Source organism: Paenibacillus sp. FSL K6-2859 (assembly GCF_038008265.1).
GTDB classification, from domain to species: Bacteria; Bacillota; Bacilli; order Paenibacillales; family Paenibacillaceae; genus Paenibacillus_AQ; species Paenibacillus_AQ nitricinens.
This window is the reverse complement of record NZ_JBBOYU010000001.1, coordinates 749,729-807,399: the sequence shown is the minus strand read 5'-3', so window position 1 is coordinate 807,399 and position 57,671 is coordinate 749,729. Positions and strand designations below refer to the sequence as shown.

49 protein-coding genes (2 of these 49 running past the window's edge) are annotated in these 57,671 nt (G+C 44.8%); 6 read left to right on the top strand and 43 right to left on the bottom strand.

Going from position 1 to position 57,671, the window contains the following annotated elements:
- Together MHB64_RS03550 and MHB64_RS03545 are read right to left on the bottom strand one after the other, a co-directional pair.
- Positions 1 to 1,865 carry the 5' portion of a hypothetical protein gene (locus MHB64_RS03550; protein WP_094869975.1) on the bottom strand. The gene continues 55 nt to the left of window position 1, outside the view, so only the first 1,865 of its 1,920 coding nucleotides appear in the window; its start codon is at positions 1,863 to 1,865; its stop codon lies off the left edge, out of view.
- A gap of 314 nt (positions 1,866 to 2,179) precedes the next feature.
- A complete protein-coding gene (locus tag MHB64_RS03545) occupies positions 2,180 to 2,539 on the bottom strand; it encodes a winged helix-turn-helix transcriptional regulator (RefSeq protein ID WP_094869974.1) in 360 nt (119 codons plus the stop codon).
- 191 nt (positions 2,540 to 2,730) lie between these two features.
- Between MHB64_RS03545 and MHB64_RS03540 the strand changes: the two genes are divergently transcribed.
- Positions 2,731 to 3,285 carry an NAD(P)H-dependent oxidoreductase gene (locus tag MHB64_RS03540; protein ID WP_094869973.1) on the top strand — a complete coding sequence of 185 codons (555 nt, stop codon included), beginning with the start codon at positions 2,731 to 2,733 and terminating at the stop codon, positions 3,283 to 3,285.
- A gap of 68 nt (positions 3,286 to 3,353) precedes the next feature.
- Here MHB64_RS03540 and MHB64_RS03535 read toward each other — a convergent pair whose 3' ends face one another.
- The 17 genes from MHB64_RS03535 to MHB64_RS03455 form a co-directional block, all read right to left on the bottom strand.
- Positions 3,354 to 4,520 carry a DUF4317 domain-containing protein gene (locus MHB64_RS03535; protein ID WP_094869972.1) on the bottom strand — a complete coding sequence of 389 codons (1,167 nt, stop codon included), beginning with the start codon at positions 4,518 to 4,520 and terminating at the stop codon, positions 3,354 to 3,356.
- A gap of 301 nt (positions 4,521 to 4,821) precedes the next feature.
- Positions 4,822 to 5,943, bottom strand: coding sequence for an NAD(P)/FAD-dependent oxidoreductase (locus MHB64_RS03530; RefSeq protein WP_341133730.1), 1,122 nt, complete (start codon positions 5,941 to 5,943; stop codon positions 4,822 to 4,824).
- 17 nt (positions 5,944 to 5,960) lie between these two features.
- Positions 5,961 to 6,947 carry a FecCD family ABC transporter permease gene (locus tag MHB64_RS03525; RefSeq protein WP_341133729.1) on the bottom strand — a complete coding sequence of 329 codons (987 nt, stop codon included), beginning with the start codon at positions 6,945 to 6,947 and terminating at the stop codon, positions 5,961 to 5,963.
- The gene (locus tag MHB64_RS03520; RefSeq protein ID WP_445671625.1) at positions 6,947 to 7,984 is read right to left on the bottom strand and encodes a FecCD family ABC transporter permease; all 1,038 of its coding nucleotides are present in this window, start codon (positions 7,982 to 7,984) and stop codon (positions 6,947 to 6,949) included. Before MHB64_RS03520 ends, MHB64_RS03525 begins: the two co-directional genes overlap by 1 nt.
- Before the next feature lie 77 nt (positions 7,985 to 8,061).
- On the bottom strand, positions 8,062 to 8,883 hold the full coding sequence (locus tag MHB64_RS03515) for an alpha/beta hydrolase (RefSeq protein ID WP_341133727.1): 822 nt from the start codon (positions 8,881 to 8,883) through the stop codon (positions 8,062 to 8,064).
- Positions 8,880 to 9,896 (bottom strand): ABC transporter substrate-binding protein, encoded by a 1,017-nt coding sequence (locus MHB64_RS03510; RefSeq protein ID WP_341133726.1) that lies wholly within the window; start codon positions 9,894 to 9,896, stop codon positions 8,880 to 8,882. The genes MHB64_RS03515 and MHB64_RS03510 overlap by 4 nt, the downstream gene beginning before the upstream one ends.
- Before the next feature lie 112 nt (positions 9,897 to 10,008).
- Positions 10,009 to 11,121 (bottom strand): helix-turn-helix domain-containing protein, encoded by a 1,113-nt coding sequence (locus tag MHB64_RS03505; protein ID WP_341133725.1) that lies wholly within the window; start codon positions 11,119 to 11,121, stop codon positions 10,009 to 10,011.
- A 221-nt stretch (positions 11,122 to 11,342) separates the two neighbouring features.
- On the bottom strand, positions 11,343 to 12,194 hold the full coding sequence (locus MHB64_RS03500; RefSeq protein ID WP_341133724.1) for a hypothetical protein: 852 nt from the start codon (positions 12,192 to 12,194) through the stop codon (positions 11,343 to 11,345).
- Positions 12,187 to 12,765 carry a sigma-70 family RNA polymerase sigma factor gene (locus MHB64_RS03495; RefSeq protein ID WP_341133723.1) on the bottom strand — a complete coding sequence of 193 codons (579 nt, stop codon included), beginning with the start codon at positions 12,763 to 12,765 and terminating at the stop codon, positions 12,187 to 12,189. Before MHB64_RS03495 ends, MHB64_RS03500 begins: the two co-directional genes overlap by 8 nt.
- 822 nt (positions 12,766 to 13,587) lie before the next feature.
- A complete protein-coding gene (gene scfB / locus MHB64_RS03490) occupies positions 13,588 to 14,982 on the bottom strand; it encodes a thioether cross-link-forming SCIFF peptide maturase (RefSeq protein WP_341133722.1) in 1,395 nt (464 codons plus the stop codon).
- 122 nt (positions 14,983 to 15,104) lie between these two features.
- Positions 15,105 to 15,254 carry a six-cysteine ranthipeptide SCIFF gene (scfA, locus tag MHB64_RS03485; protein ID WP_076098734.1) on the bottom strand — a complete coding sequence of 50 codons (150 nt, stop codon included), beginning with the start codon at positions 15,252 to 15,254 and terminating at the stop codon, positions 15,105 to 15,107.
- A gap of 483 nt (positions 15,255 to 15,737) precedes the next feature.
- Positions 15,738 to 16,307, bottom strand: coding sequence for an SF0329 family protein (locus MHB64_RS03480; protein ID WP_341133721.1), 570 nt, complete (start codon positions 16,305 to 16,307; stop codon positions 15,738 to 15,740).
- Between the two features lie 638 nt (positions 16,308 to 16,945).
- Complete coding sequence (gene sigJ / locus MHB64_RS03475) at positions 16,946 to 17,809, bottom strand: RNA polymerase sigma factor SigJ (RefSeq protein WP_341133720.1); 864 nt, start codon at positions 17,807 to 17,809, stop codon at positions 16,946 to 16,948.
- A 35-nt stretch (positions 17,810 to 17,844) separates the two neighbouring features.
- Positions 17,845 to 19,029 carry an NAD(P)/FAD-dependent oxidoreductase gene (locus MHB64_RS03470; RefSeq protein WP_341133719.1) on the bottom strand — a complete coding sequence of 395 codons (1,185 nt, stop codon included), beginning with the start codon at positions 19,027 to 19,029 and terminating at the stop codon, positions 17,845 to 17,847.
- A 383-nt stretch (positions 19,030 to 19,412) separates the two neighbouring features.
- Positions 19,413 to 22,418 (bottom strand): DUF4855 domain-containing protein, encoded by a 3,006-nt coding sequence (locus tag MHB64_RS03465; RefSeq protein ID WP_341133718.1) that lies wholly within the window; start codon positions 22,416 to 22,418, stop codon positions 19,413 to 19,415.
- Between the two features lie 398 nt (positions 22,419 to 22,816).
- Positions 22,817 to 23,599 (bottom strand): response regulator transcription factor, encoded by a 783-nt coding sequence (locus MHB64_RS03460; protein ID WP_341133717.1) that lies wholly within the window; start codon positions 23,597 to 23,599, stop codon positions 22,817 to 22,819.
- A complete protein-coding gene (locus MHB64_RS03455; RefSeq protein ID WP_341133716.1) occupies positions 23,574 to 25,220 on the bottom strand; it encodes a sensor histidine kinase in 1,647 nt (548 codons plus the stop codon). Before MHB64_RS03455 ends, MHB64_RS03460 begins: the two co-directional genes overlap by 26 nt.
- Before the next feature lie 215 nt (positions 25,221 to 25,435).
- On the opposite strand from MHB64_RS03455, the gene MHB64_RS03450 reads away from it, so the two are divergent.
- Positions 25,436 to 27,226, top strand: coding sequence for a flavocytochrome c (locus MHB64_RS03450; RefSeq protein WP_341133715.1), 1,791 nt, complete (start codon positions 25,436 to 25,438; stop codon positions 27,224 to 27,226).
- A gap of 428 nt (positions 27,227 to 27,654) precedes the next feature.
- On the opposite strand, the gene MHB64_RS03445 is transcribed toward MHB64_RS03450, so the two are convergent.
- The 8 genes from MHB64_RS03445 to MHB64_RS03410 form a co-directional block, all read right to left on the bottom strand.
- Positions 27,655 to 28,929 carry a recombinase family protein gene (locus MHB64_RS03445; RefSeq protein ID WP_341133714.1) on the bottom strand — a complete coding sequence of 425 codons (1,275 nt, stop codon included), beginning with the start codon at positions 28,927 to 28,929 and terminating at the stop codon, positions 27,655 to 27,657.
- Between the two features lie 204 nt (positions 28,930 to 29,133).
- Positions 29,134 to 30,165, bottom strand: coding sequence for an ANTAR domain-containing protein (locus tag MHB64_RS03440; RefSeq protein ID WP_341133713.1), 1,032 nt, complete (start codon positions 30,163 to 30,165; stop codon positions 29,134 to 29,136).
- Between the two features lie 462 nt (positions 30,166 to 30,627).
- The gene (locus tag MHB64_RS03435; RefSeq protein ID WP_341133712.1) at positions 30,628 to 31,329 is read right to left on the bottom strand and encodes a CPCC family cysteine-rich protein; all 702 of its coding nucleotides are present in this window, start codon (positions 31,327 to 31,329) and stop codon (positions 30,628 to 30,630) included.
- Between the two features lie 58 nt (positions 31,330 to 31,387).
- A complete protein-coding gene (locus tag MHB64_RS03430) occupies positions 31,388 to 32,377 on the bottom strand; it encodes a hypothetical protein (protein ID WP_341133711.1) in 990 nt (329 codons plus the stop codon).
- 108 nt (positions 32,378 to 32,485) lie between these two features.
- The gene (rlmD, locus tag MHB64_RS03425) at positions 32,486 to 34,027 is read right to left on the bottom strand and encodes a 23S rRNA (uracil(1939)-C(5))-methyltransferase RlmD (RefSeq protein WP_341133710.1); all 1,542 of its coding nucleotides are present in this window, start codon (positions 34,025 to 34,027) and stop codon (positions 32,486 to 32,488) included.
- Between the two features lie 142 nt (positions 34,028 to 34,169).
- The gene (locus MHB64_RS03420) at positions 34,170 to 35,060 is read right to left on the bottom strand and encodes a diacylglycerol kinase (protein ID WP_094874080.1); all 891 of its coding nucleotides are present in this window, start codon (positions 35,058 to 35,060) and stop codon (positions 34,170 to 34,172) included.
- 227 nt (positions 35,061 to 35,287) lie between these two features.
- Positions 35,288 to 36,058 (bottom strand): sirohydrochlorin chelatase, encoded by a 771-nt coding sequence (locus MHB64_RS03415; protein WP_280789117.1) that lies wholly within the window; start codon positions 36,056 to 36,058, stop codon positions 35,288 to 35,290.
- A gap of 3 nt (positions 36,059 to 36,061) precedes the next feature.
- Complete coding sequence (locus tag MHB64_RS03410) at positions 36,062 to 36,352, bottom strand: YerC/YecD family TrpR-related protein (RefSeq protein ID WP_019913624.1); 291 nt, start codon at positions 36,350 to 36,352, stop codon at positions 36,062 to 36,064.
- Positions 36,353 to 36,782: 430 nt separating this feature from the next.
- On the opposite strand from MHB64_RS03410, the gene MHB64_RS03405 reads away from it, so the two are divergent.
- Positions 36,783 to 37,352 (top strand): hypothetical protein, encoded by a 570-nt coding sequence (locus MHB64_RS03405; protein ID WP_094876652.1) that lies wholly within the window; start codon positions 36,783 to 36,785, stop codon positions 37,350 to 37,352.
- A gap of 17 nt (positions 37,353 to 37,369) precedes the next feature.
- Here MHB64_RS03405 and corA read toward each other — a convergent pair whose 3' ends face one another.
- From corA to MHB64_RS03365, 8 genes are all read right to left on the bottom strand, one after another.
- Positions 37,370 to 38,329, bottom strand: coding sequence for a magnesium/cobalt transporter CorA (gene corA, locus MHB64_RS03400; RefSeq protein ID WP_094876653.1), 960 nt, complete (start codon positions 38,327 to 38,329; stop codon positions 37,370 to 37,372).
- A gap of 1,190 nt (positions 38,330 to 39,519) precedes the next feature.
- Positions 39,520 to 39,744 carry a hypothetical protein gene (locus MHB64_RS03395; protein ID WP_341133709.1) on the bottom strand — a complete coding sequence of 75 codons (225 nt, stop codon included), beginning with the start codon at positions 39,742 to 39,744 and terminating at the stop codon, positions 39,520 to 39,522.
- 135 nt (positions 39,745 to 39,879) lie between these two features.
- On the bottom strand, positions 39,880 to 40,872 hold the full coding sequence (locus MHB64_RS03390) for an inorganic phosphate transporter (protein ID WP_341133708.1): 993 nt from the start codon (positions 40,870 to 40,872) through the stop codon (positions 39,880 to 39,882).
- A 13-nt stretch (positions 40,873 to 40,885) separates the two neighbouring features.
- Positions 40,886 to 41,503, bottom strand: coding sequence for a DUF47 domain-containing protein (locus MHB64_RS03385; protein ID WP_042184774.1), 618 nt, complete (start codon positions 41,501 to 41,503; stop codon positions 40,886 to 40,888).
- 202 nt (positions 41,504 to 41,705) lie between these two features.
- On the bottom strand, positions 41,706 to 42,803 hold the full coding sequence (locus tag MHB64_RS03380; protein WP_341133707.1) for a DUF3048 domain-containing protein: 1,098 nt from the start codon (positions 42,801 to 42,803) through the stop codon (positions 41,706 to 41,708).
- A gap of 145 nt (positions 42,804 to 42,948) precedes the next feature.
- Entirely contained in the window at positions 42,949 to 43,725 is a 777-nt protein-coding gene (locus MHB64_RS03375) for a DODA-type extradiol aromatic ring-opening family dioxygenase (protein WP_094874366.1), read from the bottom strand.
- An 85-nt stretch (positions 43,726 to 43,810) separates the two neighbouring features.
- Positions 43,811 to 44,641, bottom strand: coding sequence for an alpha/beta hydrolase family protein (locus tag MHB64_RS03370; protein ID WP_042124053.1), 831 nt, complete (start codon positions 44,639 to 44,641; stop codon positions 43,811 to 43,813).
- Between the two features lie 239 nt (positions 44,642 to 44,880).
- A complete protein-coding gene (locus MHB64_RS03365) occupies positions 44,881 to 45,084 on the bottom strand; it encodes a hypothetical protein (RefSeq protein WP_094874365.1) in 204 nt (67 codons plus the stop codon).
- Between the two features lie 183 nt (positions 45,085 to 45,267).
- Here MHB64_RS03365 and MHB64_RS03360 point away from each other — a divergent pair, with 183 nt between their 5' ends.
- Together MHB64_RS03360 and MHB64_RS03355 are read left to right on the top strand one after the other, a co-directional pair.
- Positions 45,268 to 45,930: a DUF1129 family protein gene (locus tag MHB64_RS03360; protein WP_341133706.1), complete on the top strand. Its 663-nt coding sequence runs from the start codon at positions 45,268 to 45,270 to the stop codon at positions 45,928 to 45,930.
- Positions 45,931 to 45,977: 47 nt separating this feature from the next.
- The gene (locus tag MHB64_RS03355; RefSeq protein WP_094878709.1) at positions 45,978 to 46,919 is read left to right on the top strand and encodes a hypothetical protein; all 942 of its coding nucleotides are present in this window, start codon (positions 45,978 to 45,980) and stop codon (positions 46,917 to 46,919) included.
- Positions 46,920 to 47,005: 86 nt separating this feature from the next.
- On the opposite strand, the gene ilvA is transcribed toward MHB64_RS03355, so the two are convergent.
- From ilvA to purM, 6 genes are all read right to left on the bottom strand, one after another.
- The gene (gene ilvA, locus MHB64_RS03350; RefSeq protein ID WP_094874362.1) at positions 47,006 to 48,268 is read right to left on the bottom strand and encodes a threonine ammonia-lyase IlvA; all 1,263 of its coding nucleotides are present in this window, start codon (positions 48,266 to 48,268) and stop codon (positions 47,006 to 47,008) included.
- A gap of 194 nt (positions 48,269 to 48,462) precedes the next feature.
- The gene (locus tag MHB64_RS03345; protein WP_094874361.1) at positions 48,463 to 49,758 is read right to left on the bottom strand and encodes an SEC-C metal-binding domain-containing protein; all 1,296 of its coding nucleotides are present in this window, start codon (positions 49,756 to 49,758) and stop codon (positions 48,463 to 48,465) included.
- A 288-nt stretch (positions 49,759 to 50,046) separates the two neighbouring features.
- Positions 50,047 to 51,312 (bottom strand): phosphoribosylamine--glycine ligase, encoded by a 1,266-nt coding sequence (gene purD / locus MHB64_RS03340; protein ID WP_341133705.1) that lies wholly within the window; start codon positions 51,310 to 51,312, stop codon positions 50,047 to 50,049.
- A gap of 23 nt (positions 51,313 to 51,335) precedes the next feature.
- Positions 51,336 to 52,883: a bifunctional phosphoribosylaminoimidazolecarboxamide formyltransferase/IMP cyclohydrolase gene (gene purH / locus MHB64_RS03335; RefSeq protein WP_094874359.1), complete on the bottom strand. Its 1,548-nt coding sequence runs from the start codon at positions 52,881 to 52,883 to the stop codon at positions 51,336 to 51,338.
- 170 nt (positions 52,884 to 53,053) lie between these two features.
- On the bottom strand, positions 53,054 to 53,671 hold the full coding sequence (gene purN / locus MHB64_RS03330) for a phosphoribosylglycinamide formyltransferase (protein WP_094874358.1): 618 nt from the start codon (positions 53,669 to 53,671) through the stop codon (positions 53,054 to 53,056).
- Positions 53,671 to 54,711, bottom strand: a complete 1,041-nt coding sequence (gene purM / locus MHB64_RS03325) for a phosphoribosylformylglycinamidine cyclo-ligase (RefSeq protein WP_313640286.1) — start codon at positions 54,709 to 54,711, stop codon at positions 53,671 to 53,673. The genes purN and purM overlap by 1 nt, the downstream gene beginning before the upstream one ends.
- A gap of 400 nt (positions 54,712 to 55,111) precedes the next feature.
- Here purM and MHB64_RS03320 point away from each other — a divergent pair, with 400 nt between their 5' ends.
- A complete protein-coding gene (locus tag MHB64_RS03320) occupies positions 55,112 to 55,318 on the top strand; it encodes a hypothetical protein (RefSeq protein WP_341133704.1) in 207 nt (68 codons plus the stop codon).
- A gap of 166 nt (positions 55,319 to 55,484) precedes the next feature.
- On the opposite strand, the gene purF is transcribed toward MHB64_RS03320, so the two are convergent.
- Entirely contained in the window at positions 55,485 to 56,981 is a 1,497-nt protein-coding gene (gene purF / locus MHB64_RS03315; protein ID WP_094874355.1) for an amidophosphoribosyltransferase, read from the bottom strand.
- Positions 56,966 to 57,671, bottom strand: the 3' end of a protein-coding gene (gene purL, locus MHB64_RS03310) for a phosphoribosylformylglycinamidine synthase subunit PurL (protein ID WP_341133703.1). Its footprint extends 1,541 nt past the window's final position; 706 of the gene's 2,247 nt are visible here — the last part of the coding sequence; the start codon falls outside the window, past its right edge; it ends in the stop codon at positions 56,966 to 56,968. The genes purF and purL overlap by 16 nt, the downstream gene beginning before the upstream one ends.

Sequence of the window (57,671 nt, the reverse complement as noted above, 5' to 3'; positions counted from 1 at the left end):
GCAAGAACAGCGGTTTCTTCGCCTTTAATTACGGAAGTAGCTTCACCATGAATCGTTCTTTTTGCTACAATCTCATAGACTCCGTTTTTATCTACATCAATGGCTTTCATTGAGTTGTAGAGCGAGCGTTTGCCATTCACTTTCACGTACTCGTTAAGAAGAACTTTCACACTACTATCTTTGAAGGATACTACGTAAGCATTAGTGCTGCCGTTGTTACCGCCAGAGTATACAGTAATCATGACATCTTTAGATTTATCTCCGTTAAAATCTCCAACGAAGTTGATTTTTGGTTGGTAACCCGTGAAGCCTTTGATATTACTGTTGATCACTTTTTTAGTTTTTCCTTCAATAACGACGATGTTGATATCTGTAATCAGACCACCATTAGCGGCATCCTTGTTACCAATCAGTAAGACATTATCCGCAACACCATTTCCAGTTACATCCACTTGTTGCTTCGCAAGCAGGATTGTTTTTGCTGTTGTTGGAATTCCCTTAAGCTCAAAACGTTTACCAACGGTGAAATCACTTGTTGTATTTGTGGCTGGTGTAGTGACTGGCTTGCTATCACCTTTAGTTGTTTCTGTACCCACAACCTTGAAAGCACCATCTTTGAAGGTGAATGTTGTTTTTTCTTCACCTAGAATTATAGCTTCAGCATCACCGCGAATTTTTCTAGTCCCAACCAGATCATATACACCATCTTTATTAGAATCCACTTGCTCTAAAGCATTGAAAAATGCGGGTTTGCCATCCACAACAGGCTTTACACTCAAAAGTGGTTGTACCTTATCTCCTGCAAAAGATAATATGTAAGCATCTGTCGTACCATTGTTACCTCCAGAGAATGCTGTAAACATTACATCATTTGCTTTGTCCCCGTTGAAATCACCAATCCATTTAATTTCTGGTTTGTAACCATCGAAACCATTGATCTTTGCATCTTTCACTACGTTTGTTTTACCATCGACAACAACCAGATTGATGTTACTTACATAACCAAGCTCATCTGCTTTATCACCGATCAAATAAACTTTATCTTGGGCGCCGTCTTTGTTAACATCGTTAACTTGTTTTCTGATAAGAACGGTTTTATCTGTTGTTTTCACACCTTGCAATGCGAAAGGTTGTCCAACAGTCAGTTCACCAAGTGCAGGTTGCTTAAAAGGGTCTTCTTTGGTGATTTCTGTTTTGCTAACTTTGAATTCGCCATCTTTGAATGCGAACCATACTTTTTCATAACCTGTTACCTCAGAAGTAGTCTTGCCATGGATACTTCTGATTCCAAACAGCTCACTCACACCATCATTCTCCATATCAACCGCTTCTAATGTTCTAAATAAAGCCCGCTCACCTTTAATCTTCAGGTCCCCACCTAGAATAATGGAAGGTTTCTCGTTCTTAAAGCTTACGATTCTGGCATTGGTAGATCCTTTGTTACCCCCTGAGTACGCGGTTATCATTACATCAAGTGCATGATCATTGTTGAAATCACTCACATAGCTGATTTTCGCGTTGGAACCACCAAAGTCTTTAATACCAGCGTTTAACACTTTGTTAGTTTTGCCGTTTACAACGATGAGATTAACATTGTCGAAGTCACCAAAGCTATTGGCATCACCGATAAGATATAAAGTGTCTTTAACTCCATCCAATTCTAGATCAACAGCTCTTGTTCCCAGCAATACTGTATTTGCTTTCGTTTGAACACCAGTAAGTGTAAACTTTTGTCCTACTTGATTGGTGGATGGTGTTACTGCTGAACTGGCTGGTGTTGCGACAGGATTTGCCATGGCTTGAGATGAGAACGAAGCTACAGCTGCTACACATAATGCAACGGATAATGTTTTCTTAATTTTCATTGTGTTTCCTCCGATGGTTTATAAAGGTTGCGGTCGAATACAGACTCATTATAATCCGAGAAATATAGGACAGAGTGACGGTAAGGTAACATTATCCTATTGAAATAAGACAATAACTAAATAAAATATCCAATTCAGAGGAACATCAGAGGCTAGAAAATGAAAATTCATTTCGAATAGAGTAGTAGGAAAACAAAAGAAAACGCTTTCATAGTATATTCTATAGCTTTTTCAACAATTCTACTTTTTTTAATCCTTTGATAACAATTCTGTAAATCACTTTGTTCCAACTGACGTGCAAATCTTTTCTAAGGCTACAGCTCCTGGAACTCCTCCAACAAGACGATCTCTTCTCCTCGTTCTTGTCTTACTTTAATATTTTCCTTCCCCCAAGAACACATAACATCCACGATCTTGTTGGCTGTCACGCCATATTCCGTGAGGCTATATTCAACTTTTGGCGGCATCTGCTGGTAAACGAATCTTGTGACAAGTCCATCCCGCTCAAGTTCACGAAGCTGCTGAATCAGAACCTTTTGTGAGATGCCCTGAATATTACGCTGTAATTCACTTGTTCTTTTGGCACCGGACATCAATAAGCAAATGATCAAAGCTTTCCACTTACCGCCGATGATTTCTAGTGTTGCCTCTATACCCAGATTATATTGTTTCATAGAATAACACCTCGTTCATGCTGATCAGATTACGCTTACTCAAAATTTCATTGTTGCATATATTTTTTTCCGAGTCCAGTACGTACTTCGAAGTAACCATCTTACTTTATGGTGTGTATTTTCTTTTTTTAAAACCTGCAGGATAATGATGATATTCATAAATAATATAGGCCGAAGAACGGAGATTCATAATGAAAACTCTGGTGATTCTGGCGCATCCGAACCTTGAGAATTCGAGGGTCAACCAGCGCTGGAAAGAAGAACTGTTGCAATATCCAAATGAGATTACCATTCATGAGCTTTATAAAGAGTATCCTGACTGGTCTATTGATGTTCCTAGAGAGCAGAATCTAATGGAAGCCTATGACCATGTGATCTTTCAATTCCCGTTATATTGGTACAGTTATCCCCCACTATTGAAAAAATGGTTCGACGATGTACTTGCCTACGGATGGGCTTATGGATCAAAAGGCGACAAGCTTAATGGGAAAAAGTTAGGGCTTGCCATCTCCATCGGAGATAAAAAAGAAAACTATCAGCCAGAAGGCTCTGTTTCTTTTACCGTAGACGAAGTGATTGCCCCCTTTAAAGCCAGTGCCAAGCATGTTGGTGCAGAAGCGCTGCCGTATCTGGCTGTCTTTGGAGCTTCATTTCAAGCCAGTGATGAAGAAATTAATACTAGTGCAAAAGAATATATCAACTATATCTTCAAATACCAAGGGCAATTCCATTCAATGCATAGCTGATACAAATACAAAATGGGCTATCCCTAGTCTTAATCAAAGACTTTCAGGATAGCCCATAACAAATAAGTCTAAAGCGTCTCTGTAGTGAGTGTGAACCCTTCGATCACGGCATCTTCGTCGACCTCAATCAAGATGCAGCGTCTCCCATGATAATTCACCTGTTTCACATACTTTAAATCCTGCGGGCTGACCGAAATCGTAGCTACCTTTGTTTCGATCTTAATCGATTTGGTAGTGAATTTCGGCATCACACTGCTCGCCTTCATCTCATAATGCTTATCGTCAACAATCGTTTCAAACGCCCGCTCTACTTTTTCCATCGTCACATCTTCTACACCACTTACCTTCAGCACGCGTTCCACATCTCTATAATCAAGCTTCGGAGGTTCCTCCTTATCATCGTTGGTTTCGATGACCTGGTTGATTTCCTCGTACAGCTGAGCAATGGTGGTCGCGTCAAGTTGTTCCCCCGCCACTTCCTTCACGATGTCTTCGAAGATAGCTCTCTCTTCCAGTGCCGTCACGGATCTTTCGGCATTCAAGACATCCCCAATGAAATGCGGATCTGGAAAGTTCGATTTTCCTGTGCAATACAGAATGCGGTTCACATCGGAATAATTATCCGTCACGCTTGGGTAAAAGAAGCCCTGCTCCGGCGTACTTAACTTGACGATCGGATCTACAATGACATTGTATTTGAATTCCCGCTCCACATAATCAAATAAGAGAGCTTTCCGTTGCTTCTCTGTAGAATTCACGCTGCATAGAATAAATGGATGCGCGAATAGTTCATTTTTCTCACTTTCCTCGGCTTCGTCGTTTCTATCTTTGGTCGGACGGTAATATTGTCCGCGAACGAAAGTGATTACCGTGTCGCGTTCATAATGGGTATCCGCCATCATTCTGTCCACCAACAGCAGCATCAGATCCTGCCATTCATCCGGATCCCCTGTCACCAAAGCTTGGTGAAGCATCACCTGTGCTGGCTCCTCCGCTTCCGCCTGAAACTTTAACTCGAACAATTTCTGATCCAGTTCGCCGGTTAAGAGTTTTTTGAAATTGCCCATATACAGCTCCTGCTTCTCTCTATCCACCATTCCAAACGGCAGGCGCTCCCAATGATAGATCTCATTGCTTTCCTTCATAATATACACATTGAGAATATCGTAAATATTCATTAAATCGTGATCGAGCTTAAATTGCTTGCGAATATGCGCGACTTCTTTCTTCATCATGATTCGTTAGACAACTCCTAGGAAAATAAATTGGTCTTTTCAGTATAAAGGATAAAAAAAACCTTCGCTATATTAGTTGAACTTAAGATTTTTCTATTAAGGTAAGTGCGTGACTGCGGTGAATGTTTGGACTTCCGGCCGCTGTTGTCACCAGATTTCTTGATTAATACCATGTTTCATGGTTGAACAAAGGCGGTCACTACGTTCCTACAGTTCCAAACTTCCCCTCCATCACTTTTCCTTTTTAGAATGTTTTTAGTTCAACTTATATAGAAGGTTTTTTTATCCGTGTTGCTTCTAATCAATTTATAGCGTGCTCTAATGCATAGTCTTCAAGCTGAATATCTACCTGCTGATCCAGGGCTAACTTGGCTAGCTGCTCACCAAGAAAAGGTCCCATCGTTAATCCGGATGCCCCTAGTCCATTAGCCACAATTAGCTTATTCCAGCCTTGAACCCTTCCTAGCACCGGAAGAAAATCTGCAGCAAAGGGACGGAACCCTACTCTTATCTCATTTAGGCTGCAATCGGCAAGGCCGGAAGCCGTTTGCAGACCTTTATTTAATATTTCTTGCATTCCACATGCGGTTACAGAGGTATCATAACCTACGACATCATTCTCGTGAGTAGCACCTGCCACGATATTTTGATCCGCATATGCAAGGATATATTGATCTGTAGGTGGCATTACCACAGGCCATTGCTCTGTACTCGCTTGTTTAGCAAGCTTCAAGTGCATAATTTGAGCCTTCTGATAACGCACCTGGAGCATGATCCCGAGCGGATGAAGCACCGCATTGGACCAGGCCCCTGCGCACACAATCACTTCATCCGCCGTGAATGTCTGATCTCCTGCGCTAACCGCTTTAATTTCGTGATTCTCATGCTCTAAGATAGCATCTCCCTCAATCATCTGTGCACCGTTACGCTGTGCTGCTCTTAGCAAAGCATCACGTAATGCACGTCCATCCACTCTTGCTGCACCCGATACATGAAGCGCATGATAGCCTTCCGATAATAATGGAAACTTCTCTTGTGCTTCCAGATCCGTCAGCATCGTAAGTTCACCGATTTCAGGTGCGTCCTCTCTGCGAAGCTCCGCTCTTTCCTTCATCGCAAGTAATTTTGATACATCTTCATGAATACATATCGCTCCTACTTTTGCATATCCGGTCTCGGCTTCTCCAGCCTCTTGAAGCTCCTGAATAAGGGATGGATAGAAGCTGGCTCCCGCTTTAGCAAGGCGATACCATGCTTTGTTTCTACGTTGAGACAGCCATGGACAAATAATCCCTGCGGCTGCATCTGTTGCTTGTCCAACATCTTTACGATCTATAATGATGACTTCAGCACCTAATTTACTGATCTGATAAGCTGCTGAAGCTCCTAATATCCCTGCACCAATTACAATAACCTTTTTCATGTCTGAAGTCCCTTCCGTTATTCACTTTTAATTAATAAATATAAGAAGTAAGGAGCGCCGATTAAAGCCACGATCACTCCTGCTGGTATTTCCGTATTGGCTACGACCATTTTACCAAGCGCATCTGCAATAACCACTAATCCGCCTCCGATTAATAAGCATGCGGGAATCATTATTTTATGGCCACGAAAGAGTCGTCTAACTAAATGTGGAACTACCAGTCCTACAAATCCAATACTACCACTCACAGCAACCGCTGGTGCTGCCAATAAGACACTACACACTAGAAACAAAACACGATATTTATTTAAAGACACCCCTAAGCTGATGACTACGGGATCGTTAAGCCTTAACACATCCAATATAAGATGTTTCCGAATTAATAAAGGCACAATAATAAGTAACCAAGGTAGCATAGCATACACATGATTCCAATTGCTATTCCCAATGTTTCCTGCCAACCACACCTTGATCATTTGATATTGTGAAGGATCTAGTACGAAGGTTAACACAATCATCAAGGCACTAATCGCAGCCGCAATAGCAATGCCTGTATAAATTAATCGTATGGGGATAATACCCTGATTGCGATCATATGACAGCATAAATAATAGGGCCACAACGATAAATCCGCCCATCAACGCATACAATGGCTGAACATAAGTATGTAGACCGGTAGAGCTATTTTGTAAAAGTAAAAATAACATCATGGATAATCCAGCACCAGCATTTATCCCTAGTATACCTGGGTCTGCTAATGCATTTCGACTTATAGCTTGGAGCAGCATTCCTGCTATTGCTAACGCGCCACCCACTAGAAAACCCAAGATCATTCGAGGAATACGAAACTGAAAAAGTACAAGCTCCTGCCTCGTTGTTCCATTGCCTAATAGGGTTTGCCATAACTCTTGTAAGCTTAAGCTGCTTTGACCGGTAGATACACTATAGATAAAACCTAGCAGTAAAAGTATGGCTATGATTATAAATTTCCAGCTTAGCTTCACTATAGCTCCCGCCTTTCTTTACGTGCCAAAAATAGAAAGAACGGGACACCGATAACGGCAATTACAGCACCAACAGGAATTTCATAAGGGGCATTTACAATCCGTGCCACTAAATCAGCAAGTACAACAAGGATTGCCCCTAGAACGGCAGATAGAGGAATAATATAACGATAATCGACACCAACGAAGTAACGAACCAAATGAGGAGCCATTAACCCAACAAAGCTTACAGATCCAGCTAAGGCACATGAAATACCAGCTAACATAAAAGCGGATAAAAGCGCGAGATTCTTGATAAGTTTAATATTAACGCCTAAACCTTCCGCTGTCTCATCCCCTACAGATAGTATTGTAATCGACTTCGAAATCACGATGGCAAGCAGTAGAGCAAGAAGCATCCAAGGCAGCATCTGCTGCAAATGAGCCATACTAATGCCACTTAAACCGCCTCCATACCAAAAAGCCACCTGCTGTGCCACTGAGAAAAAGATACTTATTCCTTCACTTAAAGCAGTGAGCATAGCAGATATGGCAGCACCCGCTAATACAAGTCGAATAGGCGTCAACCCTCGTTTACTTAATAGGCCCACACTAAATACTAAACCCGCTCCCATTCCCGCACCTATGATACAGAGCCAAAGTGTGCCTGTAAATGTAAGGGTAGGCAGGAATACCATTGCAATAACTAACGTGACACCTGCCCCAGCATTTAATCCAAGAATACCTGAATCCGCTAAAGGGTTCCGGCTAACCCCTTGAATAATTGCTCCACTTACGGCAAATCCAGCACCTGTAGTCATAGCGGCAAGTACCCGGGGTAAACGAATGGACTGGATCACCTGATGCGTAGAAGCTGTATCATCAAAAGCAAAAATCGATAGGAATACATCTGCAAAGGGTATTTTTTTTGCTCCTAGTGCCATAGCAAGTACTAATACGCCTATTAATAGGAGCAGCATGAAGATCAGCAACACAAAAAAGGAAAGCTTTTTTTCTACTGGTAGTGATGATTTCTGAACATTCGAGTTCAAAGACAATGTTTCCAACCCTTTCCCTTCCCTTTACAAAAAGAGCCAGCCAAGGGGCTAGCTCAGATGCAAACGAATATGATTGTCTAACGCAAGTCAGAGGATGTTGTAAGCATAAATTTAACGGCTCGACTAATCGCAGCAGAGATTACACTTACATGCTCCTCTTGCTCAAGCAATGCCCAGCTTACTTCAAAGCTTGGAATATCTAACGACTTCATGCTGTTACATAAATCCAAGCTATCCTTGACCATATAATCAAGCTCATCTCCACCGACTATCATTAGCGTTTTAGGTAGTCGATCTAACGTATTGCTGTGCAACTCAGCTTTAAATTTCTCATACTCATGTAACAGTCCGTAATCATTCCACCAGATGGAAGCACTGCTTGCAATATAATGTGAAAACAAGGTGGATTGTGTAAACAAAGCATGCAGAACGAATAATCCGCCAAAGGAATGACCAAACAACGCTTGCTTGTGCTTATGGATATCGAACCGCTGGGCAATGGCTGGCATTAACTCTTGTTCAAAAAAGGCAAGCAGCTCATCTGCCCCGCCAAACTCTGGCCAAGGCTCCCCGTTCGGACGCTTCGGTAAATTCGCAAGCTCGGCTGGCATCGTTAATTCATAGGTTCGCCGCACCGTATCAAAGGCCTCACCACCAGGATAACCAATGCCGACAACAATCGCGGGTGGATAGCCTTTAGGCTTACGCGTCAGCAACCGAGTGATTTCAGCAGCGGTCTCAAATAGTCCATTACCATCTAGCACATAAATAACACCATAGCCACCCTGCGCAGGTTCATCCAAAGGTAGTGCAATAAAAATCTCATAGTCCTTATGATTAGCTTCACTCGTAATCAGCATCGTTTCATAGTTGGGCTTTACGTACGGTTTGATGATCATGGCTTCAGGAACGCCACGATATCGTCCATCGTCTTTTGATAAGCAATTAATCCGCTGGATCTCCAGTGATCGCCATCCACCTCGAATACTTTACCCGCTTGAACTGCAGGCAGTGCCTTCCATAAGGGACTAGCTTTAATGTCTGCCAGGAAGGCATCTCCAAGACCATCATTATCATTAATGAAGATATAATCAGCATCTAAATCAGACAGCATTTCCAGCGAAATATCAGCAGACATTTCACCTTCTACAAGAGAACTTTGAGCAAATCCCAGCTCACTCAGCACATAACCCCCGTAATGGAAGTTACCCACTAAAAAGATTGCCCGGGCATTCGCATTAATATAAATCGCTTTTTTACCGGCAGAAACGCTAGCTAACTGTGCTTTAGTCTCTTCTAACTTTTTATTATAAGCAGCAATAGCTTCTGTAGCCTTATCTTCTAATCCTAGCAGTTTGGCAATCGTTTCTGTGGCTTCCACTACGTTACCCAGTGCATTCTTAAACACGTAAGTTGGAGCAATTTGCGAATAGTTTTCATAGACACCATTTTGTGCATAAAAGGCCGTTGGGAATATAATTAATTCCGGCTCCAAATCCACTACAGATTCTGGAGAGGGAATACCATTAGCGAAGCTGATTTCTTCTACACCACTTAACGTATCCTGTAGATATTGCTGCGGTCTTTCGCCTGTGGACCATTGTGCTACTGGGGTTACGCCAAGCGTAACTAGGTAATCCTCTAAGCCAGGTGCATACACCTTCTGTACCGTTCCGGGAATGTTTACTGTATTGCCTACTTGGTCAGTCACCACAAATGCTTCTCTAGCTGCGACTTCCGTTTCTTGTACAGCCGGTGCATCCGTTGCAGTTGCGCTCGCTTCACTAGTTGTTGCTGGAGTATCTGTTGCTTGTGAATTAGCCGCATTATTACTGCCACAAGCTGTTAATAGAATGGATAATAATCCAAACATTACAACATAACTTATTATTTTTGTCTTAAACCCCTTCATGATTGACCTTCCCTCTTTCCTATGTTCTCAATAATAATCATTCTCAGTATTGAGTTTATAAGAGATAGGATCGGTTGACCATGTAACATCTTATGATTCCACATGTACATTTTCAAGGTATCATCATCACTGCGACTTCCTCTAGCATTCGCTTTAAAGCGACAGGGGAATATTCAAACCAAGGATCGGAATGAATAACATAGATTTGTTGCCGCTCTATAGCCTCTAACTGCTTGAATCCTGAATCTCTCTGCAAATGATGCCATGTTGCTCGTGACTCATCATCAGGGCATATAATCGTAAACAGCTTATCTACCTTCAAAGTACCCAGCTCTTCAAAAGAAATCTCGGCATTATATACACCAGGCTGCTCATAACTTGATACCGCTCCCAAATCTTGAAATAAAAGATGCTGTATACCTGTATTGCAATAAGCAAAGATTTGCTGCTGATAGATACGTATAACTAGCACTTTAGGTGGTGTAGAGGTCCAGCCTAAGCCGTGACGAACGTCTTCCAATCTTGATCTATACTGTGTGATCCATTGCTTCGCTTCTTCTTGTTTATTTAATCGGGCAGCAAGCTCAGTTAATGCTATTAAGCAATCTTGTTTATCATCCAACCAATAGATGGGGAAATGATCCTCTATCTGTTTTACCAGCTCTGACGATAAATCTTTTGGAGAAATAAGAAGATCGAGTGGCAAATGCAATAGCTCATTTGGGCTGCAATAATTTTTATTTTGGGTCAAGGTTACCTTATGTTCGATGTCTTGCGACCACAAATTATAGTAGTAAGGTGTCCATTTGGCGCTTAGGGGCGCCGCAAACGGAATGATTCCCGCCGCATGTAGATACCCCATCATATTCCCAGTTACAACACCGATATGAGATTTTTGCTGGCTGGTATACATCGTTGGGGATATCCCTTCGACCTTTTTGAACACTCGACTAAAATAAAACTCATCACTATATCCAACAGCCTCTGCTACAAACTTCAAGCGAACGTGATCTTGCTGCAATAATTGTTTAGCCTTTTGAATCCGTAGCTGCGTAACAAACTCCATTGGACTTTGTATGTATTCCTGTTTGAACGCCGAGGAAAAATAACTGGAGCTAAGGCCAGTAAGATCAGCTAAATAGGATAAAGACAAAGGCTTCGTGAAATTCTCTTCTATGTATTTTTTAACCTCGCTTAAATCTGTTTTTTGAGATTGCCTTTGCATGCTGTCACCTCTTTACTGCTTATATAAATACAGTTTGATTCATACGCTTATTCATACGCTGGTTGACGCACCAATTGATAATTATTCTCAATTATACTTTTGTTTTGGGAAGCTAGCAATGGTTGGGATGTGTATAGCCTCGTAAAAAAAGACGCTAAGGGAAATCCCCTCGCGCCTTCTTTATGTGTATCTATGGGCATCTACTACCCTAAGTAGGCCATTTATTTGGAATCTACAGCTGGAGCTGGAGCCGCAACTACGCCTTCATTCTTCTGCAAGTTCTCTTTCACTTCTTCAGTCCCTAAGGTCTTCACAGGAGCACCGATGCTGAAACTGTCGATGATCTTCCCAAGTGTGGCTTGGTCAAAGTCTTCTTGAGCATACAGTTCAACAGTAAAGCCCTCTTGTTCCCAAATCACAATTCCATTAGCAAAATAGACCTTAGTTCCGTTGATTACTTCTGTTTTCACTTCTTCCGTAGTGCTGATCCCATTGTCGCCGCCCTTGGAGATTAGAAAATTAACAGCTTTATCCCCGGAGTTATACTGCACTTCAGCCATGCTGGTTCCCTGAAGAACAACATTCACAAACGCATAGTCTGCCATCCAGGTTGGTGCCGGGAAGTTCATGCCAAGCTCCGCACGTGCTTCATCCAGGCTCAACTTAGCTGCAACTGGCAATTCAATGGCAACATTCTCCCCGCCATTCCCCTCTTCAGATGAAGTCATTGACTGTCCAGCTTGGGGAATTTCCTTATCATATTGCGTGATTTCGAGATTTCCCACTTCAAACTTTGCCATGATCGACTGGAACATATCCTGTGCATAGGAGGTTGCAGAGAATGCTCCACCCACACAAATTACTGCACTGCCAATCACTATTGCATTTCTCCAGCTACTTTTTTTCATCGTTATCCCGTCCTTTTTCTCTGATTTGGGTTCAAGAGCTCCATGGTCCAGCTTGTATATCAAGCGGTTATAAATTCTTTCTTTGGCGGCAGTGTTATCCTGTTCGACATTCTCAAGCAGCTCTATAGTCTTGCTGAATTCGTTGAAATCATTTTTCTTATTCATGGTTGAATCCTCCTGCTTTTAAGGAAATATGCAGTTTTTTCAGACTTCTATGCAAAACGACGCCAATATTAGACTCACTGACACCCATGATCTGTGCGACTTCGGAATTTTTCAGTCCAGCTCCATATTTCATGGCAATGATATTACGTTCCTTCTCACGCAGCTTGGAGAGCGCCTTGAACAGTGCTTGATTATTATCCTCACGAATCGCCAGTTCCTCCGGAGACGGCTTGGGAAATATGAGCTCCAGCAAAGAATCTAGTGAGGTGTAGCTTCTTTTCTTCTGCCCCCGGAAGTAATCCGTCACAGCGTTCCTTACAATGGCAAACAGCCAAACCTCAAAATTCGATTTTTCTTCTGAAAAGCTATAATACTTACACATCACCGTCTCAAACACCTGACTGCAAATGTCCTCCGACACGTGGTGGTTATTAATACGATAGCTAATATATTTGTAAACACGTTTGTAATACGTATCATACATCTGAGTAAATTCCTCTTTTGACATGATGGCATCGCGTGATCTTTCTAAATTCTTATAACGGTCCACAGTACCCTGGATAACCTCCATCTCCACCCTCCTTCCACCTCCCCTTCATCAATAGCTAAACAAATTGCGCAATTTGTTGTGAAGAAACTTACATAAGTTAATACGTAGAAAAGCCCAAACCATTAACAAATGTTTTGATTATTGTGGGGGGAGATTGGAAAAGCGGAGTGAGACAGAGGCGTTCGTTCAACATTCTTTCAAAATTGCTTGAAACAACTACGAGCTGAATTTGTGGGATATAGGAATGAACTGAGCCGTCGATACTTGAGTTGCGGGGTGAATATATGTGTGTGTGAGAAGGGGAGTATTTCAACGTTTCAATTCAATGACTTCATAATTTATGTACTTCAAGACTTTCAGAATCAATACAAAACAACTTGTACATCCGGTGCGTCCGTAAGCTTTTCTAGATGATCTCCTTCTAGATGGTCTCTTTCTATATAACTGTTATCATAACATGTTCATTCCAAGTACCGTCTATTAACAGGATGTTTTGTATTTGCCCAATGGTATAACTCAATACTTCTCCCAAATCGCTCCTCCTGAAGCTGTCGATTTCATTTATAAGCGGATCACAACGCGGCCATTCCTTTTCAAAACAGCTCATTATAACTATACCAAAACACGGCTAGCAATGTTCTGGACTGCTGAAATACCAACCTCTCTCGCGGAATTCATTCCAAAGATTCAGATAAAAAACGATCAGTGATCTGCACTTTACAGAAACCGATCGCCTCTCTTATTTTACGGTCCTCCTTCTCTAAATTCATACAAAAACCGAGAAAGGCACTTTATTAAAAAGTGTCTATTTCTCGGTTACCGTTTATTCATCCGTTACGTTAACTAGCTAGGTTGCCCTTCCATCGCTCTAAACGATTCATCCACCTTCACCATCATGGAACATTCGACTCTTTTGCGGAAGACGTCACAGCTGAAGTCATAGGTTCCCACAAGGGAACCCGTCGCGTGCAGCGCATTGGCGGGACAACCGCCGCTGCAGTAAAGTTTCGCCCAGCAATTCTTGCATTCCGGCTTCGAGTAGCAGTTGCTCTCTTTAAATTGACATTGCAGCTCAGGTTTTGTGATTCCATCCCAGACGTTTCCCATGCTGTATTCTTCATCCCCGACGAACTGGTGGCAAGGAAAAAGCTCTCCCCAGGGGGTGACCGCAAGATATTCGGTTCCTGAACCACAGCCAGTAATTCTCTTCTGGATGCAAGGCCCTTCTGAGAGGTCAAGCATGTAGTGATAAAAGGTAAACCCCTTGCCTTGTTCACCGCGACCGATCATTTCCTTGGCGAGAATTTCGTACTGATTGTATATCTCCGGGAGGTCCTCCTCGGTAAGGGCATAGGGTTCTCTTGGATCACAAATGACCGGTTCCATCGAGAGCTTGTCAAATCCAAGGTCGGCGATATGAAAAATATCATTGGTGAAATCGACATTATTTCGAGTGTAGGTTCCTCGTACATAGTACTCTTGGTCTCCGCGCTTACGAACGAACTCTTGGAACTTCGGAAGAATGTGATCGTAGCTGCCTTTTCCGTTAACCGTCTTACGAAGCCGGTCATGAACCTCTTTTCTACCATCCAGGCTTAATACGACATTGTACATTTCCTGATTTAAAAACTCGGTGACTTCATCATTTAGCAGCATCCCATTCGTCGTGAAGGTGAAGCGGAACTTCTTTTTGAATTCTTGTTCTTTGCTTCTTGCATAAGCTACGATCTGTTTAACTACTTTCCAGGCCAAAAGCGGTTCCCCACCGAAAAAGTCGATGTCCAGGTTGCGATGATGACCCGAATTTTCAAGCAGGTAATCGATAGCTTTTTGTCCAACCTCATAGCTCATGATTGCTCTATCTCCGTTGTATTTCCCTTGGCTGGCGAAGCAATAGTCGCAGGATAGATTACAGGTATGTGCTACATTGAGGCAGAGCGCTTTGACATAAGTTTTTCGTTTTTTTAAATCGAGCGAGAGGTTCTCGAACTCATCTTTTGTAAAGAGCTGACCATCATTTATAAGCTCCTCGATATCCGCGATGGTTTCTCGAATATCGCTCTCGGAAATGCTGGAATCCTGTTTATATCTTTCCAACATCGTTGTCACAATTTTTTCGACAGAAGTTTCCTCATAAAGCGCTATAATTTCATATGCTAGGTCATCCACAACATGTACCGATCCACTGTAAGTGTCGAGAACGATATTGTATCCGTTTAGTTTATATTGATGAATCATACTTGCTAATCAGGCTCCTTTTGCACACAAGTAGAAACGGCTTTACCATCCTGTAGAGGTAGCGTCCATTTCTTAAAAATAGCCGCCCATCAGCAGAGCAATGGGCGGTAAAATTCCGAATCCTATCTGTTCATTGCATTTTCACACTTCTGGTTTGCAACGCCGCAGGAAGTTTTACAAGCGGACTGGCAAGATGTCTGGCATGCGCCACATCCGCCGTGTTTTGCGGTATCCATCAGTTTACGGGTGCTCAGTGTTACGATTCTTTTCACGATAAATAACTCCTTCTGTAATTTCTTGTGATCACTTTCACTTAATTTCCATGGAACATCGTAGCAACCTGACGTAAGTACGTCTATGATTCCCGTCACCTAGCAGAGCAGAGAGGGATTAAACATAAAAATCAACGCTCATTTTCGTGCAGTCTTTCATGCTTGTGATCGTAGGATGCCGTAGCAGGAACCAGAGTCAGAGCAATGCTAAAAAAGTGACCAAAGAAACAAAAAAGAGACGGCAATGATGCCATCTCTTTAACAACGATTTTTCCTCATACTTGTCCGTAAAGTCCAATAAATATAGGATCTCATAACACTGTATCCTTTCTTACCAGTAGAGCGACACTCTCCGATTCCATATGCACCATATGCGAACATCCCTCTCATTATCATGGCTATTGTTATGGTGGGGAGAAGTCGCGTAGAATTAGGGATTTTTGTAGGGAGTGTTTTTTGAATATTCAATGAAGTTATTTATTTTTATAATGTACTACGCCGTAGTTCATAAAAATACTGCACAATTGGATGCTTTAACTTCATCTTCTCGCTCATGTTCAACATTCGTTTTTTTCCAACTCGTCTGTCCACTAAGGCTAGAATATTCAATAAGATATCGTCGCTCTCTAAGCTCTCCTCTATGGAAATAGATAAATACTTAGTAGCTGTAACAATAAAATTTGATTTACTTAATGACGTCTGTGCTGACAAAAGCTCCTTTGCAACTACTGATATTTTTCTGCTTCTTGCAATTATGATTAGACGATCCTCCGGGATGATCCCCTTACTATCTTTTCTAACCGCTTCAATGTCTTCATGGTTGATAGGAATTTGAAGATCTGAATCATTCTTAATTTCCTGCTCCGTCTGATACCATCTAATTGAGCTTGTTCTATCATTCATATTAAGTATGTTCTTTTTATCTACCGAAATATAACAATTCCCTGATTTATCAGGTAAATAACGGTAACTGCTCGCGCGATATTCAACCCTGCCGTATAACGCAGGACAGAGAAAACTCTCCAGTTGTTGCTTCAATTTGCTCCAGGACATGGATCCTCCTATGTTTTATGTTATAAATACCTGCTCAGGCAGTCGTTCTATTATACAATACATAATACAATCCCACTAAAACCTGAATAATATCTTGATATAAAAACAGAGGAACGACTTAAAATATTTGGTTTTTGTCCCCGCGGGAAGGGAAGTATATAGGTATTGTCAAGCGTTATCACGATAAGCACAAGGGAATGAATCACCCGGTCGAGATGTAAGTTAAAGGTGAAACGGTCGCTAGGATATGCAAGGTAACGAAAATTGGTCGTTCATCGCTGTACCTTCGTATTGCTGAATTGGGAATAAGCAGGGTAGAAAGTCGTCAAGCCTAACGGTTCGGCGGCTTTTTCCTTCGAACAACACTTTATCGCAACAATGCATTAATGTCCGATTGTACATCTATTCAGATTGAATTAACATGCCGAAAACCTAATAGCGGCGCGGGTTTGGATTGGTCATTACGAAAAACAATATTTTCAAAATAGGACATATTCGCCATGTCTAGCGTATGTTTCACGACATGTTTTTTGCTAAAGCTTTCGTTTATCGATAATTCCTTATACTAACCAAAAGAAAAACCGCCATATAATAAGGCGGTCAATTTTGAAATATCGTTTCCGGTCGAATACTCTTTTTCATTTCAATAAAAGCCTCAGCTTATCCGGATTCCTAACAAAGTATAGGTTGCAAATCGCATTTCTCTCAACGTGTATCAGCACAACAACTTCGATGCCCTCGCCTGAACGGACAACAAGCCCAGTTTGACCATTTATATCCGTCATCTCGACATGCATGCCTCCTTCGTAATGAGGAGCCTTACGAATTAGACCGATAAGGAACCGTGCGACGAGATTGCGCGATTCAATAGGATGGACAGCGGCGAACGCTTTGCCCCCTCCATCAGAGACCAATACGACATCTTCGGCGAGTATGGATACAACCGTGTCCACGTTTCCCAGTTCGAGAGCCTTCAGGAATCGACGGACCCACTCTTCGCTCGCCGCTTCTGAGTGAACCTGCTCATCGAGGGTAATTCCCATCTTTCCTCTTGCACGGCTGAACAGTTTGCGGCAATTTGCTTCACTTTTGTCAACAAGTTCAGCAATATCTGAATATTCAAAGCCGAGCGCTTCACGAAGCACGAACACCGCCCGTTCCGTATGGGATAGCCTTTCAAGCAGCACGAGCATAGCGTAAGACAACAGCTCGTCACGAACAACCGCTTCAAACGATTCATCATTGGGAGTAAGAATGGGCTCGGGAAGCCATTGTCCGAAATACAGTTCCCTCCGTTTACACGCCGATTTGAGTAAATCCCGACAGCGATTAGTCACCATTTTGCACAGATATGCTTTCGGTTTAACCAAACGCGCCAGATCTACGTCATTTATCTTCAGGAATACGTCCTGCACAACATCCTCCGCATCGGAAGCTGACCCGGTCAGTTGGTAGGCAAGCGTAAACAGCAGCCCTTTATACTGCTCATATAACTCCTGCATCTTACCACTTCCAATCTTATCCTCTAATTACATTATTATTTTAACAAACTTGGCGCATCCCATGTGAATTTTCTCAGTCGCCAACCCAGCTTTCCCGTAAAAACAATATCTACCCCCCATATACGTGTCCATACCAATCCATGCCCCGGACCTAAGCCAAAGCAGAAAAAGTCTATAAACCCCTTATGCGAGGGTGCAGGGCGCCCTTCAAGATCCGCCGACAAAATCTCTCCAAGCCTTGCCGCTTGAGCGGTCGCTTCCTTACACGTCTTCCCGTCCGCCCGTCCGCTAGCAGGGTCTACGATTTGGGCGCAGTCGCCGATACTGTATACACCCTGAGCACCCTGAACCCGATAACTTGCATCTACGATTACGTATCCTTCCGGATTGACCGGTAACCCGATGTTTCGCAGCATTGGATTGGGTAACAGCCCCAGCGTCCAAACACATAGACCGACGGACATCGTTCCACCGCTAGATAAGGTAAGCGTTCCCTCTTTCTCCTGTAATACTCTGCTCCCTTGTAATACGGTTACTCCGCAAGCTTCAAGTGAACGTTCCAGTTTAAGCCCTACCTTGGCTGGGCCATCCGGGAATAGCCTCTTGTTCGTATTAAATAGTTTTATCCTCACAGCATCCGGATCAAGTCCCAATTGCTGCGCATCTTCTCGAACGAAATGAGCCAGTTCGACAGATGTCTCGATGCCGCTTATGCCTGCTCCCGCAACGGCAATGGTCATTAATCTCTGCCGCTCTTTCGCGTTTGTTTCCTTAACGGCTTTTTGCATATTCGTGCGCCACGCCTCTCTGATCTTCCATGCGGCATCCAAGCTCGCCAATGCCACCCCCCCCTGATCAGGGTCGGGTTGCCGTACGACGCTGCCTACCGTCAAAACGAGAATGTCATATTTCATCGAATTCTCAATTCCTTTGGCATCCTGATAAAGCAGCCTTCTCTTCTCTGATTCGATTTTGGTTACGGTAGCCTGAACGAATTCAACCCCCACTGGAAACAACCTTGTCAGTGGGACAATTATATCTTCGTCTCCAGCCGCAGGCTTAAAAAGCAAAACTTTGCGAAAGTGATAGGGATTCTTGTCGATTAGAATAAGTCGAAGCGGACGCTGGCTTGCCTCACCCTTAAACGTTTTTCGAATCACATTAACCGCATTAATGCCCGCATATCCTCCGCCAACGATGATGCATATCAATTCTTTCATTTCAACCACTCCTTATTTTGTTTTGCTTATAAAACGAGATAAGGGGTCGTGTTGTGACAACAGCGATATGTTGACGACTGCCGATTATTTGTACTTGAGAATTTCTGCTTCAATTACAGTATATTTTTTATTGACCTTGAAGATCGTTCCCGCAGATGATTCTCCCGTTTAAGAAAGAAGAGATCCCGTCTTGTCATCCCCTCTGTACATAGAAACAAGCCGATTAGGTATAGACCCCGTGGTCTGGCACCTAATCGGCTTGTTATGTTACGCCTCAAACGTGTTTACTTCGGTTATTAGTCTTACTCGGACAGATCATTCGATAACCGGTACAGAAAGTTTCAGCGCGGGTCGTATTGCTGCTTGGATGAATTATTTATCCATTACTTATCGTGACCTTTACCCGGGTTTTCTTTGGAGTATTCAAAGGTCACTTTTACAGGCTCGCTCATATAGCCAGTCGATAGATACGCCTCATGGGTTCCCTTTAAATTACCCGTAAGTTTGAATGTGAATTGGAAGCTTCCCGCGACTGTACTCTTCGTCTCATCTTCGAGATGAACCTTGCCTTTCGAATCAAACACCTTCAACTTCACATTTGTAAGGACGCCATTCATCAGCAATCCATCAATCGTTACTTTTTTCGTTTCCTCGTCAACCTTTACTTGTATGCCCTCAATGCCCTTCACGTCTACAGCGCCCGAGAGGTTATAGACACCAAACTCGTAGATGGAATATCCGTAATCGGTTGCTCTTTTTATGCCTTGTAACTTCATGTATCTTGCCTTGACCGGGTTGAACTGAATCGTTTCTTTGCCTTCATGCGCGGTAATCATTCCGTCATTTGGCATGACATTGATCCAGTTCTGCTTATCGTTCGACACAAGAAGCTTGTATTTATCGGCACGAGCATATTCCCAATCGATTCGAACCGTATCCATTTCCTTCACTTCATCGAGATCGACCAGGAACCAAGTATTGTCCACGTATTCGCTCGCCCATCTTGAAGCAGGGAATCCATCGACGGCTTTAGCCGGTGCATAATTCGAATTATTGCCTTCGATCGACGAAGCTTCTACCGTTTTATTCTGCGCCAAATTGCCTATTAGGTAATAGACGCTTTCCTTCAGCGTATTGTACGCCTCATCTTTTATCGTACCCGCCTTCTTGAATTCATCCAGCTTTGCATTAAAGCCTTGGAGATACTTGGTGACTTGCGCTGCATCTTTCTCTTCATAGCGCTTCATCATTTCCAAATAGTTGTTCAAAGAACGCACCGTTGCAGAATTCGTAAATTGCTTCGCTGTTTCGAAGCGGTCGACTAGCGCTTTCATGCCAGATGCATTCGTCATTGCTTCGATAACATATGACTTTGTCACCATACGCCCCGCGGTAACGGTAATGTTAAGCTCATGTTTGCCAAGCTTGCCTGCAAGCGGAATAACGGTACCCGCTGTATAAGGCTTGCCGTCATACGTCGCCGTCACTTTCGTCAGACCATCATCCGTTCTAAGCTTCCATGTAAAAGATACGGACTCTGAATTGGACAGTTTCATTCCGCTCTGGAACGGCTTGCCGTTCATCTGCACGTCTACCTCGGAAGGCGGAGCCTCATTGACCTGATACGTTCCTTTAACAAATTGATACAGCCAGTCGTAAAGAACGCGTGTCGCTGGATCTTTACTTACCGCGGTGTTATAGACTGCATTGTTGCCTTGGTAATACGATTTGAAGCCATCTTTCATGAGCCCTGTCTTCGCACCGCTGTTCAAGTAATCGATATACCGCTCGCGGAACACGCCGTCCGTCAGCATCCGATCATCGAACTCGAGTTCATTGGACATGCCATACTGCTTCGCCAGATTCGCAGAATCCTCCAAGCGCTCGATATCCGTCGGCTCGAAGAAGTAGTTCGGTTGGATCGTTACCGCATCGAAGCCGACATCCTTCCACATGAACGCTTTATAAGCGAAGAAATGCGGAATCCAGAAGAACTTCAGGTCCTTGCCGCTAATTTGCATGTCATGCAGGGTGCTGCTCACCGAACGGATCAGATCCGGTCCGGATTGGCTTGTGCTGATTTGCTCTTCGAACCAGTACATACCTACAAGCTCGAGGTTAGCGTAACCTCTTGCTTCCCATCTCGATTTGACTTGCTGCAGCCACCATTGAACTGCTTTTTCACGGTTCGCAAGGGCTTTCTCTTTGCCAACGGAATCATTGAAGCTCAGCGATTCTCCACCTTGTTCAACAGCTCCGAAATTAGTGATCGATTCACCTGGATCCGGAATCATGAGGACAACCTTTTCCTTCACGCCAGACTCGTTCAACGCATCGGATACTTCCTTAGCCGCTTCGTTTAACGCATCCATATCGCCGCCTGCCGCAAAGGTTTTATCCAGATACCATTTCCAATCTTCCAGATAAGCCCGCCCGCCGAAATCACGACCTGGATTTGGAGAGTTAATGCCAAGATACAGGACGCCGTCGAAGAGTCGATCCTTAATTTTGCCGTCCTTATCGACATAACTAATGTTCGGAATGATCCGTTCTTTCGTCCAGATGCCTAGGTCATTCGCATATTGCCCGTTATACAAAAGTCCAAGATGCTCGATACCCGCTGTCGCTTCGCCTGCCGCCAAGAATTTCGGCGTTTGCGTTGGAACAGCTACGGCTCCGGCAACTTTGCCGTCTTCACCGAGGATTTCAATCTCATCCACGAAGGTCATTGCACGCGTATGCATGGTGAATGTCACTTTCACATAGCGAGCATACGCGATCTTCGCATCTGGGCCGATCGCTTTAATGCCGTCCTTGCTGCCATCCCACACATAGGTCTCCGTGTATTTGCCGTCATTCCACAGCTTCTGCGTGGCATTGTCTTTGAGCAGTCCCCAGTTCACCTTGTCATCGGAGACGTACATCGATACCGTGAGTGGCACGAGTACATTGTTCGTTGGCCAATCTTCGAGGAAATTGGCTTTAATACCCGCGATGGATTTCTTCGCCCCCAAATCAAACACAACTTCGCGTGTCTTACTCAAATGATGTCCAACCCATGCTGCGTCGGATCTATCGCTTGCCCCATATATACCATCCGTAAGTGTGTTGCCTTCATCCGGATAAGAAGCTTCCGGCTCTTGCGACCACTCATAAGATAAGCCCGCTGCAAGATTGTGATAAACCGCCCCATACACTGACGCAATAACACCCTCCGTACCCGCTCCCGGCAGGTCTGATGGATTCGTCACCTCGCCCGGCGGGTTCGCTGGTGTCTGTTCCTCTGTCTGTGTAGGCGGCAGCGCCTCTTCTGCTTGCGCAATCGGCATCACCGTTACGATCATGATCGCGACCATGACGAGAGCTACCCATTTTCTACTCCTCTTCATATCGTACGAACTCCCTTCTGATTCTTGAGTCAAGAAACATCAATCTCCTAAATGGTATGCTTCCATTTCAACTTACCTCGATGCTCCTTCCTCCCTTCCGAGATTCCGACACGTCATAGAAGCTTATAACATATGTCAATGTCCTTAAAGTAACATTATGAAAAGTGGCCTTTCTTTCAAATAGATAATTAATGACATTGGGTATACACTTGTTGACATGAAGGCCTTCACGTCGCGTTTTTATAGGTATAAAGATAGCGCTCACCTCCTTAGGTCCTACCTATTTTCTATCAATGTCCTCTAAGCAATCCGCAAATAAAAAACGCAACCCCTCGAGGTTGCGTCGTGTTTATATATGGTGGTGCCTAATTGCTGCGGCGTCCTACTAAATTGATGCCCTATCCATAACCGAACGGATGCTTCTTGTACTCTAAGGGGCTTGAGCCGACTCTATTTTTGAACACACGACTAAAATAGTACTGGCTCTTATACCCTACCTTCACGGCCAGATCCCCGATTTTGATATTCGGCATTACGTCATCCAGAATCTCCTTCGCCTTCGATATCCGAAGCTCGGTGACATAGTCAAGGAATGAAGCACCGATTTCTTGCTTCATACGCTTGCTAAGATAGGTTTGGTTGATATGAAATAGCGCTGCTACTCGAGTAATAGACAGCTCCGGATCCTGATAATGACTGTCAATATACTCGGTCACTTTTTGGATAAGCACTGTTCCATCCCCTGTATACCCGGGAAGCTCACGCTCCTTATCCACCCTGCTTTCATGTGAATGTAAAGGATATTTTGCCTGAAGATGCTCATCCATCCGATGAAGCAGCTTGTTCAGATCACTCTTCGGCACAGGTTTCAACACATAATCGAATGCTTGCAGTTGCACGGCTTGACGCGCATATTCAAAGTTATCGTAGCCGCTGATGATGACAATTAGAACCGACGGGCAGCGTTCGCGCAATATATTTATCAGATCGAGTCCATTCATATTCGGCATGTTGATGTCCACAAGACATACATGTGGTGGGGCTTCCTCCACCATTTTCAATGCTTCGTTTGCACTTTTCGCTTCTCCTGCAACTTCAAAAAGATACGAACTCTCCTCAATGTATTGTCGCAAGCCTTTGCGAATGATCGTTTCATCATCGACGATGACAATCTTCCACATCTTCATTCCCCTCCCCTTCCAAAGGTATTCGAATGACCATAACGGTAATGCCATCTTCGCTCTTTACTGCAAGACCATATGGCACCCCGTAAGCTAGTCGAATGCGATGGTTTACACTGTATAGTCCAAAGCCTATGGCAGAACGATCATATTTATCATCAAGAAGGGCTTGATTCATCTGATCAAGCCTCTCTTCAGGAATCATAACCCCATTATTTTTAACCTTAATGACCAAATAATCGACCTGTTTATATGCTGAAATCGAAATTTTGCACTTTTGATCCCCAAGTGGCTTAATCCCGTGATAAATCGCATTTTCCACCAACGGCTGCAGCATGAAGCGAACGACTTGGCACTGAGCAAGCTTTTCATCATATCGAAGCTCGTAGTCCAGAATCTCCTCATATCGCACGCCTTGAATATGAAGATAACTCTCGACATGGTACAACTCCTGATCAAGCAGAATGTAGGGACTGCCTGTGCCAAGCCCTAATCGGAAATATGCGCTAAGCGCTTCCACCATCTCCACCACATTGTCTGCTCCATGTTCCGTTGCCATCCACTGGATCGTATCCACTGTGTTGTATAAAAAGTGAGGCTTGATCTGCTCATGAATCAGTCTGAGTTCCATCTCCTTTCGGTCCTGCTCCACAGCGTATAATTGAACAAGCATGTCATTGAAGCTTCGCCCAAGATCGCCGATCTCATCCGAGCGCGTAACATCTGCCCGTATGGTTTGGTTCCCGTTCTGCACATTTTCCATTACCTGGCGAAGCGACTGAATGGGACGAATAATGGATGAAGCAAGCAGCATCAGAAAGACGATAAACGCACTACCGATAAGAACGCCTACCAGCAATGCAGTCCGCTGGGTTTTGATCACCGCTAGCGATAGACTTGAATTCGGCACTTCGAGTACGAGCTTCCAGCCTTCCACATTTTGAATTGGAGCCTCAAATACACTCATGTTCTTCTTATCTGCTGCATCCTCCGCTCCATCTCCTTCACCCAGCTCTCTGCAATCGATGATAAGCTGGCCTGACTGGTCATATAGCATTACATCTTGAGCAATCTCCTTCATCTTCTTGACGGAGACGGCTGCGGCAATATAAGCTACCTCATCATTCACCGATGGATTCACACGATAGAGAATGACGACGATTTCAGCTGCATTCGCTTTGGATACGATCGGATTGCTCACCACATAATTGGAATCTGAATTTAGCAGTAGTTTTCGATAGTAGGGTCGGTTTAGTATCGAAAAAGGCTTGTCCCTTGCTGACCAGGAATTTCCGTGAATATCCACCACGCGTATGGATTCGTACTCTACTTGCTTTTTCGCCTCGAACTTATTGATCTCTTGCAGCAATTCATCCCGTGTCCAATGATGGTCCGAAGCTAGAGAAGCAAGCATGTCTATCTCACCGATGCGCTGATTAAACCAATAATCGATCTGGTCACTGCGTGCAGTAACCACTTGCTGCGTTAAGTTCTTATTCAAAGGGACAACCGTATGGTTCATCTCAAAATATATTGTTACAAGCAGTGCAACGAACAGCAGCAAGAAGCAGCCTCCTGCGATTAACGTAATTTTTAAGTGAATTGTTTTCATTGTAATCATAGCCCTTCACAATATCCGTTTCTTACATGCCCGAAAAAGACAAAAAAACGCTAATCTGTGCAAATACATAATGCTGTACTAAATCTATAATAGGTCTTGTGCATATTTTCACATGAAATAACATTCATGTCTAGGCTAGAGATAAAGGATTTGCCTAGCAAATCTTCCTCTCCCTAGTGTATGTAACCAATTCACAACAGAATGAAGGAGATATTATGCGAACTCACACGAAAAAGCTGTTATCTATTCTACTAGTCCTCAGTCTTATGTTCATGCTTGCTGCCTGCGGCGGTAAAGAGGCAGCACCCGCTGCAGATGCAAACGGAGTTCAAGTCTTTGAAGGAGTTGGGCAAGGTAAACATGGCGATATTAAAGTACAAGTTTCCTTATTAGATAACAAGATCACTGACATTAAAGTAACAGAGCATAAGGAAAATGAAGTACTTGCAGAGCCTGTTTATACGCAGCTCAAGCAAGATGTCATGACAACTAACAGCGCAAAAGTTGATGCCATTAGCGGATCTACGGCTACAAGCAAAGGATATCTCGAAGCCATTCAAGATGCAATTACGAAGTCTGGACTTACTCTTGTCGCTGGCGCTGCAGTCAGTAAAAGCAAAGACAAAGAAGAAGTAGACCAAACCTATGATGTTGTCGTCATCGGTGCCGGAGGTGCTGGCTTTAGTGCGGCTATCGAAGCGAACAGCGCTGGAGCTAATGTAGTTCTGCTCGAGAAAATGCCAGCTGTTGGCGGCAACACATTGATCTCCGGTGGTGAGATGAATGCGCCGGACAACTGGGTTGAACGTGCTCTTGGCATCACTGATGACACGGCTGACTTGTTCTATGATGATACGATGAAAGGCGGAGACAACCTCGGGGATCCTAAGATGGTTCGTATTCTTGCCGACAATGCACTAGCATCTGCCGAATGGCTGCGCGATGATATCAAGGTAGAGTTCTTACCTGATCATCTGTTCCAATTTGGAGGCCATTCCAGAAAACGTGCGTTGATTCCTGTAGGTCATACAGGTTCTGAATTGATTACCAAGTTAAAAGCCAAAACAGACGCTGACCAAATCACGATCAAAACGAATATGAAAGCCGAAACCTTGCTGAAGGACGAAAGCGGCAAAGTAACCGGTGTAACTGCGACTTCGGGTACTGGCGACAAGATCACCTTCCATGCGAACAAAGGCGTCATCATCGCTACCGGTGGTTTTGGATCCAATGTAGAGATGCGTAAAAAGTATAACCCTAAAATGGATGAAAAATATATGTCTACCGATACACCAGGATCTACAGGTGACGGTATCGTTATGGCAGAAACGATTGGCGCCAAACTGACAAACATGGAGAATATTCAAACGTATCCAATCTGTAATCCTGAGACAGGTGTTATTTCCCTGGTTGCAGACTCCCGCTTCGATGGTGCGATCCTGATTAACCAAGAAGGCAAGCGCTTCGTTGAGGAATTAGAACGTCGTGACGTTATTTCTAAAGCAATTCTTGCCCAAACGGGCGGATATACGTATCAATTATGGAATCAAGGCATTGAGGATATCGGTAAAACGATCGAAGTTCATCAAGACGAATACGATCAACTCGTTAAACAAGGCTTGCTCTTTAAAGCCGATACGATTGAAGAGGCGGCTGATTTCTTCAAAATTGACGTGAACACTTTGAAAGAAACAATTAATAAAGTAAATGATTTTGCGAAAACAGGTAAAGACCTTGATTTCAAACATCGCGGTGGATTGAAATCTCTTGAAAAAGGCCCTTACTACATCGAAAAAGCTGTACCATCCGTTCACCATACAATGGGCGGATTGGTGATCGACGAGAAGACTCGCGTATTGAATGAAAAAGGCGAAGTCATCCCTGGGCTGTTCGCTGCAGGTGAAGTAACAGGGGTCATTCATGGTGCAAACCGTCTCGGCGGTAATGCCATCGCTGATATCTTCACCTTCGGCCGGATTGCAGGCAAACAAGTTGTAGCAGAGTAATCTTATTTTTGTGTAACTGCTCTATTAATAAGTTAGCCTTAAAAACGTGCAAGATAGTTTGTAGAGTGCAGGTTGACTGCTAACTTTCAAGCTGCCCTCTATGACATAATAAACCGCCCTGTCCGCAACATTGCGAACAGGGCGGTTTATTTATGGTGGAGCCTAGGGGCTACGCTCGTCTAACTCGCTGCTCTTTTATCGTTCTCCGCTAGTGGAATTAAAATTGCCCAATTATTTAGTGTCTACTTGACAAGGGTTCCTTCAAATTTCCTAGTTTCTTCTTTTCATCAGGTTCAAATCCGTAGATTTCCACATCAATTCCACACTGGAAAACTCAAGTAAGTAAAGGGGGCTGAATCACTGTTACATCCCTTACCAACAAAGCTACCGACTCCACATACTTGAGTGTCGGTCACTAAACTTTTGGTTTAAAGAAAAGCAGTGGGAGGAGCAAATCTGTAACTGATTTGCGGTATCCCATCTGCTGTAACTTCAATTCTTTCTACCAATCTATGAAGCATATCGGAAGTAAGGTCTTTTAGTTTCATGAACCTTTGTAGTTCTTCCTTCATCCGAGTAATCATAACGTCCAGTTCTTTGGTTTGTGCCACGGTAGATAGAGTACATTTCTTCATTTGAAGTTGTTCGATACTACCGTTAATCTCTGCTGTAACATCTTTGTATTCAGCCTCAGTAATCTTATCAGATGCTAAGAGTCTGATTAAACCCTTTCGTTCATCGTTTAACTTCTGAAGTTGTTTCTCTACCACTTCCAATTGCTTGGCTAGCTGATTCCTTGCAGTAGACGCTATTGCTTCAACTCGCCCCAACACGTCCTTCTGATTTAAGGCTTCTGTCCATGTACGGATATCTTCAAGGATGATAGACTTCAGAGCATCTTCCTTGATTGTGTGCTGACTAAACGCATGTTTTCTATGTTTCTGATGAGTACCACACACATATCCTTTGCGGTTGTTCAGATACCAAAGGCTTTGACCGCAATCAGCGCAGTAAGCAACATTAGTAAACAGATGCTTTTTGCATTTAGGTCGTTTCTTCTTACGACTTTCCATGTGCCTCTGTACAGCTTCAAAGTCTTCAGGGGAGACAATAGGAGCGTGAGCATTTGGAATAATTACTTGAGCATCTTTAGCAACCTCAGTACGCACCTTGTTCGTTACACTAAGCGTTGTTTCCCTGCAAAGAACGAGGTCACCAGTATAATGAGGATTAGTCAGGATTTTCTTGATAGTTGTGCCCTGCCAGTAAAGCCCTGCATTTACTTTTTCAGCGACTTGAGCAGGTGTAGGAAAGCCTTCTTTGGTTAAGGTTCTTGCGATTGAATCAAAGCCTTTCCCCTCCAAATAAAGCCGATACACCCGTCTTACGACCTCAGGCGTTCCATCATTTCTGATGTATAGTTTCCCTTCCCCCACAGTGTAACCGTAAGGAGGAATAGAACCCTTAAACTTACCTTTTTGAGCCTGAGTGCGTAGCACTGCTTTAATCCGTTCACTGGTTCTCTGAGACTCTTGTTCGTACATCCATGCGTAAAGTCCGAACATACTACGATTGCCTTCGATTGTGTTAACGGCATTATCAAGGGTTATTATGTGAGTACCGCTTCTTTCAGACATATCTTTTATCTCGTAAGATAGCTTACCATTACGAGCCAAACGAGATAATTCCTTAGCTAAAATCAAATCAAACTTCCGCTGTTTTGCGTCCTCTATGAGTCTTTACAAATTCAGACGTTTGTCAGTAGTCCCACTTTCAACATCTTGATAGATTCCGTGTAACTCCCACCCTTTTTCCTCAATAAAATTAAAGAAGAGGGATTGTTTGATTATCAAGGCTTTTCTTTTGTTCCTCTCTATCTGTAGAAACACGAATATATACTGCACATCTCATGATAAAATCTCTCCTTTATCACAAGATGCATCGAAGTCAGCATCTTCATTATACTCGTTCTCGTTGAGTTCTTCTAATACCCTTTCAATTTCAGAATCAATCAACGGCAGAAACAAATCTAAGAAGGACTTACCTTCTTCTGCAAAGATTCTAATTACTGTCATAGTAACCCGAGGGCTCTTTTCAAGTAATTTCATACGATTACTGAATGTTCCCTGATTGTATAGTTGTTTCATGGTAGCATATCCAAATGCTTTACCCAGTGAAGTAAAACCAATTATCGTTTCCGCTACTTGTACAGACTTCAATGATTCAAGCCATTCAATTGTTAATTCTTGAGTTCCACTAAATACAAGGTGCGGACTGATTTTTCGAGTTATATAGACAAAGAACTCCTTAGTGAGCAAATCTTTTGCTCGCTTGTCCATCGAGTACTCTCTCATTTCATGTTCGGAGGGGGAAACCTCCATTCTCAAGACACCTTTAGCCTGCTCAATTACACTCGATGGAGCGTCTTTTCTTCGCCGCTCTTTCTCCTTGTCGTAAAACATGATTCTACTGCTGTTGTTCTGCCAAATTACCGTTTCTGTTTGGTTGTAAGTTACAGTATCTTTTCTCGGATATTTCATCAGGGATAGTTGAAAAAGATAGTCTGTAACCTTATTTCCAACATTAAAGTTCCAACAGACATCAATCCTCTTCACTTTCCATTCGCTACGGTCAATATCAACTTTTAATACATTGCGTAATTGATGAGAAAGTAATGTGTAGAAAACTTCGATATCCTTTGTTGTTAGAAGGAATATATTTTCACTGAAAATGAATTTGGGAATAGATAATTCCACTTCTAGTACAAAGGTAGTCGAGTTATATTTTACAAATGGAATCTGATTACATGCGAATGTATAGACATCTGTAATCAATCCAGTATTTTTATCAAGGTATGTTGTTACCTTTGCATCTAGTGTTTCAAGAACAATAAACTCTACCACGATGTTCTCAGCTTTCAATCGAACTGTATCAAACACAACAAATCTCTCCCTGTAAAATCAAAATTTTGTTAGTAATTTAAGGTGTTACAGGAACTCGAATTGGTGTGCACAGCCAATTAGTCCTTACACTAAGAATGGTCGGGGTATCCTAACGCTTAGTTGCGATACACTTCATAACCTTCTCACCGTATCTATCGTGGCGACTATGCATTGTGTTGCGTTTAGTGCATTTTTTATTTTTATTTCACAAAAACGTGAGAAAGCGAAAGTAGGCTTATTACACCGTTTAATGATGGTAACTAGCCATTTCACAGTTCTCCCTAGACTGTCTCTTAACAGAAACAGGTTATAATTTTAAAGCATTATTGTACGCACAAGACTTTAACAGAAAACTAATACAGGGTCGATAATGGTTATACTGACTGAAGATGCGAAATTGAAATCGTCATCCACCCCCCTCAATAAAAAAACGCCTCAGAGATACTCCCTGAAGCGTGATTACTTACAAAACATTTTTATGTCATCTAAAGCTGAATGAGCATGTCCTCTAACAAATTTACTCTCATCATTCAATGCATCATTAATAAGTGGAATAATCAGTTCCTTGTTAAGCGCTCTGTGTATTCTAGCAATATGACCAAAACAAAGAATTGCTATTCCTCTTATATTTTCGTTTTTGTGCTGACTATATCGGACCATCAGGTCTTGTACAAACTCCCCATCATCCGCATTTAATGCTAGGGAGAGCAAGCCTCTTAATATTGTGTCATGGTTATCGGAATTAATTAGGTTTACGATTTCTTGATTTTTCTCTATGTTATTGCTGTAACGTTCTGTACTTTCGTGAACAATATCATCTAGTACCTTTTCGAAGGAATTGATTTCCTGCCATATTTGTTGAACAGATTCATTATTTAAGGTTCTAAGTTTTTCAAAAGCATTAATTAAACTTTTCTTTGTTTGAATTTCTTTATCCGTTTGTTTTAGGATTCTTCGTCTATCTCTATACATGATGTAGTATTTTTTGAAGTTCTCCCGAGCCTCTGTAAGTGAATAGTCTTGATTCGGACCACCCCAAACTTTGTCTGCGTGGGGGTCATCTTGTCCATCATCCTCCCAATTACATAAACAACAAATTTCCCAACCCCGTCTTTCTTCTAGTGTGGGATAACCACAACAGGGACAATTATGCCGATTCATTTGACACTTACCTTTCCTTTTCAGACATCACTAATATTTGGGCTGACGAGGGGGCTAACTATAAATTATTTATGGCATAGTCTAGTATCTCTTCTCTAACATTCTTGGGCAATTCATATCTATCATATCTCAAAGCGTGAGGACTTATTTCTACCTTTCTTCCTGCATCTGCTTCTTTTTTTACAAAGTACTCTAACGCATCTAACGGATTCGATGATTCCTTCAACAGTAAAATTTTTAATTCCTCCAATAATTGAGGTTGACTGATATCTTGGAACTTTAGCAGTCCATTAGTACTTTTATATTGTGTTTCGTAATTGCTATAATTTTCGATAACTTCCCAATCAGACCATTTTGATTGAAGTTCTTGAGATATGTTTGGAATATCATTAGCATGCCAAAACTCTAATCTTTTCGACATAATATCTATATGGAAGCCCCCCACAGGGAAATCCTTAGACCATTCATCTAAGGAAATACTTTTATGACCATAGGATTTATCTATTTTGTTAATCAAATCAGGTCCATATGATAAATAAACGTCTATTCCCCCACATAACGGAAACAGAAGTAATTCGTTTTGAGAGAACTTTACACTTGCCACCGTATTAACCCAATTCTTCTCTTCAGGAGGCGCTAGACTTAAATCATTTATATCATCTTCAGAACTTGTTAATACTTTTTCCTTAGGGTAACCAACATATGTTGCTAAATCTATTATGCCTTCATAAGCCCATTGGATTTCCCATTCATACCAAGTATTCCTCATAAGTTTTAAATAGAGATTCCTTAGTGGGATGTCGTACAGTATATCCTCACCACCATAAATAATTAATTTCTTTTTATCTAAATCAAGAATAGCCCCACCTTCTGCCCAAACATCATCTAACCATCCTGATTCATCAACCTTTGTCTGCATCTCGATAAATTTAATGGCATACTGTTCTCCCCAAAATAAATCTTTTGGCAGAGTGTTCGCACACCAATGACTGTAATACAACTCGTAAGATTTATTCCTAACAATAATTAAATTCGCTCTTTGTCCCATTATTCCCACTCCGTTCAAATAGCTTTGCCCATAGGGATTAATATTCCATATATAAAAGGAAAACCCTTCCAACGGTAGGAAGGGTCTGAACACCGATACATCTTATTATTAATCGTTCCTCACGAGTAGTGAACAACACTCCACATGCACCGTATGCGGGAACATATCCACCGGAGTTACCTCCACTGTTCTGTACCCGCCATCTTCGAGCACCCGCAAGTCCCTTGCCAATGTGGATGGATTACACGACACATACACCACACGCTCCGGCTTCATCGCAAGAATCGTCTCCAAAAGTCGCGGATCGCAACCCTTACGGGGAGGATCGACCACGATAACATCTGCCGTAATCCCCTGCTCTTTCCAATTCGGAATGACATCTTCAGAGGCTCCAACCTCGAACACTACATTCTTCATCTCATTCAACTTCGCATTCGCCCGGGCATCCTCAATAGCTTCCGGTACAATCTCCACACCGTATACCTTAGCCGCATGCTGCGCCAAAAAGAGAGAGATCGTACCGATGCCGCAATAGGCATCGATAACCGTTTCATTGCCAGTCAGTCCGGCGTATTCTACGGTTTTTCCGTACAGCACCTCAGTCTGTGCCGGGTTCACTTGATAGAACGAACGCGCTGAGATTGCGAACTGTACATCGCCGATGTAGTCATAGATGACGTCTCTGCCCCACAGGACACGGGTTTCATCCCCGAAGATGACATTCGTGCGCTGAGTGTTGACGTTCTGGCAGATGCTGACTACATCTGGCAGCTGTTCGCGGATGCTCCCGAGCCAGGCGTCCAGGTGCGGGATGTCGCGGCCGTTGGTTACGAGGACGAGCATCATTTCACCGGTGCGGAAGGCTTTTTTCACGACGACATGGCGCAGCAGGCCGCGGCTGGTTTCTTCATTATAAGCAGAGATGCCGAGTTCTCTGCCGATGCCTTTCACCTTGCGCACAACGTCATCGTTATCTTCATGCTGAATTAAGCATGTTTCCATATCGATGATCCGGTGGCTTCCCCGCGCGTAAAAGCCGCCCACAAGGCCGCCTTCTGTTACGCCGATCGGCACCTGAGCCTTGTTGCGATAACGCCAAGGCTCGTCCATGCCCAGTGTAGGGCGGACGAGAATGCCCTCTGTCTTAGCCACTCCAGCGCCATCCGCGATGTCACCATCGTTAGCACGGTCCATCTGACTCTCAACAGCTTCATTCGCTTTGCTCTTTCCGCTGTCTCCGCCACCACCACTCACCCGGAGCTTCCCAATCCGCTCCAGGTTGTCCACCACCAGCTGCCGTTTCCACGCCAGCTGCGCGGTGTAGTCCATATGCTGCAGCTGGCAGCCGCCACACTTATCATAGATCTCGCAAGGCGCCGCAATGCGGGCGCTGCTCGCCTCTACTAAATTCAGCAGCTTGGCGTAGCCATACTGCTTCTTAGTCTTGAGCACCTTTGCCCGGACCTTCTCTCCGGGAAGAGCTCCCTGCACAAAAAGGGTAAAGCCTTCAACGCGGCCTACCCCTTCACCTTCATGGGTCATGCCGATAATATCGAGCATAACCTCATCATTTTTATTCACAGGCAGTTCGGCGACAGGCGCCTTGCCGACTGGGCGGCTGGTGCTGCGTCCACTGCGGTGTTTACTCATTATTTATAGTTCACTTCTTTCATTATCATCGCTGTATAAACCCAATTAAATGTCTTCAATCATTTCCATCACTGTAAATCTTACAGTCTCTTCGATCAAAGATCATCGCTGTATAATCCCACACTCTTACTTTCAATCAATCTCAGTTATTCTCAGCAAAAATCCGCAAATGCTGCGGCAAAATCCGGAATCGTCCTGGCAGCTCTCCACCCAGTTCACCGTCCAAGTTCAATTGGACATGCCCTGGTGAGATTACATCCATCGCATCCGTGCGGAAATAAACAACCTTCTTATCATTCAAATGCTCACCGCGAAGAGCCAATCTGACCAAACGGACAAACTCTGCCAGATTGCATTTTTTAACCGCTATAACATCTAACAGACCGTCATCGATACGAGCGCCGGGAGCGAGCTTTTCAAAGCCGCCAACAGAATTCGTGTTTGCAATCAGGAACAGCATGAACTCATCATGAATAACTTCTTGGCCATTGGCACGAATGATTAATTCCTGAGGTGACAGGCTGACCATTTTTTCAATACCTTTTAGATAGTACGCAAGCTGCCCTATCATGGTCTTCAGCTTACTAGGAACTTCATATGTCAGTTCGGTTAGACTACCGCCGCCTGCTATATTAATAAAATAACGGTCATTTGCCTTGCCGATATCAATCGGACGTGTCTCTTGGCGAATGATCAGATCACAGGAATCTTCCCAGTTCTTCGGGATCCCCATTGCACGTGCGAAATCATTAGTAGTACCAAGCGGCAAGACGCCGAGCGGGGGAAGATTAGGCTTCTCCGCCATACCATTAATAACTTCATTTAAAGTGCCGTCGCCACCGGCTGCTATGATCAAGTCATAACCGCGTTCTACTGCATCTGCAGCAGCTATCATAGCATCGCCTTCTCCGGTTGTTGCATGGCAGGTGGCTTCAATGCCACCAATATCCAGCCGGTCCAAAATATCGGCGAGCCGCTTCTTCATTTCTTCCCGTCCAGAAGTGGGATTATAAATCAATCTCGCAGTTTTCATTACCGGAACGCCACCTGTTTTTATAATAGAATAACCTAATTGATTATACCTAATTCGGACCACTACAATCAATGTTAAAGGCCCTTTCATGCAAATATTCCATTATACAGCAATTCATGACACTTTATTTAACAAAAAAATATATTTATATGTATATGCAGCAAATCCCGTATTATCCACGGATCTGGGCCCTTTTTTATGATTAAATGTGCTCAGGGGTAGGTGCTTTATCGTTTCATTCGAATCTGTTCGAGGAGTGTCTCTACCTGTCTCTCCATCCAATGCGGAAGAAGGGGGTGCGGCAGAAGTGTTTGACCAGAATACTTATAGGTTAACCCTTTTAGTCTGTTCGGAACCACATGCTTAGTAAAATAGCCTTCACTCAAAAAAAGCGGCGCCACCAGTACCTCGTGACCCTGCTCCTGCCAATACTCTACCTTGCTTCTTACACTATCCGGACTCAGCAGAGCATAGTCGGCCGCCGCTACGCCACTCACCTCACGGACACGTCCCGCCAGCGAAGATATGCCCTGCTCCCAGCGCTGCCGGAAACCATCATATACACTGCCATGCCCCACAAGCAAAATCGTCTCTCGCTTCGGTTCCGTAGACAGCTCACGTAGCTTGTCCCAAATCATTACAGCGATGTCCGGATCATCGTCGATAGGATAACCATAGTGAACTTTAGCCTTCACTGAGAACAGCGCTAAATCCGTCTCACGTTCAGGCTCAGGTTTGGCGCCTAGTGCATATTCTATCTCATCGACATGTGTACTTCCTGAGGAAACGAACAATGGGATCACAATAATATCTGTGACCCCTGCGTGTTCCAGCTCATTTATTCCATCTTGAATCAGACGGCCCTCTACCAGCTCTAAAAAAGAGACCACAACAGGAATCTTTTCACCTAGCGACAATCCGCTTACGGCTTCCTCTACAATCGATACCCAAGCCTCGTCGCGAGAGCCGTGACTGATAATAAGTACGCCCGGTACCATAAATTAACGTCCCAAACGTTCCAGCGTTAATTTATAACCGTCATTACCGTAGTTCAGGCAACGTTTTACACGGGAAATCGTAGCTGTGCTTGCACCCGTCTCTGCTTCGATCTGGTTGTAGGTGGAGCCTTTGCCAAGCATACGCGCTACTTCCAGTCGCTGCGACAACGATTGAATCTCGTTCACAGTGCACAGATCATCAAAGAACACATAACATTCTTCCATATTTTTTAACGTTAAAATAGCTTCAAATAATTGGTCGATACTTTTATCATTCAACTTCTTAAGTTGCATCAGCTTTTCATCCCCTAAAAGTTCTATCAGCATTAGTTTCTCTAATTAAGCTCCGTACAAAACTAGCTCCGGAAACATAAACCTCATGCGACTATCCTGCCTTTACTATATTGCACTGGAGCGCATTTTTCAAGCATTAACGATTTCACGCTGTAAAGAGTGAAATCGATGGACAAACGTCCACCCATGGCGCACACTCAATATGTACCCAACCGCGTTTGTTTCTTCCTGCATAAGAAATAGCACCTACACTATAGTACTACATAAGCGCCGAAAATCAAGCTTGTACACGCTTTTTTCACTTCTTAAGGACGATTATAGGCATTCGCCCTTTTCCGCTCCTATCACGGGTAACCCGGGCATTCGTCTATACCGTATGTTCGCCCATGACATACAGTATAGCAGACCACTAACAAAGGAATGTGATATTATGCCTGATCATTACTATAATCATTCCCGCCGAAACCAGCGTTCATTGACCGATACTTATAATGCATCTGCTTACCCCGGGCTCAGTCCATATGCGCCTTCATCCCCCCCAGGAGAGAGCGGAATCCTTCCCGCTTTAGGAGCAGAAGCAGCCACCGAAACTGCGCTAGCGCTTCCTGCTGCTGAAGCTACGACTAAGGCAAGCGGCGGGCTTGCCGGATTGCTTAGCGGCTTGGGCGGTTTAGGCGGCGGTGGCGGAATCGGTGGGAATATGGAGCAAATCAAAGGTATCATCGACCGAATGGGCGGTATTGACGGGATCGTAAACTCCATGGGTAAGGTGCAGAAGGTGATGTCCGGCTTCCAGCAGATGGCTCCGATGGTTAAGCTTTTTATGGGTAACTTCGGCAAAAACAAAGGCTCCTCAGGTGCACTAGCTGCCGAAGAGGATGCAGCGCTGTACAGCCCTAACCGACGCAAAAAAAGACGTTCCACCTCGACCCGCCGCAAATCTACTACAACCACACGCCGGCGCTCTACTCCCTCTACCGGAAAACGTCGCCGCAAATAGCGGTGACGTTTTATTTTTCACTTAAACCATCCACTACGCCGGAACCATCTGAACATACTAACACCCACCACCAGCATAAATAGCAGAACGCCAAAATATCCATACTTCCATTCGAGTTCAGGCATCACCACGAAATTCATCCCATAAATTCCGGCAATCAGCGTCAGCGGCATGAATACGGTAGTGATTACTGTTAGTGTTTTCATGATCGAATTCATCCGGTTGGAGTTAAGAGATATGTAGCTATCACGTAGGTCCGCAGTCATTTCTCGATCCGCCTCAATCATATCGGACAGTTTTAATAAATGGTCATAGATATCGCCAAAATAAATCCGTTCCTCGCCGTTGCTCTGGACATGCTGCGAATTCAAAATCCGGTACATCAAATCGCGCATCGGCACAATCGTCCGCCGCATCTTGAGCAGCCTTCCGCGCAAACCAAACACTTGGCTCATCAAATCCTCCACCGACTCACTGCTGCCATTGCTCTCCAGATCCGCAAGCTCGTCTTCTAAACTGTATAGGCACGGAAAATACTTATCTACCAGCTTGTCCATTACTGTATATGCAGCCGCCATCGGACCACCTGACCAGCCTTTACGACTATGTATTTCACGCTTCACCTGCTCCCAAGCTTCATTCATCTCTGTTTTTTCCTGATGATGATAGGATACGAGGTAATTTGCGCTCAAAAAAAGGTCTATCTCTTCAGCATCCAGCGTCTCTTCATTCAGCGCATGCAGCACAAAAAACTGTACTTCCTCATAATGATCCAGCTTCGGCCGCTGTAGTACATGCATACAGTCCTCAATCGCCAAAGGGTGGAAATGAAAGTAGTGATCCAACAGCAGCGTCTCCTCTGCCGTAGGTGTAGCAAAGTCTGCCCATATCCATGCATAATCCTCCCGCCGGATATCCTGCAAAGGTATGTCTGTCAGCACCTCACCAGTATGCGTCACCGCAAGTGTACGTATCATAAATGTTCCTCCGCTTCATCTTCTTCCACGCATCTATTGTACCGCAAGAAGAGGAGTCTTCCAAAAATAACAAAAAAAATCTCAGCCGGAGAATCGTAGCTCTGAGGTTCCATTACTCTTTAGTGTCCCATTACTCTTTAGTGTCCCATTCCTTCCTTTTGTTCCTAGGTTCATTTTTTTCTAATACCCTCCCAATTGTTCCTGCGATCTCATTTCTCTCCTCTACCAGCTACCAATGCCAGTGCCATAATCGCAACAATAGCTAAGCTATCGTGAGTTACCGCCATTTGACGAAACGTTTGGTGTAAGGAGTACTGAGGTTTAACACTAATTATTCGGGCTTAACTACACCGGCTTAACTTTGTCGGATATCTGATTATGGCCTCGCGCACACTTATTTTTGTATCTCAGTTTCCACTTTGATCCTATTTATGGTTTATAGGTAAAAGATCTAATCACTTATTAGTAAGTGTCGTTCATCTTCTTCTTCTCGCCTTTGATCAGTCGGCTCATAGTGTATATAACGATGCTTCTCAGATGGTGAGGAAAGGATGGATAAAGAAAATAGGGTTGGGTTGTCACCGAACTTAATCAAATCGTATCGAGTGATTGTTTAATGATTAGTTAGTTTAAATTCTAACCCGCCGCTTAAATTCGACAGATGCACAAAAAGCTACGTCAGACATCCGCTCAAATACACCTTACCCTATCTTTATTTAAACACTCTCATCTGTATAAGCTAGACTCTGCTAATCCAAAGCATTTATGCCCTGCTTTCTACTCAATTGACACTATTTCACGAATTCCGAGGCATTTATGCCCTGCTTTCTACTCATTCGACGCTAATTCACGAATTCCGAAGCATTTATGCCCTGCTTTCTACTCATTCGACGCTATTTTACGAATTCCGAGGCATTTATGCCCTGCTTTCTACTCATTCGACGCTATTTCACGAATTCTGAGGCATTTATGCCCTACTTTCTACTCATTCGACGCTATTTCACGAATTCCGAGGCATTTATGCCCTGCTTTCTACTCATTCGACGCTATTTCGCTAATTCCGAGGCATTTATGCCCTGCTTTCTACTCATTCGACGCTATTTCAGGAATTCCCAAGCATTCATGCCCCTCTTACTGCTTCTTCCGCATAATTCAGCTAATTCTACGGGATTTCTACCGCTATTTCCTCCTCAGACGCCCAATTCCGCCATTTCTGCGGGATTTATACCGTTCTTTCCACTCCAGACGCCCATTCCCAGCATTTCTGCGGGATTTATACCGTTCTTTCCCCGTTGAGGAAGAGCCGAGCGCTGGAGCAAGAGAGTCTGTCTGTCTCTGTCCGTCTGTCTCTGTCTGTCTCTGTCTCTGTCTCTGTCTCTGTCTCTGTCTGTGTCTGTGTCAGTCTGTCCAGCCATTCTTTCATCCATCCCCCCATCAGTCCCCCCCACTGGGGGAGGATCGAATCATGCGTGGTCGAACTTCCCTCACCCATACAACAAAAAAAGATGTCCGCAGCCAAAGGCTAACTGACATCTTTTTATTAAAGGGATTTAAAAAATGATTTTGAAAATCAGACCAGCTAATACCGCACTGATTGGAATCGTAATAAACCAAGTGACTACAATACGTCCAGCCACTCCCCATTTCACGGCAGAGAACCGTTTGGCGGAGCCAACACCCAAGATCGCGGAAGTGATCGCATGTGTCGAGCTGACTGGCAAATGCAGCAGTGTTGCTGAGAAAATAACGGAAGCCGCGGAAATATCAGCCGCGAAGCCGTTGATCGGCTCGATTTTGAAAATCTTCGTACCCATGGTCTTGATAATCTTCCAGCCACCAATGGAGGTACCGAGTGCCATAGCCGTAGCCGCAGCAATCTTAACCCATAGAGGGATTACATCCATAGACTCTTGGCGTCCTGATGTAACTAGGGCAAAGGTAATGATCCCCATCGCCTTCTGCGCATCATTCGTACCATGAGTAAACGACTGTAATGCCGCCGTCAAAACCTGCATGGAGCGGAAGCCCTTGTTGACCGTATGTGGACTACGCTTTGCAAAAATCCATTTCAGGACAGTCATAATGATATAACCGATAACAAATGCAATAATTGGCGAGAAGATCAAGCCCTCGACAATTTCCACAAACCCGCCCCAGTTAATATGCGACGATCCTGCACCCACATATACAGCACCAGCCAACGCGCCGATCAGTGCATGAGAGGAAGAGGACGGAATTCCGAGCCACCAGGTAATCAAATTCCAAATAATCGCAGCAATCAGCGTGGCTATGATGATATCCAGACCATTTTCCAGTAACGTGGGGTCTGTGATGCTTCCGCCAATTTTCTTGGCTACACCTGTAAACATCAAAGCTCCGACAAAATTCATCACTGCCGCCATAATAATAGCAGTTCGCGGTTTTAAAGCACGTGTAGAGACAGAGGTAGCAATTGCGTTGGCTGTATCATGGAATCCATTAATAAAGTCAAACGCAAGCGCGAGAAATATAACAATTCCAAGAATCCATATCGATGTTTCCATATTCTAGTGCCCCTTATGAGTTGCGCATGATGATCGATTCCAACATGTTGGCTACATCTTCACATTTATCTGTAGTGGTCTCGAGTCGCTCATATAATTCCTTGCGCTTAATCAGCTCAATCGGGTCCTTAACGGTTTCAAATAGAGCTTTGGTACAAATACGAAGGACTTCGTCCCCTTGATTCTCAAGGTCATTCAGACGGATCGTATATTCACGAATGGCAAGCAGCTTCTTCTGTGAGAGCAAATGAACCGCTTTTTGGATTTCATAAGCACACTGACGAAGGATTTCGGCGAATTGTACAATGTATTCATCCGGGTCAAGAAGGTTGTACATATAGAAACGTGAGGCAGATGCCTCCAAGCCATCAATGACATCATCCATGCTTGTAATCAAGTCCATAATGTCGTCACGCTCAAGTGGCGTAATGAACGTCTTGTTCAATTCCTTAATTACGGTGTGCGTGTAAGTATCACATTGGGATTCGTACTTCTTCATCTCTGCAGCGAAACTATCGACATTATTCTGGAGATCAGTGATATTCTGAGCAAAATAATCTGCAGCTTGGACAATGGTATCCGCCATATTTTCCAGCGTCTCAAAGAATATGTCCTTTTTTCTCAACTTCATTGTTTTAAACCCCTTTACATAATATTACCGTGAGTACAGAGTCACCCATATGTAAAAAGCATGAAAATGAATGACAACCCTTGTTATCTTAACATATCCGTAGAAGGTATAGAAGCTATAGAAATGAACTTTTTTACACTCTATTAACACTTACCCATAATTCCGAACACAAATCTGTATATCACTGGATATTCCGGCTTTCTTAGGTTGCACTATCTACCCCGCCGTATACCACATGACTGCTAAATGAAGGTGCATTAGGGACGACCAAAATATGGGTGATTCCTGGATACATCAGCTCTTCTTTACCATCCTTCACAAACCGGATCACATCACCTAGCTCACGCGACCATCTGCCCTTCGTGACCTGTCCCCGCTGAAAAAGCAGTGCTTCTCCGCCAAGCTCCACGTCCACCTGAAGTCTCCCAACATCATCAAGTACCTTATGATCGGATCCCATCACCAGCACATTTGCAGCTTCTACCGGCTTATTGTTGTTCAGATCCATATGCGGTTTGCCATTCACGTAACGCTGATAGGTCTGGAGCTGAGTATCGTATTTATAGTCAATTTTATAGCTTTTAAGTAAGAAGTTTACACTAAACTCAGCGGCCTGTTCTCCGCCTGGCGGTATGTAGTCTGGATTGTTAAAAAGATACCCTGGCACCTTCACACTTTTCTCATAACCCAGCTTCTCGGCACCTTCCCGCAGCTTCGCTGCATTGCTGTAGAGATTATGAGGGGCTTTACGTGCTTTGTCCCGCCAGAAATAGGCTCCGGCACGACCAATCTCGTCCATGTCTGCTTTTTTCTCTTTTTGCAAAATGGCATACGCCGCGGGGCTCCCCCCGGCATGCACGGTCACACCACCGTAGCTCTCACCTATATCTAGCAGATAAGGGCGAATACTGCGGATCGGTCCGATTTTGACCACTCCAGTATGACTTTGAAAAATACCAATCAGCCGCGTAATGCCACCTTCAGCAAGGACCTCATATAAAATATCCGCTTCACTCACCCCCGACTGTGGCCGGGCAGCTGGAGCATTATTAATCATAACAGCCAAGGGACGTGGGAGACTGTCTTCAGAAACCGGAAGACCTGTTAAACCGGAAATCAGTTCAGCAGATGGATCTGGAGTTGCCGATGGTTGAATCGTTTCAATAGGAGCGGGATCAGAGGTAGGCTGCTGAGTCGGGGTAATTACATTATTTGCACTCTCTGTTCCGCAAGCGGAGAGCAATAGGGTACTCAGTACAATGGCAGATAACAGACGGGAAGAAGAGCAATTTACTTTCATAAGCTTGTAGTTCCTCCTAAAACGTTTTATGTATCTTAATTGGTTTCTTCCATTTAATCACAGCCCGTCCCATTTGTCTTGATCCGCTTGCATTAAAAAAGGGCACAGCCGATCTCCGGCTGCACCCTGCGTGTATCTTATCCATTTAGTCTAGCTTCCAGCAATTGAGGCTTAATGTCCCATATTGATACGCTTGAAATATACGCTCTGCCTTCCTGCTACCGTCCGCTGTTCCCATCGCATAAAAGAGAGGTGCGAAATGCTCTCTACCGTAAGATGGGACCGCATCTCGAACATGCGGAGCTTTTTTCTCATAAGCAAACAGTGAAGGTAAATCCCAAGATTCTAATCCCTTGGCAATCCACGCATCAAATTCAAGTGCCCACTCTTCAGGCTGATCACTTTCATTAAGCATCCGCAAATTGTGAACAAGTCCACCGCTTCCTATCAGCAGTATGCCTTCATCACGCAGAGGAGCTAACATCCGGCCGATATTGTACTGTTCCTTGGGAGAACGCAGTGAATCGACGGATAAAGCGACTACCGGAATATCGGCTTTCGGAAACATTTTTTTCAGTATTACCCAGACTCCGTGATCGAGTCCTCGCCCCTGAACGGGCTGATGTGAAAGATTGTTACCCTTAAAGAGCTCGGAAATCCGCTTGGTTAGAGCAGGATCACCTGGGGCTGGATAGGTCAGCGTATACATTTCTTCAGGGAATCCGTAGAAGTCATGTTGAGTCTCGTGCTTCTCATCCATGGTGAGTAGCTGTTCTGGGCTATCCCAGTGCGCTGAGAATACTACTATACCCCGTGGTGCTTCTAGTTCTTGACCAAGCCGCTCCAGAAAACGGGTATACTCGTTATCCTCCAGTGCGAGGAGCGGAGAACCGTGCGCGATAAAAAATGACGGTAATTTCATAGGATGCCAACCTCCATAACCCAGTATATGGTGTGCATCTTTATTTTACCGCTAATTTCAAGTTATTGCGAGTAAAGTCCATCACCTATATCATCCAATTTTGCCATTCTGTCTGCACATGCTCCTGCTCGTTCATCCACTCTCTTGTCCGCTTAAGCAGTTGCTGCTGTGCCGGACCAGACGAAAAGGTATGATCACCTTGAAAAATGATCTCTTTATCGCATCGTCCCTCTGGACGCGTCCAGAATAATTTCTGATAAAGGAATGCATAATCCACGGGGATGACATCGTCAGACGTACCATGAATGACGAGCACATCACCGCTGAATTTACTAGCCTCTTGGAAAGGCTGGAAGGCCGCCAAAGAATTAAAATATACCGGTGTGAATGAGTAGCCCACGTAATCCGCTGATCCATTCTTCACCGATCGATCATACGCCTCCCGCCCTACAATCTTCACAATATCATTGAAGGGGTAACCTACGGAGGCCCACAGCACGAGATTCTTCACACGGCGATCACGAATACTTGTCAGAAGCGCAACCGCCCCACCCAAACTGTGGCCAATAAGCGTCACACGCTGTGGATCCACATCGGCAGAGCTAATTCCGTAATCGAGCACCGCTCTAGTCTGAGCAATCATCGACTCCATATCCTCCCCGCCGTAATTACCGCTGCTCTCTCCGCAGCCCGCATAATCAAATCGAATGACCATATACCCGTCTTGCGCCAGCTCACGCGCTGCTTTGACAAAGATCCGATCGACTCCAATCCGGTTACCCACAAATCCATGGCAGATTACAGCTAATGGCAATCTGTCCTTGCAACGTGTGGAAGTTCCCTTCTCTTTACTCGGATAATGGATGCTCGCTGTCAATTCTTCGCCGTTATGCCGGATAACAATATTCCGTTCCATTGCCGTAACCTCCTATATTTAATCATTATTTTAATTTATTAGAATTCCGATTAACTTAGTGTGAATTATATTCTTATTATAAAGAATTCGTTCATATTGTCAACAGGAACGGGACAGATCCTAGTAATTTGCAAGAGCAAATTCGGCGTATAAAGCGGAACGTCAAACAGCCAGTCTCCACAATAATGGAGACTGGCTGTTTTTTTTTCAATCACAAGATGAGCTTCCAGGGTCGTCAATCAATCATAGCTGTTGTTAAACATCTCATGGGTTTCTTGACTGCCTTCCCAATCCTTACTCAGGCCCTCTGCTGCAGGTTCTTCCGTGGAATTCCACATGCTGAATCCATCGGATCCGCCCCAATCCCCCATTGAATGATTGGGCGTAGGCTCAGAACCGTTGCCCATGACTGTTCCCTGTTCCTTCTTGTTCTCATGTTCCATAAAGCTCCCAACCTTTCCCAAAGCTATATTGATCAAGCAACAACATTATCAGTGTTCACTCTTATAAAAGGATTATGCATAGGAAAATAGAAATGCTTGTCCTTGCGCAGACCTATCAGGCAAACGTATACTCTAGGTTAAAGACTATACCGATTAACACTACTGGAGGTTTACATCCCTATTATGAAAGTGAAAGATATGATTAAGGAAAATAACGCCCTGCGCGAGCAGATGACGCCTTTCAATCGATCCTATTTTGAAGATATGATCCTAACGATGCGGGCCAGTAGGGTAGAAGCTCTCCGCGCTGAAGAACTTTTACTGGATGCAGCCAAGCTGCTTCTGAAAGAACAAAAAAAAGGTAAAAACGCTAAACAGGTGTTTGGCGAGAATCCGGATGATTATTTTAAAGAGATCATAGACAGCGTTCCCACACGCCCAGCGCGCAGCAAATGGAACTATTACTTGATGATTCCCTGCGCGGCTCTAACCTGTTTGTTCGGGATCTTAGCTATAGGTGGACTCTTCTTGCAATGGACTAACGGTTCACCCGGGATGTTCGAACAGATTAGCCTCTTCACACTCTTCGCTGTGGGGGCAGGTTCCATTATCTTAATCGAACTTATTATGAAATGGTTAACCTCCTTGTCTGAGGGGGATGCACCTAAAGCCCAACCCTTTGATATCAAGGGCCTTGGCGTCTATATCGGAATCGCCGTAGTTGCCGTATTCATTGGCTTGTACCTCGACCGGTTATTTCCGGTCATCACCTTATCCCCGTGGGTAAGCTTAATTGTTTCCCTGATCGGGGCCATTGGACTAAAATTTATATTTTTCAAAAAATAGTAGTCATGCTCCACCCGTACTTCATCCGATAGACAGGGGGATCTTTCATGAATAAGAAGCAATATATTTTCTATTCTGTTCTAGCAGTAACATTGGGATTAGGCGCTGTACCTATAGGAACGATTCAAGCTGAAGGCGCTGCCAGCCCTCCTGTGGGAGGCGCTAAAGCAAATCCTATGACAGCAAGCAATAATCATGCGGAGGCTATCTATAAAGCTGCATTGCCGCTGTTATCTTCCTCTAATAAGTTACCCGAAGCTATTAAATATTTGAACGCCAATATGTATGCGGTAGGTTCGTATCGTGCCACGATAATGACACTGAAGCTTGAGAATTTGCACAAGGCAGCGCTTCCGGCGTGGGAGAGCAAATTCAGTACCAGCAATGTCCAGCGGAAGCTCACCGCCATCTATAAGGCTGGCGCTAGCATGAAGACCCTTGCTGATGCCACAGAAGACCTCACTCTGCGCACACTGCTAAAGAGTGCCAGCGAAAATGGATATAAACTGGAGACCGCGGAAGGCACTTTTTTCCCGGTGATCGATTATGAGGCTTACCGCAAATATAAGCTTTATGTCACTGACGATATCAGCGCGTATCTATCCATTATGGCTACGGAATCTGATCTGCCCTCCTCCAAGGATAACGGGCTGGTCATTGGTTGGACCGATGTAGCTGCACGAGCACTGTCTCAAGAGCAATTTATTCAAAATCATCCGAAATCGAACCGAATTTCAGCTGTGAAATCCTTATATTCTATCTATGTTAACAATACGTTTTACGGCCAGAATAACACGCCCCTTTTCCATTATGACAATCTTGAAATGGACTTGGAGGCGCAGAAAGCCTACTCTAGCATTCTCACCAAGAATAAAGACAACAGCCCATTCCTGCAGAAACTAGATGGCTTCATGAAATTGATGAAAGACAAAGATTATAAATTAACAGATGAAGTCGAACAATACCGTAAGACTGAATTACCTCTCTAGTATGATATACAAAAGGCCCGTCCCCATTCATTCCGGGACGGGCCTTTCTATGTTCATTAACGAAATGATTAAAGTGATGAAAGAAATTAAATAAGGATGTTAAAGAGATTGGAATCCTTATTGATTTCTACATAATCTACACCCTTCTGCTGCATCCGTTCGATAAGTGGTTCATAAGCCTCAATGGACAATAGCTCTATGCCTACAAGCGCGGGACCATTCTCTTTATCATGCTTCTTGATGTACTCGAAACGGGTAATATCATCCTCTGGACCGAGGATTTCGTCCAAGAACTCACGCAGGGCACCTGCCCGTTGTGGAAAGTTCACCATGAAGTAGTGCTTTAAGCCTTCGTAAATCAGTGACCGCTCTTTGATCTCCTGCATACGGTCAATATCGTTGTTACCACCACTGATGATACATACGACCGTCTTCCCGCGGATTTGATCACGGTATTGATCAAGTGCTGCGATAGGTAAGGAACCTGCCGGCTCAACCACTATAGCATTCTCGTTATACAGCTCCAGAATGGTGGTACAAGCCTTGCCTTCAGGCACCATCACGATGTCATCCAGATGCCGGGAACAAATATCATAAGTCAGTCCGCCAACGCGCTTTACAGCCGCTCCGTCCACGAACTTGTTAATTTCTTTTAGCGTTACCACTTCTCCAAGTTTGATCGCTTCAGTCATTGAAGCAGCACCAAGCGGTTCCACACCAATCAACTTAGTGGATGGACTCACCGTCTTCACATAAGTGGCTATTCCTGCTGCCAGACCGCCCCCACCAATCGTTACGAACATGAAATCTGCAGGATGGTCCAGATTCTCCATTACTTCCATAGCTATCGTTCCATTGCCTGCAATAATTCTCGGCTCATCAAACGGGTGGATCAACGTCATACTATGGTCTATACAAGCTTGCAGCGCTTCATCATAAGCATCATCGAAGGTATCGCCCTTCAGGATGACTTCAACGAACTCACCGCCGAATTTCCGAACTTGTTTGATCTTCTGGTTAGGTGTCGTGGTTGGCATATAGATCTTGCCCTTAATTCCAAGCGCCTTACAGGAATAGGCTACACCTTGCGCATGATTTCCTGCACTCGCACAGACAATGCCTTTGGCTCTATCTTCTGCTGACAAACTACGAATCATATTATAAGCTCCGCGAATTTTGAAGGAGCGCACAATTTGCAAATCCTCACGCTTCAAATACACATCGCAATCATACTTGGCCGATAGTACGGCGTCACGCTGTAGTGGAGTCCGGATGATGACCTCCCGCAGTACGTGATGAGCCCGTACGATATCTTCCATTCCTACGATTCGGTCTTCCTCTTCTCTCATAACCCTCTCGCCTCACTATCATCTATTCATTCTACTTCTTGTAAACATACTCTCCCAAAGACATTTTTTCAAGCATTGTCCGCTGTACACAATACAATTATTAATTCAAATCTTATACTTTTTTATATTAAAAAGAGACTACAGGAATCTCCTATAGTCTCTTAAGTTCATGTACGTCCAAGATCTGAATTCTACTAATCCTGTTGCTTCAGCATCCACTTCAATAGATCAGGTAGGCTTGTCCACAAACGTGAGTGTACAATCACATATTCGATAGCTTCATTAGCGTCGCCCATCCCCACAAAATCCGGAAGATTATGCGGCAATCTTTTGAGCCCTAACAAATAATCAGGCACATGCTTGTTCACATTCCGCGCTACGCGGTACAACATTTTCAGTTGGGACGTAATCCCATTCTTCTTATATTCTAAGACCATACGGTCGTAAGCTACTGTCGCCGCTGCATCATTACCAAACTTCTCCAGAACATTTTCTGTCTTCTTGAGCTTATTGGTGTAGAGATACGCAGCCGTAAGAAGGTAACGTGCACCAGTGTTATCTTCAGGATTCAATTCAAGAATATGCTCAAGTACTTTTTGTGCTTCTTCAGCATTTCCGCTAAACCAGCAGGAGTCAGCGTAGCTTTTACAGATTCGAATGTATGGACGCGTCTCGTGGAGGCCCCAGAAATGTCCTTTATTCTCTGCAAAAAAAGCTTCTCCCAGCTCACGCGCACCCGCTTCCATCCCTGCTTTCAGGAAAGCACGAGCATCTGCTTCATTCTCTGCTTCCTCAGCCAAAATGAGATAAGCATCCGGACTGTCCGGATAAACCTCTAATGCGGCTTCAGCTAACTGTATCCGGCGGTTGGATGAATTGGTTTGCATAGCCTTTTGTAATAGTGCTTGCTCCTGATCCTTCGGACTGCCTGAGATGTTCAGCAAAAGTAACTCTTCTTCCGCACCACCCATGCCATATTCCTCAATGTAATTGAGCATCTCTTTAACTTTTCTAGAGATGGTAGGCGTAGTAACCTCATGTTTGGTAGCAAGATCCGCTTGTGTTAGGGAGAAGCCATATTCTTCAGACAAAATAAATTCGATCGCCGCGCAGAAAGAGCCCATTTTCTTCACAGCAGGCTTAGTCTTACGGGAATAACCATTCCACAGAACTAAAGCTTCCCAAATAAGCTCTCTATCATAGCTTTCTCTCATGCTCTCAATAAGGTGCAGCGCCAGTTGTTCATGTGCCGGATGCTCCCAATTCAGATCACGTGTCACTTTTTTTCTAAGCGTAGCAAGAGTAAGCTTCACTTCAGGTTGTGCAACGGGTTCCTGTTTCTCAGCCACAGTCTCGCTAGCTGCTGCTTCTTCCTTGTTTACAAGCTGCATGATGGACTCTACGGCAGAAGTTTCTTTACCAAGACAGCATTTCTTATATTTTTTCCCGCTTCCGCAAGGACACAAGTCATTTCTTCCAATCTTACTCAAAACGAATTCCTCCTTAAATCTGTGAGTAGCCATTCGCCATAAGCGTAATCGCTAGTATGCACTATAAGTATCATCATTTCCAGGCACGAGGCATCCTTTATAAGGTTACTGCACAAAGTCTGAAGGACTCCGATTTAAAAGGGCCTTCCCATGATCGGAAAGGCCCTTATCTGTATATATCCGCACATTTTCCCCCGTACGTGTAGTATTATAGCACTTCTTCTATCACTTGTCAGTCCTTTTTTAGGACTTAAAGCGCAAAAAAATGCTAGATACAGTTCTTTATCCTTATACCAATGCCTTCATAGCGATATCGGTACGATTTTGTTTCCCGGAAAAAGTGATTCCTTCTGCCCTAGCGTAAGCTACAGCACGAGCTTCAGCAATCGTAGCACCTAGGCCTACCACGCCTAGTACCCGACCACCATTCGTCACCCAGCTTCCGTCTTCACCACGCGCCGTACCAGCATGGAAGATTAGCCCTCCTTGGCTGTCTTCAAGACCTTCAATGGATACACCCTTTGGATAAGGACCTGGATATCCTCCCGAAGCGAGAACTACGCATACAGCCGCTTCGTCGCTCCATTCAATGTCGATATCTGTAAGTCTGCCCTCTGTGACTGCCAGAAAGATTTCTAGCAAGTCACTCTTGAGTCTAGGCAACACGACTTGTGTCTCAGGATCACCGAAACGGGCATTAAATTCAATCGTCTTCGGTTTCCCCTCTGGAGAAATCATCAGTCCCGCAAACAGTACACCGCTGAAAGGACGACCTTCGTCCACCATGGCTTTTGCTGTCGGCTTAATGATAGTCTCAATCGCTTCTTGGATAATGGCCTCATCAATATGTGGTAAAGGCGAATAGGTACCCATTCCACCGGTATTAGGACCTTTATCTCCATCAAATACCGGCTTATGATCCTGAGCAGCAGCCATAGGACGTACCGTTTCTCCATCTACAAATGCCAAAATCGACATTTCCTGTCCAGCTAGAAATTCCTCAATAACAACCTGAGCGCCTGCTTCACCGAATACCTTAGTGACCATAATATCAGCGAGCGCTAGCTCAGCTTCTTCCCGAGAATAAGCTACTGTCACGCCTTTGCCTGCTGCCAGCCCATCTGCCTTGATTACGATCGGAAGCGGCTGTTCCCGCAAATAAGCTAACGCAGCTTCATAGTCGTCGAATTTCTCATAGGCTGCTGTCGGAATATTATATTTATGCAGAAGATCCTTCATAAAGGTTTTGCTGCCTTCGATCTCCGCTGCATTCTTGCGTGGGCCAAACACAGGAATATCCTGTGCTTCAAAAGCGTCCACAATCCCAGCAGCGAGCGGATCATCTGGCCCGATGACAACAAGACCTACTTCCTTCTCTTTCGCAAAAGCCGTCAGACGATCGAACTCAAAGACTCCGATCGGCACACATTCGGCTAACTGCGCAATCCCGGCGTTGCCGGGTGCGCAATAGATTTTACCTGCTTTGGGGCTTTGGGATAAACTCCAGATTATCGCATGTTCCCGGCCGCCACCGCCAACCACTAAAATATCCATTAGAATATGATCCTCCCAGTGCTCTAGTGTTTGAAATGACGGACGCCTGTGAAGACCATAGCAATACCATACGCATTAGCGACCTTAATCGATTCTTCGTCTTTAATGGAGCCGCCAGGCTGAATCACAGCAGTGATTCCTGCCTTTGCTGCCATTTCAAGCGTATCGCCCATGGGGAAGAAAGCGTCGGAAGCGAGTACGGCTCCCTTAGATTTTTCACCAGCTTGTTCGATGGCAATTTTAGCTGCACCTACACGGTTCATTTGTCCTGCACCTACGCCAACAGTCATATCATCAGCAGCCAGTACAATCGCATTAGACTTCACATGCTTAACTACTTTCCATCCGAACAACAACTGCTTCAATTCTTCTTCGGTTGGTTTACGGTCCGTAACAACTTGTAGATCATCCGGGTTCACAGAGTGCACATCGCTCTCCTGTACAACCATTCCTCCATCGATGGAGGTAACTACGAAGCTGCTCTTACGCGCACTAGCCGTACTAAGATTACCGATTTTAAGCAAACGGAGATTCTTTTTCTTCGTAAGGATTTCCAGTGCTTCTTCCGTAAAGCCTGGTGCCAACACGATTTCGAGGAAAATATCTTTCAGCAGATTTGCTGTGTCTGCATCAATAATGCGGTTTGCTGCTACAATCCCACCAAAGATAGAAGTTGGATCCGCGTTGTAAGCTTTTTGATAAGCTTCGTATACACTTTCACCCGCACCTACACCACAAGGGTTCATATGTTTAACCGCTACGACAGCAGGCTCTTCAAATTCTTTCACAATTTGCAGTGCTGCGTTTGCATCATTGATATTGTTGTAAGACAACTCTTTGCCGTGCAATTGCTCAGCCGCAGTGAGTGTATCCAGTGCCGCCAATGGCTTGCGATAGAAAGCCGCTTTTTGATGCGGGTTCTCACCATAACGCAGATCCTGAATCTTCTCATAAGTCACGGTGTAGCGCTCTGGTAGAGGCTCGCCAGTAACGTTAGCCAAATAATCGGAAATTAAGGCATCGTAAGCCGCCGTATGACGGAACACTTTTGCCGCAAGACGTTTGCGTGTTTCTAGCGTTGTATCTCCACCTGCGCGAACTTCTTCAAGCACTGTAGCGTAGTCATTAGCATCCACCACTACACTCACAAAAGCATGGTTCTTCGCCGCAGAACGCAGCATTGTAGGTCCGCCGATATCGATATTCTCGATGGCTTCCTCGTAGGATACGTCAGGTTTTGCGATCGTTTCCGCGAAAGGATACAGATTCACAACAACCAGATCGATGTAATCCAGACCCAGCTCTTTCATTTGACGCGTGTGCTCCTCATTATCACGAACCGCAAGCAATCCGCTGTGTACAGCAGGGTGCAAGGTTTTGACACGTCCGTCCATGATTTCCGGGAATCCTGTCACATCGGAAATCCCGATGACTGGAACACCTTCTTTAGCCAAAAGCGTGCTTGTTCCACCTGTAGAGATAATTTCTACGCCTAATGCAGACAACTCGCGGCAAAAATCCACGATACCTTGTTTATCCGATACGCTGACTAGCGCTCTTTTGATACTCACTTTGAATAGTCCCCCTTCAGGTTGTACAAACTTATACTTTCTTATATTTTGAAGAAAACCCACAACGCGACATAGAACGCCGCTTATGCAATATTTCCCGAGAAATACCCTGAAACAGCTCGGTCTGTCACCAAATGTCGATCCAAAACTTCAAATGGCTGTGGTGCAGCTTACTTTTCGCGGATAATCGCCTTTCTTCCACTCAGTTCCACTTTCCCGCTGGCAATAGCGCCAACCACTTCGGGATACAGCTCATACTCAACCTTATGAATACGTTCTGCCAATGCATCCGCCGTGTCGTTATCCTGCAGGGCTACGCTGCGCTGAGCAATAACAGGCCCGGTATCCATACCTCCATCGACAAAATGCACAGTAACACCCGTCAGCTTCACGCCATAATCCAGCGCTTGTCCGATTGCATCTTTTCCTGCAAAAGCAGGCAGCAGCGATGGATGAATGTTAATAATTCGTCCAGCATACGGCGTTAAAAGCACTGGCGTAATAAGACGCATGTATCCTGCCAGCACAACCAGCCCGATTTCCCGCCGCTGAAGCTCTGCTACAATCTCTGCTTCGTAGAGTTCACGGCTGGCGAAGTCTTTTGGCCGCAGCAAGAGGGCGGGAATGCCCGCATCCTCCGCTCGCTTAGCTACAGGTGCCTCTGGCTTGTCAGATACAAGCAGCTCAATATTGCCCTCACCAAGCAAGCCTGCTCTCTGTGCATCGATCAGTGCAGCAAAATTACTGCCTTGCCCAGAAGCAAAAACAGCGATTCGACTTAATTGCATCACACTTCAGCTCCAGTAAAGGTTACTTTGCGTTCCCCTTCTGTCACTTTACCAATGATATAAGCCTCTTCTCCGCTCGCTTTGAGCAGTTCAAGAGCACGTTCTCCATCAGCAGCACTAACAACCAGAACAAGTCCAATTCCCATATTAAAAGTAGTAAACATATCACGGTTGCTTACGTTTCCTTTGTTCTGCATCAATCCGAAGATCGGCAGAATCGGCCACGATCCGTAATTAATCTCCACATCTACACCGTCAGGCAATACGCGCGGGATGTTCTCGATGAAACCGCCACCCGTAATATGTGCCATCCCTTTCACCGGAAGCTGCTCCAAGAGCGCCAGCAAAGGCTTCACATAAATCTTAGTTGGTGCCAGAAGGACATCGACAAGCGGAGCTCCAAGCTCCGGAAGCACATCATTCAGGCCATAGCCATCTTCCTCAAGCAAAAGCTTACGCACCAGCGAGAAGCCGTTGCTGTGCACACCACTGGAAGCCAAACCAATCACTGTATCTCCAGCAGCGATGTTAGCGCCTGTTACCAGCTTCGCTTTGTCAGCTACGCCAACTGTGAATCCAGCGATATCATATTCGCCCGCTGAATACATGCCTGGCATTTCAGCCGTTTCGCCGCCAATCAGCGCACAACCTGCTTGGTGACAGCCCTCTGCGATTCCTGCTACAATCGCTTCGATTTTCTCCGGCACGACTTTGTCGCAAGCTAGATAGTCGAGGAAAAATAACGGCTCCGCGCCTTGCACTACAATGTCGTTCACGCACATAGCTACAGCATCGATCCCAATCGTGTCATGGCGATCCGCCGCGAACGCGATTTTGAGCTTCGTGCCTACACCATCAGTTCCCGATACGAGCACTGGCTCTTCATATTTATCTTTATTGAGGCCAAACAACGCTCCGAACCCACCAAGATCCGTCATTACTTCTGGACGGTAAGTACGTTTTACGTGCTTTTTCATGCGTTCTACCGCTTCGTTACCAGCCGCAATATCCACTCCGGCGTTTTTATAAGCTTCCGACACTTGGGACACCTCATCTTATTTTAATTTAGAGCGCGTTTGCGGGGCATTCGGGATTTGTTTGGTGGTTATACAGGAGCTATTACAAAGAATGTTTGGACTTCCGATCGCTGTTATGTTTGGATTTCCTGATTTAAACCGCTATCTGCGGTAGAAATCCAAACATAAGCGTATGCTTACGAAGCGAGCTTTCCTTCGGAAAGCTTTCGGGCGAACGCTAACGCTTCTACAGTTCCAAACTTCCTCTCCATAACTCCCTCCAACCACCGCTTTCACCCTACTGCAAGCCGCAGTGCGCGCCTTGCACACGAACCTCAAGACCTCGAAGCATGAGCTGCGCCACGCACCTCCTTAAGCGAAACAAGCGGGTCCTGCATTTGCGCAGCAAACAGGGACGAGCTTGGTGAGCTGCTCTTGGAGCTTCGGGCGCAGCCGAGCGCCTACCTTAGCGAGACTAGCAGGTTCCGCATTTGCGCAGCAAACAGGGACGAGCTTGGCGAGCTGCTCTTGGCGCTTTGGGCGCAGCGGAGCGCCTTCCTTAGCGAGACTAGCGACAGCTTGGCGAGCCAGTCCCGGCGGCGATAAGCAGCCGGGGGGCGGAACGCCGTAAAGCGTGTCCCGACCGTGCGAAGCACACAGGGACAAAGCGAGCACCTGCATCCACACCCTCTTAGCAAGCTATAACCAAACTCCTACCGCCGAGCTTTCGGGTGGCCGGAGGGCAGAGCCCTTCGGAATCCCCCTTAGCAAGGGGGACTTAGGGGGATGGACCTACGCTAGCAACTGCAACCGTCCTTCTCCGCCCCGCCAAAATCAACCTGCGTCGGGTAATCGTTATCGAAGCAAGAAAGGCATAAGCCGCCTTTGTAATCATCTTTGTTGTGACCACCAATGGAAGTGATTAGGCCCTCCGGTGACAAGAATGCCAAGGAATCGGCATTGATCTCTTCGCACATTTCCGCAATGGTCTTGTAGGATGCGATGAGATCGCGGCGGTCTGGGGTATCAATGCCGTAGAAGCAAGGATTCTTAAAAGGCGGCGATGTAATCCGCACATGCACTTCAACAGCTCCCGCTTCACGGAGCAGATTGACGATCCGCCGTGAAGTTGTTCCACGCACGATGGAATCATCGATCATGACGACACGTTTGCCATCAACCACACTGCGCACGGCGCTTAGCTTCATTTTCACACCTTGCTCACGCAGCTCTTGGCTCGGCTGGATGAAGGTCCGGCCTGTATACTTGTTCTTGATGAGACCAAGCTCATAAGGAATACCCGTCTGCTCCGCAAATCCAATGGCTGCCGAGATACTTGAATCCGGTACACCAGTTACGAGGTCAGCATCTACGAAAGCTTCTAATGCCATGCGGCTACCCATCCGCTTACGGGCGGTGTGCAGGTTAGCGCCATTCATATCACTGTCTGGGCGAGAGAAGTAAATATACTCCATCGCGCAAAGCGCTTTACGTTTTGGCTCGGTAAAACGATCCTCTAACAGGCCATTTTTATCAAGCACGAGCAGTTCGCCAGGTTCGATATCACGGACTAACTGTGCTCCGATAACTTCTAAGGCGCAAGATTCGGAAGCAAAAATATAGGCGTCGCCGATCCGTCCCATTACAAGCGGACGCAAACCATGGGAATCCGAAGCGACAATTAATTTGTCATTCGTCATAAGCAGAAAAGCAAACCCGCCAACCAGTTGTTTTAACGCATCCTTAGCCGCTTCAACAAAATCCTTTGGCGAACGCGCAATCAGATGTGCCAGCACTTCTGTATCACTTGTGGTTTGGAAGATCGATCCGCTTTGCTCAAGCTGTTTACGAATCAACGGTTCATTTACTATGTTACCGTTCGTAGCAATCGCTAAATCGCCGTCACGATATTTAAATACGAGCGGCTGTGCATTGGTTAAGCGGCTGTCTCCGCTAGTCGAGTAACGCACATGCCCGATGGACATGTCTCCAACTAGGGAAGCAATTTTGTCCTTGTCGAATACTTCTTTTACTAACCCCATCCCGCGGTGATAGTTGAAATCACGACCATCTGCTACGCAGATGCCCGCACTTTCTTCCCCACGGTGCTGTAAGGCGTGCAAGCCGTAATAAGACATGGACGCCGCTTCCGGGTGTCCGAAGACCCCGAAAACGCCGCATTCTTCTTTTAATGTGTCAAAAATATCTCCCGAGCCCGTTCCTTCATTGTAAAAGTCACCAGTCCACAGGATAGGAGTCTCCTGCTCTTTCCCGGTCTTTATTTCATAAGACATGGAATAGCATCCTCCCAAACGAATTTTAGGTTCGCTACAGCTTCATCTAATACGGATGCACCGTCCAGATTTACGCGCAGTCTGTCTCCACCTACAGTTCCGATGATTTCTACGGGTACGCCGCTGGCAGCAATCGCTGCTTTCAGCTCTTCCGCACGTTCAGGCGCTGCCGTCAGCACGATACGTGATTGGCTTTCGCTGAACAATGCTACATCGGATCTAAGTCCATTAGCAGATAGTTCAATGTTCGCACCAACGCCACCGCTGATGCAGCTCTCTGCAAGTGCTACAGCAAGGCCGCCTTCGGACAAGTCATGTGCCGAACGCACCAGACCGCCGCGAATCGAGCTAAGCACTGCGCTCAGCAGTTTTTTCTCCGTATCCAAATCCAAAGCTGGAGGACGGCCTTCCGTTACACCATGAACGGCATATTGAAATTCACTACCGCCAAGCTCCGCTTTTGTTACGCCTAGCAGAAGGATGGAATCTCCTTCTTGTTTGAAGCCTTGAGTCGTAATATGATCCGTATCCGTTACTAAACCAACCATGCCGACAACCGGCGTTGGGTAGATGGAGCCCGTAGTATTTTCGTTATAAAGACTGACATTCCCGCCGATAACCGGAGTATCCAGCACACGACAAGCTTCAGCCATCCCATCAACCGCACGCTCCATTTGCCAGAACACATCA

Coding starts and splice junctions, on each gene's coding strand:
- MHB64_RS03460 (WP_341133717.1), bottom strand. CDS start 23,599: ATGTGGAAGATTGTCATCGTCGATGATGAAACGATCATTCGCAAAGGC.
- MHB64_RS03355 (WP_094878709.1), top strand. CDS start 45,978: ATGAATAAGAAGCAATATATTTTCTATTCTGTTCTAGCAGTAACATTG.
- MHB64_RS03510 (WP_341133726.1), bottom strand. CDS start 9,896: ATGAAGGGGTTTAAGACAAAAATAATAAGTTATGTTGTAATGTTTGGA.
- MHB64_RS03365 (WP_094874365.1), bottom strand. CDS start 45,084: ATGGAACATGAGAACAAGAAGGAACAGGGAACAGTCATGGGCAACGGT.
- MHB64_RS03495 (WP_341133723.1), bottom strand. CDS start 12,765: ATGGAGGTTATCCAGGGTACTGTGGACCGTTATAAGAATTTAGAAAGA.
- MHB64_RS03435 (WP_341133712.1), bottom strand. CDS start 31,329: ATGAATCGGCATAATTGTCCCTGTTGTGGTTATCCCACACTAGAAGAA.
- purF (WP_094874355.1), bottom strand. CDS start 56,981: ATGTCTTATGAAATAAAGACCGGGAAAGAGCAGGAGACTCCTATCCTG.
- rlmD (WP_341133710.1), bottom strand. CDS start 34,027: ATGAGTAAACACCGCAGTGGACGCAGCACCAGCCGCCCAGTCGGCAAG.
- MHB64_RS03420 (WP_094874080.1), bottom strand. CDS start 35,060: ATGAAAACTGCGAGATTGATTTATAATCCCACTTCTGGACGGGAAGAA.
- MHB64_RS03370 (WP_042124053.1), bottom strand. CDS start 44,641: ATGGAACGGAATATTGTTATCCGGCATAACGGCGAAGAATTGACAGCG.
- MHB64_RS03395 (WP_341133709.1), bottom strand. CDS start 39,744: ATGGCTGGACAGACTGACACAGACACAGACAGAGACAGAGACAGAGAC.
- purD (WP_341133705.1), bottom strand. CDS start 51,312: ATGGATATTTTAGTGGTTGGCGGTGGCGGCCGGGAACATGCGATAATC.
- scfB (WP_341133722.1), bottom strand. CDS start 14,982: ATGATTCATCAATATAAACTAAACGGATACAATATCGTTCTCGACACT.
- MHB64_RS03470 (WP_341133719.1), bottom strand. CDS start 19,029: ATGAAAGAATTGATATGCATCATCGTTGGCGGAGGATATGCGGGCATT.
- MHB64_RS03450 (WP_341133715.1), top strand. CDS start 25,436: ATGCGAACTCACACGAAAAAGCTGTTATCTATTCTACTAGTCCTCAGT.
- ilvA (WP_094874362.1), bottom strand. CDS start 48,268: ATGAGAGAAGAGGAAGACCGAATCGTAGGAATGGAAGATATCGTACGG.
- MHB64_RS03500 (WP_341133724.1), bottom strand. CDS start 12,194: ATGAATAAGAAAAATGATTTCAACGAATTCAGCAAGACTATAGAGCTG.
- MHB64_RS03535 (WP_094869972.1), bottom strand. CDS start 4,520: ATGATGAAGAAAGAAGTCGCGCATATTCGCAAGCAATTTAAGCTCGAT.
- purN (WP_094874358.1), bottom strand. CDS start 53,671: ATGCAATTAAGTCGAATCGCTGTTTTTGCTTCTGGGCAAGGCAGTAAT.
- MHB64_RS03405 (WP_094876652.1), top strand. CDS start 36,783: ATGCCTGATCATTACTATAATCATTCCCGCCGAAACCAGCGTTCATTG.
- MHB64_RS03375 (WP_094874366.1), bottom strand. CDS start 43,725: ATGAAATTACCGTCATTTTTTATCGCGCACGGTTCTCCGCTCCTCGCA.
- MHB64_RS03390 (WP_341133708.1), bottom strand. CDS start 40,872: ATGGAAACATCGATATGGATTCTTGGAATTGTTATATTTCTCGCGCTT.
- sigJ (WP_341133720.1), bottom strand. CDS start 17,809: ATGCAGGAGTTATATGAGCAGTATAAAGGGCTGCTGTTTACGCTTGCC.
- MHB64_RS03380 (WP_341133707.1), bottom strand. CDS start 42,803: ATGAAAGTAAATTGCTCTTCTTCCCGTCTGTTATCTGCCATTGTACTG.
- MHB64_RS03430 (WP_341133711.1), bottom strand. CDS start 32,377: ATGGGACAAAGAGCGAATTTAATTATTGTTAGGAATAAATCTTACGAG.
- MHB64_RS03540 (WP_094869973.1), top strand. CDS start 2,731: ATGAAAACTCTGGTGATTCTGGCGCATCCGAACCTTGAGAATTCGAGG.
- MHB64_RS03385 (WP_042184774.1), bottom strand. CDS start 41,503: ATGAAGTTGAGAAAAAAGGACATATTCTTTGAGACGCTGGAAAATATG.
- corA (WP_094876653.1), bottom strand. CDS start 38,329: ATGATACGTACACTTGCGGTGACGCATACTGGTGAGGTGCTGACAGAC.
- MHB64_RS03505 (WP_341133725.1), bottom strand. CDS start 11,121: ATGCAAAGGCAATCTCAAAAAACAGATTTAAGCGAGGTTAAAAAATAC.
- MHB64_RS03360 (WP_341133706.1), top strand. CDS start 45,268: ATGAAAGTGAAAGATATGATTAAGGAAAATAACGCCCTGCGCGAGCAG.
- MHB64_RS03415 (WP_280789117.1), bottom strand. CDS start 36,058: ATGGTACCGGGCGTACTTATTATCAGTCACGGCTCTCGCGACGAGGCT.
- MHB64_RS03410 (WP_019913624.1), bottom strand. CDS start 36,352: ATGCAACTTAAGAAGTTGAATGATAAAAGTATCGACCAATTATTTGAA.
- MHB64_RS03465 (WP_341133718.1), bottom strand. CDS start 22,418: ATGAAGAGGAGTAGAAAATGGGTAGCTCTCGTCATGGTCGCGATCATG.
- MHB64_RS03480 (WP_341133721.1), bottom strand. CDS start 16,307: ATGTCCTGGAGCAAATTGAAGCAACAACTGGAGAGTTTTCTCTGTCCT.
- MHB64_RS03545 (WP_094869974.1), bottom strand. CDS start 2,539: ATGAAACAATATAATCTGGGTATAGAGGCAACACTAGAAATCATCGGC.
- MHB64_RS03455 (WP_341133716.1), bottom strand. CDS start 25,220: ATGATTACAATGAAAACAATTCACTTAAAAATTACGTTAATCGCAGGA.
- MHB64_RS03530 (WP_341133730.1), bottom strand. CDS start 5,943: ATGAAAAAGGTTATTGTAATTGGTGCAGGGATATTAGGAGCTTCAGCA.
- MHB64_RS03515 (WP_341133727.1), bottom strand. CDS start 8,883: ATGATCATCAAACCGTACGTAAAGCCCAACTATGAAACGATGCTGATT.